Annotated in this window: 57 protein-coding genes and 7 tRNA genes (1 of these 64 cut by a window edge); 21 read left to right on the plus strand and 43 right to left on the minus strand. The window is 42.4% G+C overall.

Annotation, left to right across the window (positions count from 1 at the left end):
- Positions 1–379 precede the first annotated feature (379 nt).
- The 4 genes from FTU19_RS07200 to FTU19_RS07215 all read right to left on the minus strand — a co-directional run bounded on the left by FTU19_RS07200 (position 380) and on the right by FTU19_RS07215 (position 4,104).
- Complete coding sequence (locus FTU19_RS07200) at positions 380–796, minus strand: heme-binding protein (protein WP_180016648.1); 417 nt, start codon at positions 794–796, stop codon at positions 380–382.
- 127 nt (positions 797–923) lie between these two features.
- Complete coding sequence (hemL, locus tag FTU19_RS07205; RefSeq protein ID WP_034706389.1) at positions 924–2,225, minus strand: glutamate-1-semialdehyde 2,1-aminomutase; 1,302 nt, start codon at positions 2,223–2,225, stop codon at positions 924–926.
- A 39-nt stretch (positions 2,226–2,264) separates the two neighbouring features.
- Entirely contained in the window at positions 2,265–2,885 is a 621-nt protein-coding gene (thiE, locus tag FTU19_RS07210; RefSeq protein WP_004786336.1) for a thiamine phosphate synthase, read from the minus strand.
- An 835-nt stretch (positions 2,886–3,720) separates the two neighbouring features.
- Positions 3,721–4,104, minus strand: a complete 384-nt coding sequence (locus tag FTU19_RS07215) for a DUF962 domain-containing protein (RefSeq protein WP_159123774.1) — start codon at positions 4,102–4,104, stop codon at positions 3,721–3,723.
- Positions 4,105–4,437: 333 nt separating this feature from the next.
- On the opposite strand from FTU19_RS07215, the gene FTU19_RS07220 reads away from it, so the two are divergent.
- Together FTU19_RS07220 and FTU19_RS07225 are read left to right on the plus strand one after the other, a co-directional pair.
- Positions 4,438–5,895: an inorganic triphosphatase gene (locus FTU19_RS07220; protein ID WP_180130580.1), complete on the plus strand. Its 1,458-nt coding sequence runs from the start codon at positions 4,438–4,440 to the stop codon at positions 5,893–5,895.
- A 120-nt stretch (positions 5,896–6,015) separates the two neighbouring features.
- A complete protein-coding gene (locus FTU19_RS07225; RefSeq protein ID WP_180130582.1) occupies positions 6,016–7,467 on the plus strand; it encodes a CYTH and CHAD domain-containing protein in 1,452 nt (483 codons plus the stop codon).
- Positions 7,468–7,489: 22 nt separating this feature from the next.
- Here the strand turns inward: FTU19_RS07225 and FTU19_RS07230 are convergent, their stop codons facing one another.
- Positions 7,490–8,122 carry a hypothetical protein gene (locus tag FTU19_RS07230; protein ID WP_004786345.1) on the minus strand — a complete coding sequence of 211 codons (633 nt, stop codon included), beginning with the start codon at positions 8,120–8,122 and terminating at the stop codon, positions 7,490–7,492.
- Between the two features lie 111 nt (positions 8,123–8,233).
- Between FTU19_RS07230 and FTU19_RS07235 the strand changes: the two genes are divergently transcribed.
- Both FTU19_RS07235 and FTU19_RS07240 read left to right on the plus strand, forming a co-directional pair.
- A complete protein-coding gene (locus FTU19_RS07235) occupies positions 8,234–8,629 on the plus strand; it encodes a DUF3144 domain-containing protein (RefSeq protein ID WP_004786347.1) in 396 nt (131 codons plus the stop codon).
- A gap of 107 nt (positions 8,630–8,736) precedes the next feature.
- Entirely contained in the window at positions 8,737–9,801 is a 1,065-nt protein-coding gene (locus FTU19_RS07240) for an amidohydrolase (RefSeq protein WP_125279559.1), read from the plus strand.
- Positions 9,802–10,016: 215 nt separating this feature from the next.
- Here the strand turns inward: FTU19_RS07240 and FTU19_RS07245 are convergent, their stop codons facing one another.
- On the minus strand, positions 10,017–12,782 hold the full coding sequence (locus tag FTU19_RS07245; protein WP_125279551.1) for a pitrilysin family protein: 2,766 nt from the start codon (positions 12,780–12,782) through the stop codon (positions 10,017–10,019).
- A 141-nt stretch (positions 12,783–12,923) separates the two neighbouring features.
- Positions 12,924–13,745, minus strand: a complete 822-nt coding sequence (locus FTU19_RS07250) for a PhzF family phenazine biosynthesis protein (protein ID WP_180130585.1) — start codon at positions 13,743–13,745, stop codon at positions 12,924–12,926.
- A gap of 116 nt (positions 13,746–13,861) precedes the next feature.
- Between FTU19_RS07250 and FTU19_RS07255 the strand changes: the two genes are divergently transcribed.
- Both FTU19_RS07255 and gloB read left to right on the plus strand, forming a co-directional pair.
- Positions 13,862–14,446 carry a flavin reductase family protein gene (locus FTU19_RS07255; protein ID WP_180130587.1) on the plus strand — a complete coding sequence of 195 codons (585 nt, stop codon included), beginning with the start codon at positions 13,862–13,864 and terminating at the stop codon, positions 14,444–14,446.
- Positions 14,447–14,566: 120 nt separating this feature from the next.
- Positions 14,567–15,301, plus strand: coding sequence for a hydroxyacylglutathione hydrolase (gloB, locus tag FTU19_RS07260; RefSeq protein ID WP_180130589.1), 735 nt, complete (start codon positions 14,567–14,569; stop codon positions 15,299–15,301).
- A 12-nt stretch (positions 15,302–15,313) separates the two neighbouring features.
- Here the strand turns inward: gloB and FTU19_RS07265 are convergent, their stop codons facing one another.
- On the minus strand, positions 15,314–15,586 hold the full coding sequence (locus tag FTU19_RS07265) for a hypothetical protein (protein ID WP_004786360.1): 273 nt from the start codon (positions 15,584–15,586) through the stop codon (positions 15,314–15,316).
- Between the two features lie 417 nt (positions 15,587–16,003).
- Here FTU19_RS07265 and FTU19_RS07270 point away from each other — a divergent pair, with 417 nt between their 5' ends.
- Positions 16,004–16,207 (plus strand): hypothetical protein, encoded by a 204-nt coding sequence (locus FTU19_RS07270; RefSeq protein ID WP_004786362.1) that lies wholly within the window; start codon positions 16,004–16,006, stop codon positions 16,205–16,207.
- 145 nt (positions 16,208–16,352) lie between these two features.
- Here the strand turns inward: FTU19_RS07270 and FTU19_RS07275 are convergent.
- The 9 genes from FTU19_RS07275 to FTU19_RS07315 all read right to left on the minus strand — a co-directional run bounded on the left by FTU19_RS07275 (position 16,353) and on the right by FTU19_RS07315 (position 20,235).
- Positions 16,353–16,437, minus strand: a tRNA-Leu gene (locus FTU19_RS07275).
- A gap of 40 nt (positions 16,438–16,477) precedes the next feature.
- Positions 16,478–16,551: transfer RNA gene (locus FTU19_RS07280), tRNA-Trp, on the minus strand.
- 33 nt (positions 16,552–16,584) lie between these two features.
- Positions 16,585–16,669, minus strand: a tRNA-Leu gene (locus FTU19_RS07285).
- A gap of 352 nt (positions 16,670–17,021) precedes the next feature.
- Positions 17,022–17,107 (minus strand) — tRNA-Leu (locus tag FTU19_RS07290).
- Between the two features lie 384 nt (positions 17,108–17,491).
- Positions 17,492–17,576 (minus strand) — tRNA-Leu (locus FTU19_RS07295).
- 40 nt (positions 17,577–17,616) lie between these two features.
- Positions 17,617–17,690, minus strand: a tRNA-Trp gene (locus tag FTU19_RS07300).
- A gap of 33 nt (positions 17,691–17,723) precedes the next feature.
- A tRNA-Leu gene (locus FTU19_RS07305) sits at positions 17,724–17,808 on the minus strand.
- A 107-nt stretch (positions 17,809–17,915) separates the two neighbouring features.
- Positions 17,916–18,737 (minus strand): protein kinase, encoded by an 822-nt coding sequence (locus FTU19_RS07310; RefSeq protein ID WP_257218565.1) that lies wholly within the window; start codon positions 18,735–18,737, stop codon positions 17,916–17,918.
- A complete protein-coding gene (locus tag FTU19_RS07315; RefSeq protein WP_180016656.1) occupies positions 18,727–20,235 on the minus strand; it encodes a DUF3336 domain-containing protein in 1,509 nt (502 codons plus the stop codon). Before FTU19_RS07315 ends, FTU19_RS07310 begins: the two co-directional genes overlap by 11 nt.
- 189 nt (positions 20,236–20,424) lie before the next feature.
- Between FTU19_RS07315 and FTU19_RS07320 the strand changes: the two genes are divergently transcribed.
- Positions 20,425–21,297, plus strand: a complete 873-nt coding sequence (locus tag FTU19_RS07320) for an ATP-binding protein (RefSeq protein WP_180016657.1) — start codon at positions 20,425–20,427, stop codon at positions 21,295–21,297.
- A 55-nt stretch (positions 21,298–21,352) separates the two neighbouring features.
- Here FTU19_RS07320 and FTU19_RS07325 read toward each other — a convergent pair whose 3' ends face one another.
- From FTU19_RS07325 to tsaD, 3 genes are all read right to left on the minus strand, one after another.
- Complete coding sequence (locus FTU19_RS07325) at positions 21,353–22,396, minus strand: hypothetical protein (RefSeq protein ID WP_180016658.1); 1,044 nt, start codon at positions 22,394–22,396, stop codon at positions 21,353–21,355.
- A gap of 517 nt (positions 22,397–22,913) precedes the next feature.
- The gene (locus FTU19_RS07330) at positions 22,914–23,852 is read right to left on the minus strand and encodes a sensor domain-containing diguanylate cyclase (RefSeq protein ID WP_180016659.1); all 939 of its coding nucleotides are present in this window, start codon (positions 23,850–23,852) and stop codon (positions 22,914–22,916) included.
- 209 nt (positions 23,853–24,061) lie between these two features.
- On the minus strand, positions 24,062–25,078 hold the full coding sequence (tsaD, locus tag FTU19_RS07335) for a tRNA (adenosine(37)-N6)-threonylcarbamoyltransferase complex transferase subunit TsaD (RefSeq protein WP_159123897.1): 1,017 nt from the start codon (positions 25,076–25,078) through the stop codon (positions 24,062–24,064).
- Between the two features lie 146 nt (positions 25,079–25,224).
- On the opposite strand from tsaD, the gene rpsU reads away from it, so the two are divergent.
- Both rpsU and FTU19_RS07345 read left to right on the plus strand, forming a co-directional pair.
- Positions 25,225–25,440, plus strand: a complete 216-nt coding sequence (gene rpsU / locus FTU19_RS07340; protein WP_001136722.1) for a 30S ribosomal protein S21 — start codon at positions 25,225–25,227, stop codon at positions 25,438–25,440.
- Positions 25,441–25,473: 33 nt separating this feature from the next.
- Positions 25,474–25,920 (plus strand): GatB/YqeY domain-containing protein, encoded by a 447-nt coding sequence (locus FTU19_RS07345; protein ID WP_004782432.1) that lies wholly within the window; start codon positions 25,474–25,476, stop codon positions 25,918–25,920.
- A gap of 80 nt (positions 25,921–26,000) precedes the next feature.
- Here FTU19_RS07345 and FTU19_RS07350 read toward each other — a convergent pair whose 3' ends face one another.
- The 13 genes from FTU19_RS07350 to FTU19_RS07410 form a co-directional block, all read right to left on the minus strand.
- Complete coding sequence (locus FTU19_RS07350) at positions 26,001–26,360, minus strand: hypothetical protein (protein WP_180016660.1); 360 nt, start codon at positions 26,358–26,360, stop codon at positions 26,001–26,003.
- 101 nt (positions 26,361–26,461) lie between these two features.
- Positions 26,462–27,904 carry a M48 family metalloprotease gene (locus tag FTU19_RS07355; RefSeq protein WP_171521883.1) on the minus strand — a complete coding sequence of 481 codons (1,443 nt, stop codon included), beginning with the start codon at positions 27,902–27,904 and terminating at the stop codon, positions 26,462–26,464.
- Between the two features lie 85 nt (positions 27,905–27,989).
- Positions 27,990–28,970, minus strand: a complete 981-nt coding sequence (locus tag FTU19_RS07360) for a D-glycerate dehydrogenase (RefSeq protein WP_180016661.1) — start codon at positions 28,968–28,970, stop codon at positions 27,990–27,992.
- Positions 28,971–28,992: 22 nt separating this feature from the next.
- Positions 28,993–29,640 carry a hypothetical protein gene (locus FTU19_RS07365; protein ID WP_166138416.1) on the minus strand — a complete coding sequence of 216 codons (648 nt, stop codon included), beginning with the start codon at positions 29,638–29,640 and terminating at the stop codon, positions 28,993–28,995.
- Between the two features lie 209 nt (positions 29,641–29,849).
- Entirely contained in the window at positions 29,850–31,739 is a 1,890-nt protein-coding gene (locus FTU19_RS07370; RefSeq protein WP_180130592.1) for a M48 family metalloprotease, read from the minus strand.
- Between the two features lie 91 nt (positions 31,740–31,830).
- Positions 31,831–33,366, minus strand: coding sequence for an amidophosphoribosyltransferase (gene purF, locus FTU19_RS07375; RefSeq protein ID WP_004782444.1), 1,536 nt, complete (start codon positions 33,364–33,366; stop codon positions 31,831–31,833).
- A gap of 24 nt (positions 33,367–33,390) precedes the next feature.
- Positions 33,391–33,972, minus strand: coding sequence for a CvpA family protein (locus tag FTU19_RS07380; protein ID WP_005235088.1), 582 nt, complete (start codon positions 33,970–33,972; stop codon positions 33,391–33,393).
- A gap of 5 nt (positions 33,973–33,977) precedes the next feature.
- The gene (locus FTU19_RS07385) at positions 33,978–34,979 is read right to left on the minus strand and encodes a quinone-dependent dihydroorotate dehydrogenase (protein ID WP_005235085.1); all 1,002 of its coding nucleotides are present in this window, start codon (positions 34,977–34,979) and stop codon (positions 33,978–33,980) included.
- A gap of 90 nt (positions 34,980–35,069) precedes the next feature.
- Entirely contained in the window at positions 35,070–35,549 is a 480-nt protein-coding gene (gene gspM, locus FTU19_RS07390) for a type II secretion system protein GspM (protein WP_004782448.1), read from the minus strand.
- Positions 35,549–36,691 (minus strand): type II secretion system protein GspL, encoded by a 1,143-nt coding sequence (gspL, locus tag FTU19_RS07395; RefSeq protein WP_166138419.1) that lies wholly within the window; start codon positions 36,689–36,691, stop codon positions 35,549–35,551. Before gspL ends, gspM begins: the two co-directional genes overlap by 1 nt.
- Before the next feature lie 29 nt (positions 36,692–36,720).
- Positions 36,721–37,176 (minus strand): phosphohistidine phosphatase SixA, encoded by a 456-nt coding sequence (gene sixA / locus FTU19_RS07400; RefSeq protein WP_166138422.1) that lies wholly within the window; start codon positions 37,174–37,176, stop codon positions 36,721–36,723.
- A 73-nt stretch (positions 37,177–37,249) separates the two neighbouring features.
- Complete coding sequence (locus tag FTU19_RS07405; protein ID WP_034704062.1) at positions 37,250–38,323, minus strand: NAD(P)H-dependent glycerol-3-phosphate dehydrogenase; 1,074 nt, start codon at positions 38,321–38,323, stop codon at positions 37,250–37,252.
- 33 nt (positions 38,324–38,356) lie between these two features.
- Positions 38,357–38,935 carry a nitroreductase family protein gene (locus FTU19_RS07410; protein WP_034169994.1) on the minus strand — a complete coding sequence of 193 codons (579 nt, stop codon included), beginning with the start codon at positions 38,933–38,935 and terminating at the stop codon, positions 38,357–38,359.
- A gap of 265 nt (positions 38,936–39,200) precedes the next feature.
- Between FTU19_RS07410 and FTU19_RS07415 the strand changes: the two genes are divergently transcribed.
- Positions 39,201–39,578, plus strand: a complete 378-nt coding sequence (locus FTU19_RS07415; protein WP_171505595.1) for a hypothetical protein — start codon at positions 39,201–39,203, stop codon at positions 39,576–39,578.
- 60 nt (positions 39,579–39,638) lie between these two features.
- On the opposite strand, the gene rhlB is transcribed toward FTU19_RS07415, so the two are convergent.
- Both rhlB and FTU19_RS07425 read right to left on the minus strand, forming a co-directional pair.
- Positions 39,639–40,790 carry an ATP-dependent RNA helicase RhlB gene (gene rhlB, locus FTU19_RS07420; RefSeq protein ID WP_004782458.1) on the minus strand — a complete coding sequence of 384 codons (1,152 nt, stop codon included), beginning with the start codon at positions 40,788–40,790 and terminating at the stop codon, positions 39,639–39,641.
- 96 nt (positions 40,791–40,886) lie between these two features.
- Positions 40,887–41,102, minus strand: coding sequence for a cold-shock protein (locus FTU19_RS07425; RefSeq protein WP_004782461.1), 216 nt, complete (start codon positions 41,100–41,102; stop codon positions 40,887–40,889).
- 381 nt (positions 41,103–41,483) lie between these two features.
- Between FTU19_RS07425 and FTU19_RS07430 the strand changes: the two genes are divergently transcribed.
- The 6 genes from FTU19_RS07430 (at position 41,484) to FTU19_RS07455 (ending at position 45,308) form a co-directional block, all read left to right on the plus strand.
- Positions 41,484–41,717 (plus strand): sulfurtransferase TusA family protein, encoded by a 234-nt coding sequence (locus tag FTU19_RS07430; RefSeq protein WP_175968201.1) that lies wholly within the window; start codon positions 41,484–41,486, stop codon positions 41,715–41,717.
- A gap of 141 nt (positions 41,718–41,858) precedes the next feature.
- Positions 41,859–42,728 carry an RNA polymerase sigma factor RpoH gene (rpoH, locus tag FTU19_RS07435; protein WP_180016663.1) on the plus strand — a complete coding sequence of 290 codons (870 nt, stop codon included), beginning with the start codon at positions 41,859–41,861 and terminating at the stop codon, positions 42,726–42,728.
- Positions 42,729–42,865: 137 nt separating this feature from the next.
- The gene (locus FTU19_RS07440) at positions 42,866–43,231 is read left to right on the plus strand and encodes a DUF423 domain-containing protein (RefSeq protein WP_180016664.1); all 366 of its coding nucleotides are present in this window, start codon (positions 42,866–42,868) and stop codon (positions 43,229–43,231) included.
- A 39-nt stretch (positions 43,232–43,270) separates the two neighbouring features.
- Positions 43,271–43,468: a sulfur carrier protein ThiS gene (gene thiS / locus FTU19_RS07445; protein ID WP_005235073.1), complete on the plus strand. Its 198-nt coding sequence runs from the start codon at positions 43,271–43,273 to the stop codon at positions 43,466–43,468.
- A 17-nt stretch (positions 43,469–43,485) separates the two neighbouring features.
- Positions 43,486–44,268, plus strand: coding sequence for a thiazole synthase (locus FTU19_RS07450; RefSeq protein WP_034702140.1), 783 nt, complete (start codon positions 43,486–43,488; stop codon positions 44,266–44,268).
- Positions 44,269–44,582: 314 nt separating this feature from the next.
- The gene (locus tag FTU19_RS07455; protein ID WP_180016665.1) at positions 44,583–45,308 is read left to right on the plus strand and encodes a hypothetical protein; all 726 of its coding nucleotides are present in this window, start codon (positions 44,583–44,585) and stop codon (positions 45,306–45,308) included.
- A gap of 40 nt (positions 45,309–45,348) precedes the next feature.
- On the opposite strand, the gene FTU19_RS07460 is transcribed toward FTU19_RS07455, so the two are convergent.
- The 3 genes from FTU19_RS07460 to FTU19_RS07470 all read right to left on the minus strand — a co-directional run bounded on the left by FTU19_RS07460 (position 45,349) and on the right by FTU19_RS07470 (position 47,026).
- Positions 45,349–45,660, minus strand: a complete 312-nt coding sequence (locus tag FTU19_RS07460; RefSeq protein ID WP_180016666.1) for a putative quinol monooxygenase — start codon at positions 45,658–45,660, stop codon at positions 45,349–45,351.
- Between the two features lie 15 nt (positions 45,661–45,675).
- Positions 45,676–46,257 (minus strand): NAD(P)H-dependent oxidoreductase, encoded by a 582-nt coding sequence (locus FTU19_RS07465; protein WP_179992280.1) that lies wholly within the window; start codon positions 46,255–46,257, stop codon positions 45,676–45,678.
- Positions 46,258–46,414: 157 nt separating this feature from the next.
- On the minus strand, positions 46,415–47,026 hold the full coding sequence (locus tag FTU19_RS07470) for a glutathione binding-like protein (protein ID WP_004782472.1): 612 nt from the start codon (positions 47,024–47,026) through the stop codon (positions 46,415–46,417).
- A 216-nt stretch (positions 47,027–47,242) separates the two neighbouring features.
- Between FTU19_RS07470 and FTU19_RS07475 the strand changes: the two genes are divergently transcribed.
- Together FTU19_RS07475 and trmB are read left to right on the plus strand one after the other, a co-directional pair.
- The gene (locus FTU19_RS07475; protein WP_180016667.1) at positions 47,243–48,688 is read left to right on the plus strand and encodes a SulP family inorganic anion transporter; all 1,446 of its coding nucleotides are present in this window, start codon (positions 47,243–47,245) and stop codon (positions 48,686–48,688) included.
- 150 nt (positions 48,689–48,838) lie between these two features.
- Positions 48,839–49,555: a tRNA (guanosine(46)-N7)-methyltransferase TrmB gene (gene trmB, locus FTU19_RS07480; RefSeq protein ID WP_125279238.1), complete on the plus strand. Its 717-nt coding sequence runs from the start codon at positions 48,839–48,841 to the stop codon at positions 49,553–49,555.
- A 43-nt stretch (positions 49,556–49,598) separates the two neighbouring features.
- Here the strand turns inward: trmB and FTU19_RS07485 are convergent, their stop codons facing one another.
- The 5 genes from FTU19_RS07485 to FTU19_RS07505 form a co-directional block, all read right to left on the minus strand.
- Positions 49,599–50,375 (minus strand): Rossmann-like and DUF2520 domain-containing protein, encoded by a 777-nt coding sequence (locus FTU19_RS07485; protein WP_180016668.1) that lies wholly within the window; start codon positions 50,373–50,375, stop codon positions 49,599–49,601.
- 83 nt (positions 50,376–50,458) lie between these two features.
- Positions 50,459–51,256 (minus strand): thioesterase family protein, encoded by a 798-nt coding sequence (locus tag FTU19_RS07490; protein ID WP_180016669.1) that lies wholly within the window; start codon positions 51,254–51,256, stop codon positions 50,459–50,461.
- Between the two features lie 62 nt (positions 51,257–51,318).
- The gene (locus FTU19_RS07495; RefSeq protein ID WP_180016670.1) at positions 51,319–51,990 is read right to left on the minus strand and encodes a class I SAM-dependent methyltransferase; all 672 of its coding nucleotides are present in this window, start codon (positions 51,988–51,990) and stop codon (positions 51,319–51,321) included.
- A gap of 242 nt (positions 51,991–52,232) precedes the next feature.
- Positions 52,233–53,921: an AMP-binding protein gene (locus FTU19_RS07500; RefSeq protein ID WP_180016671.1), complete on the minus strand. Its 1,689-nt coding sequence runs from the start codon at positions 53,919–53,921 to the stop codon at positions 52,233–52,235.
- 97 nt (positions 53,922–54,018) lie between these two features.
- Positions 54,019–54,654, minus strand: coding sequence for a TetR/AcrR family transcriptional regulator (locus FTU19_RS07505; RefSeq protein ID WP_004782481.1), 636 nt, complete (start codon positions 54,652–54,654; stop codon positions 54,019–54,021).
- 146 nt (positions 54,655–54,800) lie between these two features.
- Here FTU19_RS07505 and FTU19_RS07510 point away from each other — a divergent pair, with 146 nt between their 5' ends.
- Positions 54,801–55,973, plus strand: a complete 1,173-nt coding sequence (locus FTU19_RS07510) for an isovaleryl-CoA dehydrogenase (RefSeq protein WP_004782484.1) — start codon at positions 54,801–54,803, stop codon at positions 55,971–55,973.
- A gap of 35 nt (positions 55,974–56,008) precedes the next feature.
- Positions 56,009–57,481, plus strand: the 5' portion of a protein-coding gene (locus tag FTU19_RS07515; protein WP_004782485.1) for a carboxyl transferase domain-containing protein. It continues 129 nt past the right edge of the window; 1,473 of the gene's 1,602 nt are visible here — the first part of the coding sequence; its start codon is at positions 56,009–56,011; its stop codon lies off the right edge, out of view.

The raw sequence follows: 57,481 nt of genomic DNA on the forward strand, positions 1-57,481 counted from the left end.
TTTTTTATTCTTTTTGGATGGAGTCACACAGGAGAAATTTCGAAAGAGTGGTGGAAGATGTATACAGATACATGGACTATCTTTATGGCTCTATTTCCTGGCTTATGTTATTGGCTATTTCTGATTAACCTAAAAGATAAGAAATCAAAGAATATTGAATAAACCATTGCATAGAGATTCTTAAATTTCCCTAAAATTAACATAATACACCTTATACGAAATCATTTTGATTTCCTTTTTAAATCATAACTTTATTGTATATAGACAAGCCCTCTCATTAGCGATTGGGCTTTTTAGTTGATATTTCACGTTCCACGCTTCATTTTGGAACATCGTTGGATGATTTTATTAAATTGAGCTGATCAATTTCTATTTTGGATTAGCTTTGCTTAGCCAAAAACTTTTCAATCGCCTGCTGTGCAATCTCCGCATCCTGGAAAGACTTCACTCCAGAAACACCCATCGCACCAACTAACTGACCTTGATACATAATCGGTTCACCACCTTCCAGCATACCTGAGAAAGTATCCATGGTCAGAAAGCCCATTTGACCGCCTTTGATAATATCTTCAAACAGTTTGGATGGGCGGCGACTAATGGCAGAACAACGTGCTTTTTCCAGACACAGGTTTGCTGTCATCGGTGAAGCACCATCCATACGCTTCATTGCCAGCAAATTGCCAGTTTCATCAACTACAGCAATACTGACATTAAAGCCATTTTCTAGCGCATATTCATAGGCCTGATTTAATAAAAACTCAGCATCGCTTAAGGTCAGATAATGTTTGGTTTTCATTCAACTATCCAATTTCTAATTTATCAATTTCAAATCTTTGCGGTCTAATTAAAAGAATAAAATAAGCCCGAACGAATTCGGGCTTATGTTCCCTCTCCTTTTAGGAGAGGGTTAGGGAGAGGTTGTATTACCCTTTCATTTCAGCAAAAGTTTCTTTAGCCGCTTGAATCGTAAATTCAATATCTTCATCACTATGCGCAGCTGAAATAAATCCTGCTTCAAATGCAGATGGAGCCAGGTTCACACCACGACTTAACATGCCATGGAAGAATTTCTTGAAAGCTTCTACGTCACATTTCAGCATTGAATCAAAGCTGGTGATGTCTTCTTGATCAGTGAAGTACAGGCCAAACATGCCGCCCACTTGCTGGGTCTTGAATGGAATACCGGCTTCATCCGCAGCTGCTTGTAAACCTGCAAGAAGTTTTTCAAGTTGAGCAGTCAGTTTTTCATAAAAACCTGGCTCACGCAGATGTTTAAACATCTCGATCCCGGCACGCATTGCTAGCGGGTTACCGGACAAAGTACCTGCCTGATACACGTTACCTAGTGGCGCGATGCATTCCATCACTTCACGCTTACCGCCAAAAGCACCGACTGGCAGCCCCGCACCAATAATTTTACCCAAAGTCGTTAAATCAGGAGTTACGCCATAATGTGCCTGAGCACCACCTAGACCGACACGGAAACCTGTCATCACTTCATCAATGATGAAGACTGAACCATGTTCATCACAGACATCACGTATCGCTTGCAGGAAACCATCAATCGGTTTCACCAGATTCATGTTTCCTGCTACTGGCTCTACAATTACACCGGCAATTTCTGAACCGAACTTGGCAAAGCATTCTTTTAAAGTGGCGATGTCGTTATAAGGAAGAGTTAAAGTATGTTTGGCAAAATCAGCAGGTACACCCGCAGAAGTCGCTTCACCTTCGCCTTTAGTTAACAAGCCAGAACCTGCTTTTACCAGCAACGAGTCAGAGTGACCGTGATAACAACCTTCAAATTTTACGATCTTGTCACGACCAGTATAACCACGTGCCAGACGAATCGCAGTCATGGTCGCTTCAGTACCAGAATTCGTCATACGTACCAATTCAATGGATGGCATGATGTCGCAAATGATATCTGCCAAAGTGGTTTCATGCACGGTTGGTGCACCAAAGCTTAAACCATCAACAGCTGCATCTTGCACCGCTTTAATGATTGATGGATGCGCATGACCCAGAATCATTGGGCCCCATGAACCCACATAGTCCACATAGCGCTTGCCATCGACATCGTACAGATAAGCACCTTGTGCTTTCTCGATAAAGATAGGCGTACCACCCACGCCATTGAAAGCACGTACAGGTGAGTTAACACCACCCGGAATATGTTTATTGGCTTGTTTAAATAGTTGTTCTTGCTTTGGAGATAAACTCATGAGAATCACTCAACTCAAAAATACAATAAGAAATAAAAATTAAGCTTGTTCAGCAAATAGTTCCGACCAGTCATATACACGTTGACCGACAGTCGACATTGAGCGACCTAAGACATCACTAATAACTGCACAAAGATCTGCACCGGCTTCAATGACTTCTTTGCCGTTTTCCACCGTCAAACCGCCAATAGCGCAAATCGGTACATTTAATTTACTTTTGGCTTGTTTTAAGGTTTCCAGACCAATATTACCTGCTTCTGGCTTGGTATCAGTCGCATAGATCGCGCCAAAGGCTACATAATTAGCCCCATCAGCAATGGCTTGTTCAGCAAGCTCAAGTGAGTTATTACAACTGCGGCCAATCAATACATTTTTAGGCAAACGCTCAACAGCTTCCTGGATTGAACCATCATCCTGACCCAAATGCACGCCTACGCCATATTTTACTGCAGTTTCCAAATCGTCATTAATCACAAATGGAACTTTATACTGTTCACACATTTGTTTCATATATTCGATTTCGTAAGCCTGATCTTCTTTCGCTACTTTTTTACGACGATACTGAAGTACCGCAACTTCATAAGTCGCCATTGCACCTTCAAGTTTCGCCAGAAGAAGCTCAATAGGATCATCATTGGTAATTAAATATAAACCGCGCATGACTGCCGCCATTCAAAATACATACGCTATTATAGGCATAAATGGGCGAGTTTCCCCATCCTAAACACTGAATAATACCCGATTCAGGTATTAGATTATTATTTGTACTTTTTATACAGGTGATTGATCAATATCCCTATTTTCAGTGATAGGCGGCTGCCAGAATTTACGTTTTAATGGTTTTATAACAATAATAATAAAGTGTTAATGCTTACGCCCTCCGACAAACGCTTTTAGGATTTTGCAGATAACTTAGTGGAGAAGTTGCAAAATTCTGAAAGCGATTTTTTTATGTCCGGATTTTACGATTCCTGTGTATAAAATTGCTTGAATACCATTAATCACAAAACTTAAAGAAAACTTCAAAATACCCAATTTCAGGGATAGGTCTACATGCATTAAAGGATTTAAATAAGTTCGAACACAACACATAAATAGAAAAGCAAAAGCTGTGTTTTATCTACCAGATCCTTTCTAGCTTTGGGTAAACCGTTTATGGGGAGACGTGTCAAAGCTAGAAAGGATCGACCCATCTAAGCAGAACTGACCATCTTATCTCTCAAACTTGGTTCATTCATCTCGTGAATATTTTCTAAATCATTCAGATAAATTAAAAATACGTCAATGCAGATCTTTCTATTTTTTTAAATATAAAAAAAGCCCGGAGAAGGTCGCTCCAGGCTTGGAAAACTGATTTATTCAGTGAATTATACTCTTTGATAAAATACTGAATAAGCAATAAAACAATTAATAGAATAATAACTCTACACTTGCAAGTGTTTTTATCGTTTTTATTGCAATACTTAAGCATAAATCCGATAAAACGTCATAAGCCCTAACTTGGAATTTTGTCGTGCTTACGATCGACCAGGCTCAGGTTACCACGTAATACATCGGCAAACATACGCCAGTCTGAAATAAAACTGTATAGCGGCTGTTTAAAGCTGGCCGGTTTATTCTTTTCAAAAATGAAATGACCAATCCAGGCACAGGCATAACCTGAGAGTAGTCCATAGGCCAGATATTTAGCTTTACGCTGATGAAGGGCTTTGCTAAAAAAATATAAACCGATACTGCTGCCTGCGACATGCAAACGGCGGCTCATAATATGGCGATGCTCGGTTAGATAAAACCGGTAAAACTCATGATAGTCATGAATCGGCATTTGTGGAGAAGTCAGTTCTGCAATCTCATTGCTCGGCTGCACTTGTGCATTCATTATCATCATCCTGATCTTTTTTCTTCACCTTAGCGCATAATTTAGGCAATTAAAAGTACCTTTATTTTCATGTAATTCTGTACCTGAATTTGGCTTAGATATTGAATTGTCATGCTTTCAGTAGAAACCAGCGAATGAGATCAGCATTTTAATTTTTCCATTTCCATTTTTTTCAATCGGTCAAGTCTTACATCAGATTGGTTTTTCGTTACAATCAGCCGCTCAAAAGTCTAAAAAATATTTCCGTTTCATATCGGAATTTCATGCAAGCGAATAAAAATTCAATTTATTTTTTAATATTTTTCAATAAATTGAATAGACAGGATGATTATCATGGTTGAAGTTGAACTCAAGTTCCAGATTCCCGCGGCACGCCGTACTGCCCTGCTTAAGGCACTTGATCCCAAGAAATCTCAACAGATCCTGCTTCAAGCCAAATACTATGATACTGCAGACCGTCAACTGGCCCAGCATGGAATTGCCCTACGCCAACGATTAGAAGGCAGTCGTTGGGTTCAGACGTTAAAAGCGGCAGGCAAAAGCCACATTGAACGTTTCGAGCATAATCATGATCTGGGTGAATTAGAATATTCTCCTGAGCTGGACCTGAGTATTTACCAGCAGTCTGCTGAAGCGCAAACCTTGCTTAATCGTGCTTTAGGTGATCAGTTTGACCAGCTGCAATTGCAGTTTGAAACCGATATTGCCCGTACCTTGCGCGTGATTGAATATGAAAACACATCAATCGAAGTCAGCCTGGATATCGGCTGTATTCGCACGCCTCATGCTGAACAGGAAGTGCATGAAGTTGAATTCGAGTTAAAGCATGGCTCAATTCAGGATTTGCTGGCCTTTAGTTTTGAATGGGTCAAAAAATATCAGCTGTGGCTGGATGTACGCAGTAAGGCTGAAATTGGGAATTTGTTAGCGACTCATCAGAATGTAAGTCCCGCTACTTTTGCCAAAGAATTCCAGATCAGCAAAAAAGATAGTGCGGGTAAAAACCTGTGTCATCTGGTGGCCCAGCAAATGCAGCATCTATTGCCCAATATCGCGGGAATCTCCGCGCAATTGGCAGAGCAGGAACATATTGATCAGGCACAACAGGCCTTGGATCATCTCTATCTGACCCTACTTTTGTTTAAAGATTGGCATACTCAGGTTTCAGACAAATGGGCGCATCAGCTTGCTGCATTTAAACATCAGTTTGAACATCTGCAACATTTACAGCATATGCAGAACACTCTGGCTGGCTTCCTGCAAAATCCTACGACCGCAGAGAACCTGACTAAAGATATCCTTTATGCCAAAGAGAAGCTGGGCAATCTGGTGAAGTCCACCCAGAATGTGCATCACTATCTGGAATTGCTGCTCTTCAGCTTAAGTACAGATGAAGCTAAGCCGCTGGAATTAAAATCTGCAGCGCAAACTACCCTGCAGCAACAATACAAAGTTTTGCAGGAACAGATGAACCAGACTGATATTACCAATTTTGAGAGTCTGGATCTGCTGTCCATTCGCATTCAGGAATTAAAATTCAGCTTCCCGATTTTGACCACAATTTATGATGTCAAAAACCTGCAAAAATACAGCAAGGCGTTAAATGATGCACAGCAGGCAGCAAATGAATATCAGACGCTGGCCTCTTCTGCCCTGTATATCCAGCAGACTGAGCTGGAAGCCAGTGACTGGTTTGTGTTGGGTTGGCTGACTGCCAAGCAGGAAGTCTATGCACAGCGCTTACTGGAAGCGACAGAACAGTTTCTGGTCAGCCGCAAATTTCTTAAATAAGTATTTAACTGACTTTCAAAGCACGCTACGGCGTGCTTTTTGTTGCACAAGCACATCACAATACTTTTGTTGTTTGGTCTATATTGATTGTTATGAGCTTCATCGAGAAGGAATGGCCCGATGGCAGAAATCGAACTCAAATTCCAGATTCCGCAAAGTATACGTCACCAATTCGAACAAGATTTTCAGCAGTACGGGCCAACTCGACATCATTTATGTGCCAAATACTTTGATACTGCCGATCAGCAGTTACAGCAGCACAAAATTGCACTCCGGCAGCGTCTGGAAGATCAGCAATGGTTTCAGACCTTAAAAGCACCGAGCCAGCATCAATTTGAACGCTTTGAGCTGGAAGAAATACTGGTTACCGCACCGGACAACTGTGATTTAAAAGCTTATGCCAAGCATAAACAGGCTCGGAAGATTCTAAAACAGGCCCTCCACACCTTAGATACGGCTCTGACTCTACAATTTGAAACTGATGTAGAACGGGATCTCTGGATTGAAGATTACCGAGGAAGTCAGATTGAAATTGCACTGGATAGAGGTGAGATTCGTTCTAAGGGCCAAACCTTAGACATTTATGAAGTCGAATTTGAGCTTAAAAGTGGCAGACTTGATGACTTAATTGATTTTGTCAAACCCTGGATTCAACGCTATCAGTTATGGATAGATGTACGCAGCAAGTCCGAGCGTGGTTATGCCTTGTTAAATAATGCAATTGATCTCCCTGTTCAGCATCAAACAACTTTACAGCTCGCAGCTAAAGACGATATTCATCATATCTTGCAAAAAATTATCACCAACTGTCTGACGCACCTGTTTCCCAATGCAACGGCGATTGCGCTAGAGAATTACAATAGTGACCATGTGCACCAGGCCCGCGTCGCTATCCGGCGTTTACGCAGTGCCTTAAAAATCTTCCAGCCCTATCATCAGGATTTGACAGAGGAATGGCAGGATCAGTTACGCAATATCTTCCAGCAATTAGGCTCTACTCGGGATCGCGATGCTTTAGCTGAAAGTCTGCTTCCTCAGCTAGAAGCTGCGGGTTCACCAGTATTGCAGTTGCCTCCAGCCCAACAGGATCAGGCAGATATTAGCCAATTATTCAGAAAGCCAGCTACGATGGAGCTGATACTGGAGCTACTACAATTTAGTCAGGATCAGAGTGCAAACCAGCAAAAGTCCTCGCATAAAATCCTGTGTAAAGGACTCAGCAAACTGCATCAGAAAGTCTGTGCAGATGCAGAGAATTATCAGGAACTGGATATTGAATCACGCCACCGAACCCGCAAGCGGGTTAAACGCTTGCGTTATAATGTGGAATTTCTGCAAAGCCTGTTTCCGGAAAAGGAAATCAAAAGATATCTGAAAGCGTTAAAGCCCTTACAGGAGACTTTAGGTCATTATAATGACCTGTTTGTCGCAGAAAGCCTATATAGGCCTTATGCAAAAAAACACTCCAAAGCATGGTTTGTCATCGGATGGCTCACCGCAGAACAGCAGCATCTGTCGGAACAGGCTGCCGAGCAGTTACAGAAATTTTCTCACACCCAGCCATTCTGGTAAGAGATAAATAGACAAAATTGCTCTAGCGATATTTTCCATATACTTTCCAGGTATTGTTATCAGCTAATGGATCGCTATAACTATCGCTGCGCTGCTTACGCGGCTTATCACGGGCATCAACCAGTTCAAAATGTGGTTCGACACTCAGGACGATGCCATTCACATAGAACCGAGTCCGGGTGTATTCACTTTGACCATGCTGGAATACATAAGTACGCAGATCTACAAATTCACGATGTGCCACAAGTGCCGCTGTCTCATCACTGTCTAGCCAGCGTTGCATGGCCTGAATCTGTTCCGGTTCAAATTGCCCACATTTTTCAATCAGGCTGGCAATGCCACGAAAAGTTTTGGATTCTTTGGCACGGGTTTTATTAATCCGGATGCGGTCCACATGAAAATAGAATAAAGGCAGATTCAAATGGCTTGGCAAATGAATCGCATCCAGAACTTCATCTTCCATAAAAGGCTGAAACAGGTCTTGTGCCCTTTCAATCAGACCCAGCCATTGCTTGTAATATTCTTCGACCTGCGACTTGGTGCCATAATAAATTGGCAATCCTTCCACATTGGCCAGATTTGCTGGTGGCCAGATATTCTGGCGTAATAAGGCAATATCACTTTTCAGACTCTGTACAGCAATTGCATCTTGCATGAGATTTACATTTTTATTGCTTAGGCTATTTTTTAGATTAAGGCAAAGGTTTAGTTTCTGCAAGGCTTTGCCTATAATTAGTGATTAAGATTTTATTATCAGGAAAAATTCATGGTTCAAAAGATTGAAGCAACCGATGTAACCGAAGAAGAAGCGTTAAATGCTGCATTCTTTGAACGTGCTGATGAATTTATTAAACAGGCCAACGAATTTAGCCGTGTAGAAAAAGGCTCTCAGGAAAACCCGGCAGAAAAACGTGGTCAAGTCAGCGCTGCAATGCTGTTTGGTACTGCCCGCTTTAATACCTGGGTCGCTGCCAACAATTTCAAAGATGGCAACGAGATGCGCGACGCTAAAGATCAGGTCATGTCTTATATCTTGCAGCAATTTCAGATGATGCTGGAAGATAACTACGATGAATACTGTGAGCAGTTTGAGAACTATTTACGTTTCCGTCGTAATGAAGAGTTTCATGCCAACAAGCATCAACACGACCACGATCATTAATGAAAGCCCTACGGGGCTTTTTTTAAATCTTTGATTTTTAATTTGACTTTAATACTGGATTCATCCTATAAAAAATGAATAAAAATTAAACGATGACCAAAAATATCATGCAACAACTGTCCTTTCCGATTATAGATCCGCATATTCATCAATGGGACCCTTATACCACACCGCATGCCGCAGCCTCAGCCGTAAAATTATTTGGCAAACATCCCAAACTGCTGAACAAAATGGTGCGACTGATCAAGCCCAAAGCGGTGATCGATACCATTGGTCTGACCGAACATCTGACCGCGCCTTACCTACCTGAAAATTATAAACGTGACATCGGTCATTATCAGGTGGAACAGATTGTTCATATAGAAGCAAGCTGGCATGAGCATAAAGGTACTGGCGTGGTTAATGAAACCAGGTTTATTGCCGGGCTGCCTTTTGCTGAACAGAATATTCAGCTAGGCGGCATTGTGGCTACAGCTGATCTTCGTCAAAAAAACTTTAAACAGCTGCTGCAATTGCATCAGGAAGTTTCACCTAAACTACGCGGTATTCGTAAAATGGCATCGTTCCATGCCGATAAAGGCATTCATGCCTGGACCGATGAACCGCATTTATACTGCAATAAGAAATTTCTGAAAGGATTTGAGGAATTAGCCAAAGCCAATTTAAGTTTTGATGCCTGGGTTTATTCTACCCAAATTTCTGATGTGGCCCATCTGGCCAAAACATTTCCTGAAACGCCGATTGTGCTGGATCACTTGGGCACACCTGCCGGCATCTTTGGGAAAGTCGGTAAAGCAACCGGACAAACAGCACAGCAGCGAGACTATATTTTTCAGACCTGGAAAGAAGACCTGGCTGAACTGGCAAAATGCCCAAATGTGTATAGCAAAATCTCCGGTCTGTTTATGCCTGTACTCGGTCACCGTTTTCATTTAGAGCAAAAACTGGCAAAAAAAGATGAACTGATTCAGCTCGCGGCTCCATTGATCCAGCATGCCCTACAATGTTTCGGTAAAGATCGCATCATGTTTGCTTCTAATTTCCCGATGGATCGTGTCAGCACAGATCTGGTCACCATCATTGATGCCTTTAGCGATATTGTGCAGAGCTATGACGAACATGCTGTAAAGCCGGTTTTTTATGAGAATGCCAAACGCTTTTATCGCCTATAGATACGTGGAAACGTCATCCGTAACTGGTTGAGGCAGGACTACATCATAAGAGGATTGTTTCTACAATAAATTTATTTCGTGAAGGTGGTGGACGAGTTTTGCGGATGACAAATGGTTTTGGCTACTTTTGCCGAAGCAAAAGTAGCCATATAGACATCTAAACATTTATTTAAAATGAAAAGAGACCGTCATAGACTTATAAAAAATTACAGAGTTTATTTCACTTCTTTCCCATACTGATCCGCCATGACTTCGACCAGTTGATCCGGTTTAACATATTTTTTGATAACGGCATCGACATCTGCCTTGGTCAGCTTGGCAATCGCCTGATCACGTTTCTCCCGATAGATCAGATTACGATCTTTTTCCAGTTGTGGAATCAGCATGCTGTGAATACGGCGATCATCTTCTAGTGCAGTGACGCGCTGTTTCAAAATCGTGGCTTTCGCTGCTTCAACTTCCTGCTCGGTTACCCCTTTGGCCAGAAGCTCATTCAATACCTTATGCACCGCTTGTGATACCTGTGCTGATCGGCCAGGCGTATAATTCGCCTGAATGCCTAATGCGCCTGAATCAATCCATTCATCATACTGAGCATTGGCACTAAAACCATAAACCAGCGCATTTTTCTCACGTAATTCCTGTGCTAAACGTGAAGACAACTGAGAATCACCCAGAATATGCCGGAAGACCAGCATGGCTGGCAAATCTACATGTTCTGCACCGACCGGGAATGTCATGACAGCCTGATAATGACCGAACTCGCGCTGTTCAGACAACGCATGGATTTTCTGTGCCGGATAAACTGTATATTGACCACTTAAGCGCTCATAAGGCTGCTTCGCTTTCCAGCTCGCAAAGTTATTTTTGAGGACTTTGCTCACGGACTTCGGATTAAATTCCCCTGTCACTGCGATCTGGGCATGATGCGTATTAAAGAACTGCTGATATAACGCTACGACATGTTCACGAGTAGCAGCCTGAATCTGTTTTTTTGCCAGTTCAGGTTCAAAATGATAGCGAAGGTCACCCGGCTGATAAATCTCGGTCGCGCGAGACATGGTCAGGCCGGCCACCATATTGGGCTCAGTATAAGGACGGTCTAACGCAGACAGGCTTTGTCCTTTAATCAGGTCAAACTGGCTCTGCTCAAAGGCCGGTTTATTGAGCACATCCAGCACATACTGGAAAAATTCCTCAAACTTCTCTTTTTTGGCACTGATCTGAATGCTCATGCCATTTTCAGAGGAACTGGCCGTGGCTGAACCACCGGACTCAATAATTTTATCGGCAATCTGTTGCAAGCTTTGGGTTTCAGAAGAACGCAGCAATAAGTAAGCTGTCAGATCCAGAATCTCGCCTTTATTGAACAAACTTTGTGCCGTACCAAAATTAAGTGCAATAGTGGCATAAACTTTGTCATCCTGAGTCTGGGTCGGGAATAAAGCGTATTTAATACCATTCTTCAGTTTGCCCCGTTGAATCTGCTTGTCCTTAGCCTGTAAATATTGCTTGGACTGCGCCACATACTGCTTTACTTCTGCCTGATAGACACTGACATCTTTCAGCGGTTCTGCTGCTTCAGCCTGCTGGTCCAGAGTTTGAGCCGGCACTTCAGTCTGGGGCAACTCCTGTGCTTTTTTCTGATCTTCTGGTGTCGGCAAGATATTGCCAGAAATACGATATTCTGGCTTAAAGAATGCCTTATACACCTGATTGATCTGATTGACATCCAGCTTTTCTATGGCTTGCAGATCTTTGAAATACTGGCTCCAGTCACCTGAATAAGCCACTACATATTCACTTAAACGCGAACCTAAAGCGGTTGCGCTATTTTTAACATTGTCCGCCTGGTTTCGGGTTAGACTTTTAGCCCGGTTTAATTCGGTTTCGTTAAATGGCTGGCTCTGCTCTACACCCTGAATCAAGCCCTGCTCAACCTGCTTGACTTGATGATTTGGCGCATAGATGGCACCCATAAACACCAGATTAAAATCTTTATCCAGCCAGGTCATAGACTGCACTGTAGTGGTCTTACCCGTCTCGACCAGACTCTGATACAGGTGTCCGCTAGGTTGCAAGGTATATAAAATTGGAGACATGGCCAATGTGGTTTTAATACTTTCTTCTGACTGGTTCAGATAAATATTAAATTTGGCCAGATCACTACCCTTTTGCACGGTAAATTCACGCTGTTTGATCTGTTCAGGTTTTAGCGCAGGCACTTTAACCGCTTCAGGCACTTTGCGGGACTGGATCGGACTGAAATGGGTATCAATCTGCTTCAGCACTTCTGCTTTATTAAATTTGCCTGAAATAATCATGAGGGCATTATTCGGTGCATACCAGTGACGATAAAACTGGTTCAGCTCCTGCATCTTGATCGATTGCAGTTCGTTCAAATCGCCAATCGGTAATCGTCCCAGATATTGATTGCCATAAGCTGATTTAAACACCTGATCCATCAGCACGGAAAATGGCTGATCCAGACGGATTTCACGTTCACGTTTCACGATATCAATTTCAGTCGGCACGTACTTTTCTTGCAGGACCAGCTTATCCATGCGTTCCGCTTCAAGAAAAATCACTTCATTGACCGCAGTCTGCTCAGGACGAATCACATTGGTATATTTGGTTGAGTAATAGTCGGTACTGGCATTAGTCATTAGGGTATATTGATCCAGACGGCGCTGAAATTCATCTCCCTTTACATTTTCCGTGCCTTTAAACGCCAGATGTTCAAGCAGATGCGCCAAGCCACCTTTGCCCTGAGGATCATTCAGTGAACCGGTCAGATAAACCGTATTCATAAACACTTTATTTTCTTTCACGTTGGGCGCAAGAATAATTCTTAAGCCATTTTCTAGTCGATATTCTTCGATATTCTGTTCTGTTCTCACCAATACCGGCTGTGCAAAACTGGCCGCTGTCCAGCCAGATAATAAAATCGCCAAGCTTAAACGTTTAAAGCGTATTTGCATTGTTCATCCAAATTTTTAAGTGTGAATTTTTATTTACAGTCACTCTGATCTTAGAGAAAAGTCTTTATTATGAATAGTCTATTTTATAAGAGGCCAAATAAAATACCGCGCAATTTCACGGTATTTTATTGAATATATTAATTAAATATAAAGTTCGGCCAGCATAAACAGTTTGGCATAACCAGAAATTTCAATGCGGTCTTGTTCTTTTAATGCGCAATATAATACACCACCACGCTGAGAGGCCTGATAAGCCACCAGTTCAGTTTTATTTAATTTCTCCGCCCAGATCGGTGCAATCCCGGTATGAATTGAACCGGTGACCGGATCTTCATTAATCCCGTTACTTGGTGCAAAATAACGTGATATACAATCATATTGAGTATCGCCAGCGGTAATCGCGACATCCAGTAATGGACCCACCGCTGTAATCGCGGTTCTTTTTCCATTCAGCTGCTTCAGCAATTCAATATTTGGCTGCTCTTCTAATACATCCTGCACTGATTCATATTCAATAATATAACCTTGAGTATTCAGATAAACATTTTTAAAAGGCTTCGTCAGCGCCTGTCTTAAGGCTTCCGGATATTCTGTAATGAGTTCAGGCTGACGGATTGGGAAATTCATCCGGATTTTGCCATCCTCATCCTGGCGTACTGTAAAAATACCTAGATCTTTGACATGAAAATAAATGGTTTTTGCAGAGCTAAAATCCTTGAACAGTACAAAGCTACTGGCCAATGTGGCATGTCCGCAAAAATCCACTTCCTTGGTCGGTGTAAACCAGCGAATTTCATAATTTTCTGCATCCAGCACTTTGACAAAAGCGGTCTCAGACAGATTATTTTCCAGGGCAATATTTTGCATCAGGTGATCATCCAGCCAAGCATCCTGCACGATGACTGCAGCAGGATTTCCCTTAAATAGAGCCGTCGTAAAAGCATCCACCTGGTACATTTTCATTTTCTTTACTCCTGTATGTAGGTGTTTAGTTTAAAAGCTTTTTTCCAGAAGGGGAATTTTATATGCTGTGGATCAGATGATTTATTTTTCTCCCTTTTCACTCATTAAGGTTCTTTATGAACAATTCACATATTCAAACTGTACCTTTAGAAAAAGCCTATCGCCTGATTACGCACGGCCCAACAGTACTGGTGTCTGCCAATGATAGGCAAGACACTGATGTCATGACCGCTGCCTGGGCATGTGCACTCGAATTTAGTCCAGCAAAAGTCACCGTAGTGCTGGATAAAAGCACCAAGACCCGAAAAATAATTGAAAATTCTGGCAACTTTGCACTGCAGATTCCCACCCTCAAACAGCTGGAAATGGTCTATAGCCTGGGAACATTGAGTCTGTACAATGACCCAGACAAACTGGAGCAGTCCGGTGTGCAGTTATTCAAATTCGCAGATCAAGAAATCCCAGTTGTAGAAGGTTGTGCCGCCTGGATTTTATGTGAGCTGATTTCGGAACCACATAACCAGCAGACCCATGACCTGTTTATTGGTAAGGTCATTGCCGCTTATGCCGATGATCGGGTGTTCCGTGACGGGCACTGGTACTATCATGAAGTCAGCGAAGAATGGAAAAGTATTCATCATGTCGCTGGTGGCCACTTCTATACCATTGGCGAAGCTGTCGCAGTAAAAGATGCAGAATAAATAACTGATCTTTTTAAACAAATCATATAAAAAATTCTTGCAAACAGGCAGCTTTGACCACAGTCAGACTGCCTGAATTTATGCTACTTTATCCATAATATCTGTTTGGTCTGATGTCTTATGATGCCGTTTAAAATCCACTGTATTGATGTCAAAAACTCATTACAAAATTATATCTGGTTACTTGAACATACACCGACGCATCAGGTCGCGGTCATTGATCCCACTGAAGCGGTGCTAGTTCAAGATTATTGTACCGAACACGGGCTTGAGCTGAGTCAGATCTGGCTCACCCACTGGCATAAAGACCATATCGCTGGTGTTCCAGATTTAATTCAAAAGCAATCATTACCGGTATATGGCCCAAAAGCTGAGCTGGAAAAAATTCCGTTTATTAACCATCCACTTGAACATGACAACCAGTTCAGTTTTCATGGTGTTGAGGTACAGATTATCGCCGTACCGGGGCATACCCTAGGCCATATCGTGTATTTCCTGGATGCCATTGATGTACTGTTCTGTGGCGATACCCTGTTTGCTATGGGCTGTGGGCGGGTATTTGAAGGCACTTATCAGCAGATGTACCACTCTCTGACTCGTCTGGCTGCCTTACCGCCACGTACCCAGGTTTATTGCACGCATGAATATACACTGTCGAATGCACAGTTTGCCAAACATGTTGAACCGGATAATCCAGCAATTCTGGAGCGTTTCGAACAGGTTGAGCGTATGCGCATGCTAGGACAATGCACCTTACCCAGTACTATTGCAGCAGAACTGGAAACCAATCCTTTTTTACGCGCAGACAGTGTCGAAGAGTTTCAACGTTTACGCGTGATAAAAGACTCGTTTTAAACTTATAGCTGCTTAGAGTAGCTGATGCTTCTGAGCATAGTCATCCAGTTCTTGCTGGGTGACCACTCGTACCGCATTCATTTCATCAATCCTGACCAGCAATAATCCACCCAAAGCAGGTTGATAACGGCGCGCACTGCCAAATGGCGTATAAGCCACCTTGGACTGTACCGAAAAATCCAGCCAGTCTTCATGACCCAGCATCACAGCAACAGGCTCCTGCCCTTGCTGCTGCATAAGTTCAATTTGCTGTTTGACGTACTGTTCAATATTTAATTCAGTCATCATTAATCTTATTTAAATTACATCAATTTCAGTATAAAGGATTGAGCCTAACACCATGACCTGAATACTCTGAGACTTTACTGGATTGTATATTTTTAAGCCTTACTCAAACTCTAAAACCTTAAACCACGCTAATTCCTAATTTAAAATGAATAACAAATAAACAATTATTGATTTAAATATTTGAATATTAATAACTATTCGAAAAATTATTTAGGCTTAAATTAAAATATTTAGTTACAACATCTTGAAAATAATAAAAAACATAGACTTAGATTAAAAACCTTATGTTTGGTCTATATTATCTTGTTCATTAAATCTGCAAATTCAATTAAATTAATTTAGATAAGGGTATTTGCCCTTTAAAACGAAAATTCTCACCCTTATCTATGATTTAACTGATGAAGGAGTTATCTCGTGAAAAAAGTGGTCAAAGCAAAAAACGTTCTCGCATTTAGACTTTGGTTAGAAAAATTGGGGTATTCGGTTCGCACCCTGGCAGACAATCGTGGTTTTAGTTTCAGTTTTAAAAAAGAATATGGTCTGGTGACTTGTGATCTTTCAGGTAATGCATTGGCCATGCAACTGGGTGAGGAGTTTGAAGATCATCTGAAAGCTTAAATTTAATTAATCAATGCACTCATGATTTACCCTTTTATTTGAGTAAAATTCTCTTATTCCTATAATCAGCCCATTTCGATGGGCTTTTTTTCGTTTATAAAATTTCAGGCAAAAAAAAACAAGGCATCAACCTTGTCTCTTTTGATGGTGGGGACGGAGAGACTCGAACTCTCACACCTCGCGGCGCTGGAACCTAAATCCAGTGCGTCTACCAATTTCGCCACGTCCCCATCAGGGTACCAACTTAGTGTTGGACTTTTTTTCAAACTTTGGCAGAGGATCAAGGATTCGAACCTTGACGAACGGTTTTGGAGACCGTCATGCTACCATTACACCAATCCTCTACTCGGCCATTTTACTCAATCTCTTGAGTAAATTGGTGGGGACGGAGAGACTCGAACTCTCACACCTCGCGGCGCTGGAACCTAAATCCAGTGCGTCTACCAATTTCGCCACGTCCCCGATGGCTGTGTATATTATAGAGATAGCAGGTCATTGACAAGTGATTTTACAAGCAATCACTGCCTATTCCGCTATAAATTAAACAGTTAATGCAATTTTTTTATTTTTTATAAGATTTAACAAGAAAACTCGGCCTTATGAGGTTTCTTTGCTACTGCTTTGAACTTAATCTCTAAGCTTGTCTAGCTCAGTCTCAGCAGATCAGACCTCTAGAACCTCACTTATCTTGATCAAGCATGTTGTTAAAACAATAAATGAATCCAATACAAAGAATAAAAAGCCGAGCCAATAAAAATGTCGCACTAAATTTCAGGCAAAAAAAAACAAGGCATTAACCTTGTTTCTTCATATATGGTGGGGATAGAGAGACTCGAACTCTCACGCCCAGAAGGCGCTGCGACCTGAACACAGTGCGTCTACCAATTCCGCCATATCCCCGTGGCTGTGTATATTATAGCGATCGCATCTGCTTGACAAGCGATTCTATGATCAACTCGGTGTTTTTATATCAAAAATTAATCAGTTAATTCTTTGATGATTAAATACTGGCTTATTTTTAATAAAACCGCTTAATTTCATTTCTCCAATTTAAAAAATCAAGTTATTTGAAAGAGTGCTGAATATTAATTTTAATAGTGTTTAGATCAGCCAATTGATTGGATATTTTAAAGGACTTCCCTCTTCTCACCTTCACTGATACTTAGTTTGAGTATTTAAAATCTACTCATCGAAAGTAAGCGAATAATGAAAATGAGATTAAAAGATGGCTCAGCCTTAAATTCCAGGCAAAAAAAAACAAGGCATCAACCTTGTCTCTTTTGATGGTGGGGACGGAGAGACTCGAACTCTCACACCTCGCGGCGCTGGAACCTAAATCCAGTGCGTCTACCAATTTCGCCACGTCCCCATCAGGGTACCAACTTAGTGTTGGACTTTTTTTCAAACTTTGGCAGAGGATCAAGGATTCGAACCTTGACGAACGGTTTTGGAGACCGTCATGCTACCATTACACCAATCCTCTACTCGGCCATTTTACTCAATCTCTTGAGTAAATTGGTGGGGACGGAGAGACTCGAACTCTCACACCTCGCGGCGCTGGAACCTAAATCCAGTGCGTCTACCAATTTCGCCACGTCCCCGATGGCTGTGTATACTATAGGGATCAATTTCACCTGACAAGCTCTTTTTAAGAAAAAACCACTCGTTTGATTAAATAAAAAACAATATACAATTTATTGTATTTTTCTCATGCAATTTCAGTAAGTAAGGCCTGTTTTACGGCTTTGAAATCAGACAATCTATCCTGTGAGTGCTTTCGAAGCATATTTTGTAACAGGCTTTGCAAAGCTTGGAATTGTGTAGGTAGCTCAGGTTTAAAATGCTGACAATGCAATAATGCCCAATCTTGATAATCTGTCGCTTCTAGGCGCTGCCCTGTAAGCCATTCATAAAAAATGATACCCAGCGCATAAACTTCGCTCTGTAGCGACTTGGCTTGCCCTTGGAACAATTCGGGCGCCATATAACGAGGCGTTGCGTTCATTGCTTGGCTGGTAGTGTTGAGGAGCTGCACCTGCTCAAAATCGATCAAACAGACCCATTTCTGATAAATAACAAAATGCTCTCGTTTGAGATCAGCATACAGATACCCGAGTTCTTGTAAGCTTATCAACGGTTCTAATGCTCGTAGCATATGCTGACGAATTTCTTGAATCGAGAACAGCTTAGGACATATATCAAAATGTGCTGGCGCATTAGGTAAGATCAAAGCCTGATTGAAAAATTCATTCCTAATCTGAAATGGCTTTCGAATAATTTGATGCGGAAGCATGAAAGTCCGCCCTTCTTGCTCACCATAAGCTTCATAAAAGTCCAGCTCATGACTTAAGCCAGTTTGGGCATACCGAGAAATAGCCGTTGAATCAAGATTCTGGGTTTTTAACCAAAGTGCTGACGCGGTCTCCGGATTAACTTCTAGATAATAAAGACGGCGACCAAAACCCAGACTTCGGGCTTTGGTCTTAAGCTGGAAATCAAGCTGATGCAGTTTGGCGGGGTTAAGTAACAATATATTCTTGCTTGGTATCTGGTGCATGCTGGTAATTTAGCAGTTCCAGACAATGCTGAATAGTTTTACCTACCCGCTCCTGAGTTTCGATCAGGGAGATTTTTGGCCAGGTCGCCCGCTCACCTTCACGCTGCAACACCTTGAACAAATGCGGACGAGGATTTTGCAGCATATAGCTGTAATGACGCAGGCTATATTTACCGACGATATTTACATCACCATAATAACGTTGATCCACCACGCCATAACCATGATCCAGCAAACGGCGGATTGGCGGCAAACTGCCCGCATGCTCACGGGCAAAATCCATGATTCCTTTGGTAAATACCACACTCTGACGGCGTACAATGCGTTTCGGCCAGCTTAAAGTTCCTTTACGGAAGCGTGAAATATCATCCTGCATAAAAGGCACAATGTGCGGATTGGCCTGACTGGCAATGGTGTAATTGATATTGTACAGCCGCGCCATTTTCTCCTGCGGGAAATCACTACGGACACTGCCATCTACCCAGCGCGTTGCGCCCATATAAGGCGTATATTGCCCATCATGACGTTTACTGGTGAGACGTACCGGCGGGAACAGAATCGGCACGGCACAAGATGCCAGCACCGCACTCCAGACCAGTACATCTGGAGAGGTATAGGCATTCATGATCCGGGCATCCTGCGCAGCATCATAAGGTGCGACTGCAATATTGATATGTAGACCGGAAGTTTTTAGTGCTTCTTCAAAGGTCATATCTCCCAGGTTTTCAATCAGGAATTTTTTCAGGTATTTGACATCCGCCAGACCACCATTACCCTTCATTAATTCACTCATGGTACGGAAATGAAAAGCTTCATGGAAAAAGTTATGGCCTTTTAAAATATCTACATACTGCGCAGGTTTGGAAACGCCCAACATTGCGGTCATAATTGCACCAGCACTGGAACCCGACATCACTCGAGGTAACAAATCCTGTTCCATTAGCGCCTTACATACACCGGTATGAAATAAACCGAGTGTGGCACCGCCCGAGAACATTAAGGCTGGCTGACCATAAGCACGTTGGCAGTGCTCAAAATATTCAATTTTCTCTTCAAGAGTCAGACAGGTACATTGTGCAGAAGCAATATAAGCCAGGCCCAGACTGACTTCTTCTACATAATCCTCAATAATTTTTTTAGTACCGACATAAGTGACGGTAAACAATAAAGGATGGGCGATATTGGCAATATCATAACTCAGCCCTTCACGCAGGATATACATCAGGTCACGAGTGCGTTTCTGCTGACGGTAACGTTTTAATTTCCCCAGTCGATGCGCAATCACTTCAGCATCAAAATACGGTGAACTATTATCCAGTTTCCATTCTTGTGCCCCAGATTCTTCATCGATCTTTAAGGCAATATATTTCCATTCTTCGTAAGTTTCAGCCTGCTGCAATTGCTGCTTCAGCTTTTTGATACGATAGGCCTGATGTGGATTGATATCCTGAGTAAAATCTTTAAACAGCATCTGCCCTCTTCCCTATATTGTAATTTTCAGACATCCTGCAGCCATGAACAAAAAACAGGCATCTATTTTCTTTGTACTACAATAACGAAAATTCACCACTTTAAGCAAATTATCACACTTTCCAGACTTTGACTGTGAATTTTACAGTGATAGTATTCTAGCCATAATTGTAAAAGTACTGCTCAAATCATGGCGAAAATTGATTTACCTGACAATATCTTAAATGCTCTTTCCACTGTTCTTCTCCAGCTCCAGCAAAGTCTGCCTGAATTAAAACAAAGTCCTGATTTTTCTGCTTATGCCTATAAATGGCAGGCTGGAGAACTCAAACCCATTCACCAGCTCAAACAGATTGAACTGGCAGATTTAAAAGGTATTGAGCGACAAAAAGAAAAAGTCATTCAGAATACTTTGCAGTTTCTAAAAGGATTACCTGCCAATGATGTCTTACTGACTGGCTCTCGCGGTACAGGCAAATCTTCGATTGTGCGTGCCTTGTTGACTGAATATGCAGATCAGGGTCTACGCCTGATCGAAATTGAACGCGATGATTTGTCAGATCTTCCACAAATTCAGCAACTGATCGCCGGTCGTCCGGAAAAGTTTATCGTCTATTGTGATGACCTGGCCTTCAATGCGGAAGATGAAAACTATCGCAGTCTGAAAAGTGTGCTAGATGGTTCATTACAGTCCGGTTCAAGTAATTTTGTGATTTATGCGACCAGTAACCGTCGTCATTTATTACCGGAATTCATGCATGAAAATACGCCAGTAACCAAAGTGGATGTGCCTCAATATACTGAGCTCCATCCACAAGAAGCGATTGAAGAAAAAATATCTCTTTCTGACCGCTTTGGGATGTGGCTGTCTTTTTACCCAATGGATCAAAATTTATATTTAGAAATTGTTGAACATTATTTGGCTAAAGCCGAGATGCCTTGGACAGATGAAGCGCGTGCTGAGGCACTACGCTGGTGTCAGGCGCGTGGTCAACGCTCAGGTCGCGCAGCCTATCAGTTCTCTAAACACTGGATTGGTTCGCAGCAGTTGAATTCTCTGTAAATTCTTCCCCAAATAAAAAAGCTCCTTGATGGAGCTTTTTTTATAAGGTTAGTTCTTATTTTTTATTGCCAATAATCGTAGACCACAACAGATCATCCAGCTCACTGCCATTGAAATAGACAGTTGCTTTTAAGGATTCAGGCTGATTCTGTTTGACCTCAATCACCTGATCATAACTGTCAGTAATTTCAAGCACACCCTCTTTCGGCAGATGCTTATAATTATTCAACACCGTTTCGTCCATCTTGAACGGTGTAGTCGTATTAAAATCAAAACCATAACGGTAATCCGCCAGATTGGGTTGACCAATAATGCTGCCGCTGCTGGTTAAGGTACGAATACCATTACTGCCACTACCATAGTCATCTACAAGGCTATAGTTGTAATTACGCACCAGCAGATATTCCTTGCTCAGCTCATCATACTCAGCGCCAGATTTGCCTGCATTCTTGTCTTCTGCTACTCGCTGAAATTCCAGACGGTCAATTTTATAGCTTTCCAATGCACCTAGATTGTTTTTGCTTTTGGTATGAACAATCGTACCTGAAATCAGATAGTCATCTTTTAGATTAAAATCAACATTGGAACCATAACGTACATTGCTAAAGGTCAAGGTCGTAGTATCACCATTGACTGTCTGGGTAATGGTTGAATCTTTGCGATAGGTTTTATCCAGAACAATACAGTTATTTTTATCTGTTTTTAATTTAAAGGTTTTCACCGCACCATTGGTATTCACCTCCGAACAGATCAGATTTGGATACTTGATGCTATTCACACCCAGATTATAAATCTTGATAATACGGCCCGTGCGTCCATAAGGATAATCCGCAAACACCTCACCAATCATATGACCTAACGCAACGTTATAGTCCGTATCATTACTGGTGCTATTGTTAATTTTATCGCGGATTTTATCGATGATATCGCGATCCTCAAAAGGAATAAATTCTTCTGAAAGTTCAGGAGAAATACTCTCCTCTGGAACATTTGGCGGTGTGGTCACTGTAGGATTATCTGAACTACCTCCACTGCCACCACATGCTGTAAGCAAGCCTGAAACCAAAACCAGCCCAAAGAATGATATCTGCTTTTTCATAAAATTTTATTCCCTAGAATTTCTTTGCATTTTTATTCAATGAGAATGAAAGATGGGCGTATTAAAATCACACAATACAAACCCAATAACTGTCGATCATATTTTTTCTGGACAGTATTTCTTACACTCTGATCGAGCACTATCTTTCTTTTAATAAATCAGGGATTAACTCTGTAATTTTAATGTATATTTCATACAACAATGATCATAAGAAAATAAGATATTACTTCTAGAGCTAGGTCTTGTTAGCTCTCATAACTAACTCTTAGAAATCAACCTAGATAACGCATATTTTCTTTGCAACAATACTTATGAAATTTGTAACTAATGGGTTAAAAAGTCGAAAAATTATCTTTTGAATGGTTGTTATGTCTAAACAATTAAATTTTGAATAAAACCTAAAAAAATAAGAATAAAAGGAAATTAATTACTTCTATTTATTGTGGGCTTAAAATTTGGCAGCTCATAGCTGAATATTCTCAGACACCTCCTTAAAAATATTAAAAATCAAAAATATTTAAACAGACTTTTTCCAGCGCTTGTACTCAAACATATTTTTGTCTGCTTGCCACTGAGCCTCAACTAAGCCAGTCGTTGGATGACGCATCGCCATACCAAATGCGGCTTCAATTTTTGCTTCGGCAAAGGCTTCAATTAAACGATCGAGCAAACGCTCAGTTCCCGTTTTGTCATTTTCTATGCTCAGGATTACGAATTCATCACCACCGATACGCGCCACAATATCATTGCTACGTACATTTTCTTGAAGGACTTGTGCTGTATGCTGAATTAATTGATCCCCTTCCTTGTGCCCCAGACTATCATTCACTTTTTTCAGGTCATTCAAGTCTATAAATAAGATCGCAGCAGGATGACCGTACTGTTTACAACGTTCTTCTTCTGCCTGTAGCAGTTTCTCCCAGGCACGACGGTTGTATAACCCAGTCAATTCATCTTTACTGGCTTGTTGCTGTAGCAGTTCTTGCTGACGAATTTGCTCATTCTGACGCAATTCAGCTTGTAAGATGGAGCTCAAAAGCTTGCTAAATAACTCGACCATGGCCAGATCCTGAATGATGGCATCTGACTTGGCTTCAGGATCAACCGCACATAATGTTCCAAATAGACTGCCATCTTCTTTAAATAGTGGTTGACCAATATAGGATTTGATGCAGAAATGCTGGTTAATTGGCGCAGTTGCATATAAAGGAATTTCTTCAGAGCGAGGCGCGATTCTTGGTCCTTTGCCTGTGACCATATGACAGCAGAAAGAATTGGCCCATTCAAATACCTGACCTGGCTGGACAGCATAGCCATGATCTTCGCTTTGCAGCACAATCCAGTCATTGTCTTCTACCCGGGTGATCATCCATAAATTAAAGCCAAAATGCTGATGCAGATATTTTAAAACTGCCTGTCCCGCATCCTGAAAACCTTTAAAACTGATATTATCCATCCGAAATAGTCTCTGCATCATTCCGCATATAATAGAGTGGGATTTCTATATTATTAAACTATTTTACGGTATCAATAAGAAAATACTTACTGTGGTAGAGTTAAAATAATTAATTTATTAATATTATTTGTTGAATATTTCTACTCCACAAAAGCAATCTAATAAAAAAAGAGGCTTAAGGCCCCTTTTCTTCATCCTGAATCTTTAAATCAAGCTTCTGCCGGATTCGTCAATTCTGTCATTGGCCAACGTGGAGTTGTGGTCACAGCCAAACCATCTTGCTGTCCGGCTTTTAGACGTTGATAACCCGCAAAGGCAATCATCGCACCATTATCGGTACACAGCGCAGGTTCTGCATAGTACACGGTGGCTTTGATTTTCGCCAAGTCTGCTTCCAGGCGTTCACGTAAACGCTTGTTGGCACTTACACCACCAGCAATCACCAGACGTTTTAAGCCAGTCTGTTTCAATGCCTTCACTGATTTTTTAACAAGTGTATCGACAATGGCTTCCTGGAAGCTCGCAGCGATATCTGCATCACGTCTTTCTTCACCGAGTTTCTTCATTTGAACAGAAACTGCAGTTTTTAAACCACTGAATGAAAACTCCAAACCTTGATGCAGCATTGGACGTGGGAAAGCAAAGGCGTTCGGGTCGCCCTGCTCAGCTAGTCTGGAAATATTCGGGCCGCCCGGATATGGCAGACCCATCATTTTCGCAACTTTATCAAATGCTTCACCCGCCGCATCATCAATCGATTCACCGAGTAATTCATATTGTCCAATACCATAAGCGGCCATGAGCTGTGAGTGACCACCAGACACCAGTAATGCCACAAATGGAAATTCCGGTGGCGTTTTAGAAAGTAATGGTGCCAGCATATGACCTTCCATATGGTGCACACCAATTGCCGGTTTATTTAAGGCAAAGGCCAAAGTCCGACCAAACAGTGCGCCAGTCATTAACGCGCCCATCAGGCCCGGACCACGGGTATAGGCCACCGCATCAATTTCAGTTTTTTTTATGCCACTTTGTTCAAGCAGTTCATTCAATAAGGGAATGAGTTTACGCACATGGTCGCGCGAAGCCAGTTCTGGTACGACGCCGCCATATTCAGCATGCAGTTTAATCTGGCTGTACAGCACCTGTCCGCGCAAACCCAACTCGCTGTCATACAGCGCAAGTCCTGTTTCATCACACGACGTTTCCAAGCCTAAAACGATCATTAAACTGCCTATAACCTGTATCAAATCTATTGCAGCAACTATTATAGACTTGTGATATGAGATGTAAATGAGTAAAATACTGACCTTCACTTGTGATCGAGGGCAATTCGGCCCTGATCTTATCCATAACTTAATGAGGATTCTTCATGCCACAAGTTAAATTGAAAGAAGGCGAACCAGTAGACGTAGCTATCCGTCGTTTCAAACGTTCATGCGAAAAAGCGGGTGTTCTTGCTGACGTTCGTAAACGTGAATTCTACGAAAAACCAACTCAAGAACGTAAACGTAAAAAAGCTGCTGCTGTTAAACGCTACCAAAAGAAATTGGCGCGTGAATCAGTACGTACTACTCGCCTTTACTAAGATTAATTTGTGATTGACTGCTTGGAATAAATAATGACTACTTTAAAAAACCAGATTACTGACGTATTGAAAGCCACCATGCGTGCCAAAGATATGTCAAAGTTGACGGTCATTCGTAGTCTGCAAGCAGCAATTAAGCAAATCGAAGTCGATGAGCGTAAAGAACTTGACGATGCTCAAGTTCTTGCGGTCATTGAAAAGCAAATTAAACAACGTAAAGAATCGATCAAAGCCTTTGAAGGCGCTGGTCGAGATGATTTAGCTAGTAAGGAACAAGCCGAAGTTGAGGTTCTCTCTCAATTTCTACCAGAAGCTATGACTGAGGAAGAACTTGATTCCCTGATTGCGCAAATAATTGAAGCGCAACAAGCTACTAGCATGAAAGATATGGGTAAGGTGATGAATTCTCTGCGTCCGCTCATAGCCGGGCGCGCCGATCCTGCACAAGTTTCAGCAAAAATTAAAGCAAAACTTGCTTAATTCCCCCATTATATTTCAAATCTAAATCTGCGTTGAACTGCCTCCATTCCGGACAGTTCTCAGCATTTCCTTATTTATTCTTACTGTAAATTACAGTCCACATTATAACGTTTCAGCAACTGCATCTCTTTTGAAGATTTTACCTGCAGTATGACATCCTGCTTGCCTAAATTTTGATACTGACGATCTAGATAAGCCCGGTTCTGGTCTGCCGCCTTATACAAACGATCCACATAACGATGCACAATCGCACAAAACTGCTGATTCTGTGATGCGCTAAAACCTTGCTGCTGCGGATTTAAACCTTTTAAAAACTGACGTGATTCTTTTTGATAATCAGCATTAATCTGCTCAACGGACTGCACGTATTCTGCCGCACTAGCCGCCAATAAATTTCCGCCACACCCCAATATCCATAAACCCAAGAATATTTTTTTCATAAAATAATTAAAATAGACAACTTAGCTTTGTCCGGATTGTAGCGTGATTTAGTGAACTTCGGCTATATCTACTGAAGCTAAAAATCATTAGAAAAATAGACTTAAATTTTAAACTGTCGCGTTTGCTGCATCTGTTTTAAACGCTGGCCAATCGTTGCCGATAAAGACTGATTGCCTTTGCTGATGCGTTGAGCATGTATTAAGGACTTAATCGCAGTTTCTTCATAGCCTGACCAGTACTCTACTTCAGCCCGATAACGCAAGACGTTGGCGGCTTTTATTGATGAATCAGGTGCTGCATTCGCTGCCAGTTGCATTAATCTCCAGCCACTAACATCACGGGTATTGCTATTTAAAAAGCGCTGCACAATCGTTCTGGCCTGATCAGGCTGTTTAGCACGAATCAGGGTTTCAGCATATTTATAATTTAAAGCACGGTTTTCCGGCATGATCCGTGCGGCTGAACTAATGCTTTTTAGCGCATTATCCAGCTGATTTTGTCCCAGATAAATATCAGTTTGAAATAACACCTGCAAAGGATGCATGTTATTGTGCTTTTTGGCTTGATCCAGTGCGACTTGTGCCGCCTGAAAGTCTCCCTGCTGAAGCTGATAAGCCGTTAAAGCCAGCTGGCCAGGAAAATCATTACGTTGCACCATTAAGTTGAGCTGTTGTTCAGTGGTCTGACGTGATAGCACCCGCGTATACCATTTAATGATTTCAAAATCCTGATCATTTAAATTACGCTTAACCGCAGGCAACTGATTGGCGCGCAAACGCGCTTCACTCATACGCTCAGTAGTTAAAGGATGCGTCAGCCAGAAATCTGGCATAAAGCTTAAACGGCTAGTGGAACGATGCATCACTTCAAAGAAATCCGCCATACTGTGCGGACTATAGCCGGCAGCATACATATATTGCATCCCGATCCGGTCCGCCTCACGTTCCTGATTACGGCTATAAGTCAATTGCTGATCCAGTAGTGCTGCCTGAGAACCCATCATCACTGCTGCACCGGCATCACCATCTGCCTGTGAAGCGACTAATGCACCCACCAGAATCCCTGCTAGGGCCAACAGTCCTTGTCCTTTAAAGGTTTCTTGCGAACGACTGTAATGACGTTGTGTGACATGTGCAATTTCATGTGCCATCACCCCTGCCACTTCATCCGTATTTCGGGCAGAATTAATCAGGCCAGCATTTAAAGCAAATAATCCGCCGGGTACTGCAAAAGCATTAATTTGCGGATCATTGATTAGCATTAAACCAATCGGTTGCTGTAATTTAGTCTGACTGAGAATGTGGGAAAATACAGAAAGCAACTGATCTTCAAGCCATGGATTCTGAATCACAGGCATTTGTTTCTGGACTTGACGATAGACCTTTTCGCCGATCATTTGTTCTTTTTGCTGATCGATCAATCCGACGCCCGCACCAATATCCGGTACAGAAAATTGTGCAGCAGGCTGATTAAAATAATTATTATCACTATGTCCTGCCGTTGCACACAGACCTAACCCGCACGCCAATACCAAACGTTTCAATGAAAAATCTCTAAAATTCAGTTTCAACCTGTCTCGAATATAGCATCGAAAAATGAGCATAGATGCAGGAAAATGTTATTTAATATTACTTAGATGAACCAATTACTTGAGGATTCACCACATAGCGTGGCACCCGCCCTTCAAGTGCATCGACCAGATTCTGATAAGCCAGCTCAGCCATTTTTCGACGCGTCGCCACTGTGGCCGAACCGACATGGGGCAAGGTAATGACATTATCCAGCTCAAATAATTCTGATTCTTTTAAAGGCTCTTTCTCATAGACATCCAGACCCGCAGCAAAGATTTGGTTGGCTTTTAAGGCTTCGATCAAAGCCTGCTCATCAATCACAGGCCCACGGGAGATATTTACCAGCACCGCATGTGGCTGCATCTGTGCCAGTTGTTCTGCTCCAATCAGTGCTTTTGACTCAGCATTTAAATCCACGGTAACCACCACGAAATCTGAGCGCTGCAAAAGCTCATTCAGAGAACAATACTGTGCACTGAGCCCTTGAGCCAATTCCGGTTTTTCATGGCGATTATGGTACAAGATATTCATATTGAAACCGTAAAATCCACGGCGTGCAACTGCTGCCCCAATATGCCCTAGCCCGATTATCCCCAGCGTTTTTCCGAAAATATCCATACCAAACTGTGCTTCACGTGTCGTGCGGTGCCATTGTCCCTGTTTGGTCCAGTGATCCAGATAAGCCACTTTGCGTGCAGCTGCCATTAACAGTGTGAATCCCAGATCTGCCGTGGTTTCAGTCAAGACATGTGGAGTATTGGTCAGATAGATATTTTTTTCATTCAGATAATCAACTTCATAGTTGTCATACCCTACACTGACACTAGAAATGATTTTAAGTCGGGTTGCTGGTGCCAGATTATCGCGATTGAGCAGTCGGCCTGCCCCAATCATGCCATCGGCATCGCGCACATGTTCCAGCAACTGTTCATGTACATTGCCCAGTTTCGGCTGTAAAGTTACTACATTAAAATTTTGTTCGAGTTTTTTCTGGACATCCTGATCGATCTGGCTAAATACAATCACTTTTTGTTTCATATGTCCCTATTCCACATCAATATTATTCTGAGTTCTCTGGCCTGTTTTGCATAAACTGCCATAAGCGTTTTTTAAGTATGGGCTGATCCAGCATTTCCTGTAAAGATGCCAGTTGAATCATTTTATTATGTGTCACATGCGGAATAGAGCCAAGGGAAATGATATTTTTTTCCAGGCTCATCATGTCCAGAAAACCCTGAATATAAGATTCAACACCCCGGCCATCTTGCAGATTCACCCAAGGAAAGGGCCAGTTCAGTTCATAAAATTCACTTTGCAGAGCACGCTGGATATTGCTCCATAAATGCTGGGTTTGCTCGGTCATTTCTGTGGCATCGATGACAATCGTGCAATGTTCCAAGCTTAAAGCCTGCAAGTTGAATGGCGGAATATGCAGAATTTCCCGCTGTTCCTGAATTGATGCAACAATTACTGGTACTTCACTTTTAACTTCAGCTTTTGCTTCAACTGTAACAGGCTCAGGCGCAATTAAAGGAGCTTTTTCTACCGGAGCAATCTGAGTCGGTTGTGGCAGGATGATTTCGCTATGTAATTCTGCTGGGGCCTGATCACGCCAGATCGAAACCTGATGCTGCTGACATACGTCGCCCTTGGGAATCCAGATATCGATTCCTAATGTTGCCAGTATGTCACGCTGATGCCCAATCATCTTTTCTTCATCACCTATTTCAGATTGAACATTTTAACGGGATTCGCTTTTCTTTGCCGAACTATTTCCAGCTTTTCACTCTCTATCTTGAGTCATTTTAACTCAAAATAGAAATCAGTTTATAAGATTACTTTTTTTCTACTGCAAGTTTGTTTATAGATCAGTTCTGGAAAGACTGGACTTAAATACATCTTATTAATTTAAAAATACTAGATAATCATCAAGCTGTTTTTCTTAAGCATTTGCTGGGTAATTTCATTGGATTCAAAGCCCAAGCGCCAGTATAAAAGCTCCATCACATCCAGCTCATCCTGAGTCATGATCCGGTCGCTCCAGAGGCAAACTTCTGCAATTCCTAACATGCTCAGACGATCACGTAATAACAATCCGGCAATATCATTTAAAATCTCGGCCAAATCAATCGGCTCATCTGAGATTTCACTATACAGCTCAAGTTCTCGCGGGCTAAGAATACGATTTAAAATCTTTTCCCGAACCTCCAGCTGATTATCGCTATTAATCTGCTGCACATGCAGCAAGGCATCAATCAGACGTACAATCTGTGGTTTGACCTCATCTAAAGACGTTGGCGTATGCATCGGCAGCAAATTCAGTTCATACTTCACCCGCTCTAGCAATAAGGCATCCAGCAAACCGATTTCACCATCTTCCTGAATAATCCTTGCCAGCTTCATTAAAAACTGCCGTGCCACCGTGGTTGGCATTCCACCAATATTTTTACAGGCTTGCTGGAAAATCGAGATATGTACCCGTCCATCCAGATTTAATAATGAATCAATAATCGCACGACTGACTTCTGCCTCGGTCGGAATAAATTCACGATATTGCCGGATCATCAAAATTGCGACCATCACCTCACGTGAACCCGTCGAAGTTTGCAAAGCACGTTCAATCAGCTCTGGACGCGGCATATTGGCACGTAGTTCAGGATTCAATGGCTTGATGGCATCTTTGATCGCAAAACTGATCGGAGACAAACGCAACAAAGGCAAAGGCTGTGGGGATTCCCAGACTGCTGTGCTTTCAGGCACGACATCTTCGAGTGAACGAAACAAACTAAACAAAGGCTGGTTTTTTAATTTCTTCAGATTTTCGAGCTGCAAATCCTGAATCAAAGCAGGATTTAATTCATAAATACGCTGATTAATATTCGGATGAATATTCAACCAGTTCTGTGGACTTAAAGAATTGGCAAAACACATATGCGAAATGGATTCGGCATATTCACTATAAATCTGTGAACCTGAATGATGCACATGAATGCGCAATAAAGTCTGAATATTGGCATCATTCTGAATCAGGCGTCGGGTTTTCTGATCATTTTTATAGGTACGTCCGCCCAATGAAATATATTTAATAAAACGCGTGATCAAAATACCCAAGCTGCCAATCAACCAGATGACTGCTCCGATTGAGACATAGAAGGTTTCAAACTTGTTTTCGCGAGGTACATCATTTCGATAAAACCCCAACTTCGCAATCTTGCTGCCCCATTGGCTAAAAGTGGTCAGACTGCTATATAGAATTTTCAGGCGGGTATTTTCAGCTGTTTCACCAGATAGAATCTTGTTAAATTCATGGCTAAGCAAGCCATAAAGTTCAATTTCATCTAGAGTCTGTAATGCACCCCAAGTCAGAATAATAGCAGTATCACGTGGACTAAAACCCGCTGTTAATGCATTGACCCCCACTTCATTCGGCAGGACATACATAGCTGGCGGTTCAATCAGGAACGTATCTGCCAGTTGAGTATTGATCCGTAGTGCAGCACTTTCTTCCGGAATACTTTCCATCTGGTTCAGTCGACGCGCGCCCATTTGCTGGGCTAAAGAATAGCCGCCGGCACGGAATGTATAAAACTCATAGATGACCGAAATAATCATCAAAAATAAAACTAGCGCAACCAGATAAGGACTAAGAACATGCCACCATATGGACTGGCCAGGATCAGCATAGAAAACAAACAGGCCAACCACTGTATTGATAATCAGAACTGTTAATAGTATCGCAATCAGACAAAAGCTGGCTAGCAATAGCATATTCTTGTTTTTGACCAAAGCATATCCTACGCTTTTCAATCTACCACCCTAACTGATCTGGTCTTTCCTTGGGCTCATCATAAAACAAAAAAGCGGGAAATTCCCGCTTTTTCATCATGATTTTAATTGCTTAGACTTCCCGTACACCGGTCAGATCAACTGATGCTGCATCAATATTCACATCAATAAAATTGTCGCCTTTTTTGGCGCCATCACTGCGTTTTTGCTCTAATTGATCGAGGTATTCAGCATTGATTCCACCTGCGACATACACACCATCAAATACAGAACAGTCAAATTCACGCAAATGAGGAACTTTTTTGGTACGTACTGCATCTTTCAGGTCTTCCAGATCCTGGAAAATCAGACGGTCAGCACCAATAATTTCACGGATTTCTTCTACACTACGTTCAGAAGCGATTAGTTCAGATTTCGCCGGCATATCAATACCGTATACGTTTGGATATTTCACCATAGGTGCCGCAGAAGCGAAGAATACTTTTTTCGCACCCGCATCACGTGCCATCTGAATAATTTCATTACAAGTCGTGCCACGCACAATCGAGTCATCGACCAGTAGAACGTTTTTGCCCTGGAACTCGAGCTCAACCGGGTTCAGTTTTTGACGTACTGATTTTTTACGCAGTTGCTGACCTGGCATGATGAAGGTACGGCCGATATAACGGTTTTTCATGAAACCTTCACGGAATTTCACGCCTAGCATATTAGCCAGTTCAAGTGCAGAAGTACGTGAAGTATCCGGAATTGGAATCACCACGTCGATGTCGTGCTCATCGCCCCACTCGCGCAGAATTTTTTGTGCCAGCTTCTCACCCATTTTCAGACGGGCTTTATACACAGAGATCCCATCAATGGTTGCATCTGGACGGGCAAAGTACACATATTCAAAAATACATGGACGGTATTCTGGATTTGCTGCACATTGCTGGGTAAAGAAATTACCGTCAGAATCAATGAAAACCGCTTCACCCGGTTCGATATCGCGTTCAACTTTGAAGCCTAGTGCCGTAATCGCTACAGATTCAGAAGCAATGATATATTCCATACCATTTTCTGTTTCGCGCGAACCATAAATTAATGGACGGATACCGTTTGGATCACGGAAGCCTACCAGACCTTGACCAGTAATCATCGCAACAACAGCATAACCACCTTTGCAACGTTCATGTACACGCGTCACAGCCTGGAAAATATCTTCAGATGTTGGTACCAGCTTGCCACGTTTTTGTAATTCGTGCGCCAGTACGTTTAGTAGCACTTCTGAATCTGAATCAGTATTCATGTGACGCAGGTCAGTTTTGAACAGGTCATCATGAATTTCTTCAGCATTGGTCAGGTTACCATTATGCGCCAGTGTAATCCCATAAGGTGAGTTTACGTAGAATGGTTGCGCTTCGGCACTGCTTGAAGTACCCGCCGTTGGGTAACGCACATGACCAATACCATAATTACCCTGTAAAGCACGCATATGACGGGTATGGAATACATCACGGACCATACCGACATCTTTACGCAGGAACAGGCGGCCTTCCTGACAAGTCACAATCCCAGCTGCATCTTGTCCACGATGTTGTAACATCGTTAATGCATCAAACAACATTTGGTTAACAGGTGATTTACCAGCTATACCAACTACTCCACACATAGCAACCTCGCAGACAAGCTAGGATTAATAAAAAGGATTATTCGTTGACGCATCTGAACTCTTGGCCTTGGATGCCGGTTCAGATGAGGAATCTGAAGGTTTCTGTGCCCCTTCAGACTTGATATGTTGCAGGGCGCCATTTGCAGCTTCTTTGGAGAGCTCTGTTGCCCAAGGCGCATATGGCAATAAGACCTGTATAAATTTGGACTGCTTCCAGTGCGGCGAACTTTCCACCCAAGGGCCAATCCCCTGCATGGTAATCAGGACAATCAGCAAACCTTTCAGGCTGCCGAAAACACCCCCCGCAAGACGATTCAGCGGACCAAGTTTCAGGGTTTTTAAAATGCGGTTGAGCAGAAAGGTGACAATCCAGGTGAGTACCACAATCATCAGAACGATAAAGGCAAAGGCTGCAATCTTCTGTACCACTGGATCTGTACTGAGAGCAACCATTGAGGGCGCAAGTAGTGTTGAATATTTCGCCGCAATAATCAAGGCAAAAATCCATCCCACTAAGTTCGCAAAGGCTTTAATAAATCCTTGGCGCAAACCGTTGAGCCCTCCAATGAGCAAGATAATCAGTAGAAAGATATCAATGGCATTCATAGGATTTAAAGCGCGGCTACACAGTCTTTAACCAGTTCCGGCCCAGTATATATGAGGCCACTATAGACTTGTACAAGGCTTGCACCAGCTTTTTTCTTGGCCAGCGCATCCGCACCTGAAAGAATACCACCCACACCAATCAATGGAATTTGTCCCTTTAATTCCTCTGCAAATGCAGCCAGACATGCCGTGCTTTTCTCAAAGACTGGCGCGCCTGATAAACCGCCCGCTTCTTCTGCATGCTCCAGACCTTCCACACCTTCACGTGACAATGTGGTATTGGTCACGATCAGACCATCAATCTTGTATTGCAATAACTGCTTGGCAATAAAGGCAATATCTTCAGCTTCAAGATCCGGTGCAACTTTTAATACCAGAGGAACGTAATGCTGATGTTCCTGAGCCAGTTCCAGCTGACGATTCTTCAGCGTTTCCAGCAATTCAGTCAGTGCATCGCCACTTTGTAAACTGCGCAGGTTCTTGGTATTTGGAGAAGAAATATTAACGGTGATATAGGAAGCATAATTATAGACTTTTTCTAAACAAATAAGGTAATCATCTACTGCTTTTTCTACCGGAGTATCAGCATTTTTACCGATATTGATTCCCAGTACACCTTTAAATTTTGCAGCTTTAACGTTTTCAATCAGTTTGTCCACACCATCATTATTAAAACCCATACGGTTAATAATCGCTTTGGCTTTCGGAAGACGGAATAAACGTGGATGAGGATTACCAGGTTGCGGGCGTGGAGTAATGGTACCAATTTCAATAAAACCAAAGCCTTGACTGGCCAAGGCATCAATATAGGCACCATTTTTATCTAACCCTGCTGCAAGACCGACCGGATTAGGAAATTCGATTCCCATACAGGTCACAGGTTTCACAGCAACATTTTGACGCATCATGCCCATTTTATGGGATGATTTTAATAGTGATAGTGTCAGCTCATGTGCACGCTCTGGTGCTAAAGAAAACAACAAAGGGCGGGCTAGAGAATACAACATATCTAGAAAAGTCTACTGCTTTTTAAGTCGGCATATTATAGGCATAGGCTGACAAAAAAACCATGCTTTGCAAATCTTTATTTTTACCAGTTATTGCACAGTCGCTGTTAATTTAATCTGCCCTGCTTCATTATTTAGTTCCATTTTCTCGATACTTAGCCCCATTTGTGCCAACTGTGTCAGGAAGTTGGCCAGCACAGAATAATTTTCATGAGACAGCATCAACTGAATTTTTCCATCCATTTGCTGTGATGCGACCGACAGCCCTTGTTGCTGAGCAATACGCTGCACTTTTTCTGCTGCATCTAATTGCAAGTCTCCTGCCGGCTTCATAGTAACAGCATTGCTTTGCATCCAGACCAGCGTATCTTTTAGATCATTTAAACGTTTCTGCTGGGTATCTGCTGCCTGATGCATTGCCCAGAGTGCACTCGCAACAGCGGTCACCAGCACAAAGATTGTGGTAAAGATTACCAGAATGCGTTCACGTGCTGACAAACGATCCAGATAATCGGTCAGTTTTTCAATTTGCAGATCCATGCGGTTCTGTAAGGTTTCAATAGCTTTCATTATTGTATTTTCACCAGTCCTACGGCGCCTGTTCCATTCGCCTGTATATTCCCCAATTCTACTTTAAAGCCCTGCTGCCCCAGTTGCTTGGTCAAAGTATTTAAACTTTCAGATGAATTGGACTGTAACTGCAGACTCAATCCAGACGGATCATAATTGACACGCTGTGCCACAATCTGGTTTTGCATCAACACCGGCCCGACTCGGCTAATGAGCTGCAAAGCCTGAGTATCCGCAGTCTGACTTTGACGAAGCTGGGCTTCAAACTGACTTTTAATATTCTGCTCAGTGACCGGATAATTTTGTCCGAACCAATATTTAAACTGGTCAATCGCCTGCATCGCAGTGGTATTGGCGACTTTTTTATATTGATACCAGCGCACCGCATCATAAGTAAACTGTAGTACTAAAATCCCAAGAAAAACCGCCGCACAGGCTTTCCAGTAACCGGAAACAGTATGATCCGATTTACCCTTTGGCAGGATATTAAATGGATGCTGTTTCGGTTTTTTTAGCATTGGCAACGTATATTGGAACGAGTTTAATTGTTCACGTGTTGCTACCGCTTCTAAACTGCTCATTTGTTCAGGGCTGAGATTGCTGACCTGATATTCCAGATCTTTAGACTGAAAATCCAGATAAAGGCTCAGATCATCCACTGACTGGCCGATATATTCAGCTTCACGTACCAGCAAATGCCCACCAATTTGTGCAATAACGCGCTGCTGCGCATGTTCAGGCACTGGCAAAACCAGAAAGTCTGGCAATAATGCAGCGAGTTTAACAGGAATCAAATTCAGGGCATGCTGCAAAGTTTCAACTGTAGAATTTGCAATCCCCAGAATACTGATCTGGTCAGGCTGCTGAAAATGATGCAGCACTTTCATGGTATCGACAGGCAGTACTACATATTCTTCTAACAGATATTTAATGCCATCATTGCCCATTTTTTTATATTGGCTCTTTGGCAAAGTCTGCTGCAAAATTTGCACATGACGACTGGGAAAAAAGACCGTCGCCTCTTCACCATGATAGGCCTGAATATCCTGAATCAGCTGCTCAAGTGTTGCAGCAGTGTTCCAGAACTCCCCCTTTGACCATTGCCAAACCCCATTGGCTTCCGGCATCCATAAATACAACATCGATTGTGTTCTACCGTTTTAATTGGTTTTTATACTGTTGGAATAAAGCTTTTAACTTGTGTTGATAAGCCTGGTGCAATCACGGCCTGATCATAAATACGTGCTTCTGATAAATGAAATGGATGAAAAGACTCAGTCACGAGAATGGAGGCAATATGCGCCACAACATTCATATGACAAACCACCGCAATGGACTCATACGGCAGTTGCGATAACCATTCAACTGCAACTTTAGCATCATCATCAGGCTTGATGGTATTACAGATCACAACGGGTACATCTTTAAAATAGTGCTGTAAATGCGCCAGAGTTTCCTGTGCACGCAATAAAGGACTGACCACAAATACTTCCGGTTTGATGATATCCTTTAAATACTGCGCTGTCTGTTCCGCCTGTTGATGCCCGCGCTCCGTTAGGGGACGTTTGCTATCATTCCCATTCACTGGTGGCGCGGCTTCGCCATGTCGCACTAAAGTCAGTTGCATCTTATTTCCCTATTTATTTGGTCGCTACGGTCATCAGTCAGCATTATAATCATCGCGCTTCCTGTGTTATAGATCAGACTTGATGATGTGGCAAGACAAATTCGACATCACTGCGATGACCATTTTTCATCAAGGATAAAGCGATCGTCAGCGGCGGCGCTCCTTCAAAGATCACTTCATACAAGGCAGTTGTAATCGGCATATACACATCCAGCTCTTCTGAACGCGCTTTTACCTGCACAATGGTGTTGATCCCTTCCGCAGTTTGACCCAGTTCAGTCGTCGCCTGCTCTAGGGTTTTACCCTTACCTAATGCATAACCAACCTGATAGTTACGACTCAGCGGACTGTTACAAGTGGCAAATAGATCACCTACACCTGAAAGCCCAAGGAAAGTCAGCGGGTTTGCACCCAGCTTGACTGCAAACCGACTCATTTCCGCTAGAGCACGGGTCAGAATCATACTCTTGGTATTCTCACCAACATTATAGGCAGCCGCCATCCCCATCGCGACCGCATAAATATTTTTCAGCGCACCGCCCAGTTCTACGCCATGTACATCATCACTGGCAAAAACACGGAATAATGCACTATGGAGTGCCTGTTGCACTGCATAACGTACCAGTTCAGATTCACTGGCAATCACCGTACCTGCCGGCTGACCTGCGACAATTTCTTTGGCCAGGTTTGGACCAGACAGCACACCATAAGGCACTTCCGGTAGTTCTTCACGAATGATGTCACTCATAAAGCTGAAGGTATTGGCCTCAATCCCTTTTGTCAGGGAAATCACGGCTTGAGATGTGATAAAAGGCTTGATCTGCTGCAACACATCACGAAAAGAATGGCTTGGAATTGCGACTAGAATAATATCGCGATCACGAACAGCCTTCTCCAGATCGGACACAGCAAGCAGATTTTCTTCCAGCTTAAAATCCGGTAGATAGCGTTTATTGATATGTGTTGCATTAATATCTTCAGCTACTTCCGGATCACGAATCCAGATCATGGTATCGCAGCCATTTCGAACCGCGGTATTGGCCATTGCAGTACCAAAACTACCACCGCCTAAAACTGTAATTCTTAAAGCCGTATTCTGGTTGACCACTACCGGTTCAATCAAATCGGTAAAATTTAATTCTGACATCTTGTTTTCTAATATCCTGTGTCTTGAAATGCCTTAGTTTTGATTCCAATAACTTACATAATTCTGGGTCTGGATTTCAGCACGTGGTGCAATCGCTTTTGCCGCCGTACCGATATAGATAATGCCAGAAACCAGATCATCCTTACCAATGCCGAGCGACTGCTTGAAAAATTTTGATTCTACTACTGCGCCACTACGCCACATAGTTGAAAAACCTTGAGCCTGCAAAGACAGCAAGAAGTTTTGAATAGCGGCACCTGAACTCAAAATCTGCTCAAAATGTGGCACTTTCGGATGATCCTGCAAACGGGTTAATGCCAGTACCAGCAAAGGTGCACGAAAAGGATGATTCTTAACCCGTTCAATCTGAGCTGATTCAGTTTGACCCAGATCTATCAGTGCTTGCGATAACAGTTCACCAAATGCTTCACGTTGCGCATCCGGGATGATCACAAAAGTGGTAGGTTTTAACCGGTGATGATCCGGTGCTGTCAAAGCAGCTTTAAATGCCATTTCTAACTGTTCTGCATTCGGCGCAGGTGCCAGCAAATGTCCTATTGATTGACGTTGGTGAATATTTTGATGAACGATGTCGACCACAGATTCCGTCATTGCTTTATAGATCTATAACTTAAAAACTACGGTCAAGATTAGCATATTCCACTAGTAATACTCTAGAAACTTGCAAATACCTCTACCTTGAAAATATTTAAGGAAGATTACAATATTTTCTATGGAATCAATAAAAGGTCTCTTTCATTCACTTTTCTCTCATAGAGCAACATCAAAAATTGCCAAACTTATACAACAGCTCCTAATTCTGTGCTTTTTACTGTGTTTCAATATTCCCAGTTCTGTTTTCAAGCGAGATTTTATGATGAAAAAAACAATTGCGATCAGCGGATTAGCAGCTTCAGCTCTACTTTTAACTGCCTGTGCATCTAACCCGACTTCAGTGGCGGTTCAAAAGGAAAATAATCAGTTTGAAGTAACAGGATTAGGTAAAAACCAGTTAACCTCTAAAAATAATGCAGTGAATGCCGCCAGCAAAACCTGTGGCTCCAAAGCAACTGCGATTATTCTGGATGAAAAAACTTCTTATAATGGTGCACTAAAAGGTGTAGTCGATGAACAGACCGGACAAATGATTCAGGCTGCTGCGACTGTATTAGGCAATATTGCCGGCACCAACACCGGATTGAACCAGAATGATGATTATCAGACTGTTTTAACGTTCCGCTGTGAAGCAAAATAAGCTTCAACATGTGCAGTAATAAAAAACCGCTCTTTAAGAGCGGTTTTTTTGCAGTTTAGATTAGCAATAGCCTTCCAAACGGGTCAGCGGTAATTTTTGTCCAATCGCTTTTTCAATCTCTGGCAAATAGAACGCATCATCTTCCGCCAGGAAACTGATACTTACACCACGCGTTCCCGCACGACCAGTACGACCAATACGGTGTACGTAATCATCGGACTGTTCAGGTAAAGTGAAGTTAATCACATGAGATACGCCATCCACATGAATACCACGACCGGCAACGTCTGTCGCAATCATGATGTTATGTTTACCATTTTTGAACTGGTCTAACATTTTTAAGCGTTTGTCTTGGGCAATTTCACCTGACAGCATTACCACCTTATAACCATCACGTTTTAAATGATCATATAGCTTACGTACCTGATCACGACGGTTAGCGAAAATCATGACCTTTTCAATCGGCTCATCACGCAGAATGTCTTGCAGCAGTTTGTATTTATCTGCCTTCGCGACCATATAAACACGTTGTTCAACGTCGGCATTGGTTTTCTTTTCCGGCTCAATTTCAACAGTCACCGGTTCAAATAACCATTGCTGTGCCAGATTCAAGACATCATAGCTAAAGGTTGCAGAGAACATCAGTGTCTGACGCTGCTCTTTGCGTGGCGAGAAACGCACGATACGTTTTACTGATGGAATAAAGCCCATATCCAGTAGACGGTCAGCTTCATCAATCACCAGGAATTCAATCTGATCCAGCCAGACTTCTTTTTGTTCAACGAAGTCAATTAAGCGACCTGGCGTTGCCACCATGATATCGACTGGCGCTTTATCCAATTGAGCTTTCTGCTTGTCAAAATCTACACCACCTAGAAGTGTTACGACACTCAGGTCAGTAAACTTGGTCAGCTCATGCGCGTCGCTTTCGATTTGCAGGGCAAGTTCACGTGTTGGTGCCAGAATCAGTGCACGCGGTTCACCACGATAACGCTGTTCTTTTACCGGATTATTCAGCAAGTCATTAATCACGCTAATCAGGAATGCGGCTGTTTTACCCGTACCCGTTTGTGCACGACCAATAGCATCATGTCCTGCCAAGGTGAATTTTAAAACCTTCTGCTGAATCGGCGTCATGGAAGTAAAACCTAAAGCATCAATTGCCTTTTTCAGTTGGGGATGTAAATTTAAGGTTTCAAAACCAGATGACATAAAGCGCTGCTCTAATTTGATAATCACTAAGATGGAATAGTATAAACAAAAAACGCCCCAATTTATATTGGGGCGTTTATTAGCTTAATCCGAAGATTAGTCTAATGGTTGAACTTCTTCAGCTTGGAAGCCTTTTTGGCCTTTAACTACACTGAATTCAACACGTTGGCCGTCACGAAGTGAACGGTGGCCTTCGCCTTGGATTGCACGGAAATGAACGAATACGTCATCACCGCCGTTGCGTTGAATAAAGCCGAAGCCTTTAGTGTCGTTGAACCATTTAACTACGCCTTGTTCACGAGCAGCTGTCATAAGTTAATCCTCATTGATACTAAAAAAAGGACCACCCGGTGTTGCAAACAGCAGAGCAAACAAGTTTGAAAATATTATTTTTAAGCTTGTAATCATTCTGTAAAACTATTAACAAAATCCCGGTTACATCCATTGTGTATAGGGCGAAAAACAATCAATTTGTTTATCTGAAATCCTAAATACGCAACGAGCTTAACATGGGTTTATGACAATTAATAGATATTTTTTAGCTTTGTTCCTTTTGATTTAGTTATTTTTTTCACAATATATATCAGAAAAATTATATATATTATTTCATGTAACTTTTTAGCTAAATAGTTGGGTTTTGGCATCCTATTTGCTAATATTTATAGCCTTTTTTGCGATATGAATAAAACGGAAATGAGTGATAACCACGGTCAAGCGCATATTATTGATGCCATGGGTAAACCCTGTCCGATGCCGCTCCTGATGTTAAAGCGTGCATTAAAAGCAGATCAGGGCAAAACATTCTTGTTAAAGTCATCAGATCCACATAGTCAAACTGATGTTACACGGTATTGCCAAATGCATCAGTTAAAATGCGAATCTCAACAGATTTCTGCAACCGAGTATCACTACCTGATTGAATCTTAAAAATTTTCAATTAAACTGGATGCTCTCCATACTCGTATAAAAGTTTACATTTCTCTACCCAAATATCCATTATTTGAGGAGAGTTTGGATTAAGATAAAACCTAGTTAAGGGTTAAATCCCCCGCACTTCAAGGAGAACACATGAGTGACAGCCGCAATCAATTGATGCCCCTGTCATTATCGGCGCCAGGTGTCAATCTTGGTGCTTATATTAGCACTGTCAATCAAATTCCTATTTTAACGGCCGAACAAGAAAAAGAGTTGGCTGAACGCTATTACTACGACCAGGACCTGGACGCAGCAAAAATGCTGGTCATGTCTCATTTGCGTTTCGTGGTACATATTGCACGTAGTTATGCAGGTTATGGCCTGCCTCAAGGTGACCTGATTCAGGAAGGCAACCTTGGCCTGATGAAAGCCATTAAGCGTTTTGACCCGAGTATGGGCGTACGTCTGGTGTCATTTGCGGTGCACTGGATCAAAGCTGAAATTCATGAATATGTAATTCGTAACTGGCGTATTGTCAAAATTGCGACCACTAAAGCGCAGCGTAAACTGTTCTTCAATTTACGTAGTCTGAAAAAGTCTTCTAAAAAGTTAACGCTTGAAGAAGCTCAGTCGATTGCCAATGACCTGAATGTAACACCAGAACAGGTGTTGGAAATGGAAGGCCGATTGACGGCTTATGATGCAGCATTTGAAGCATCAGGTGACGATGATGACGAAAATTCAACTCACGTTGCTCCAGCACTATATCTGGAAGACAACCGTTATGACCCGGCACGTCTGATTGAAAATGAAGACTATGAGGAACAAAGCACCTCTGCCCTGCATGAAGCGATGGAACAGTTAGATGACCGTTCCCGCAATATCTTGCAGCGTCGCTGGCTGGATGATGAAAAGTCAACCTTGCATGAACTGGCAGCTGAATATAATGTTTCCGCCGAACGTATCCGTCAGCTTGAAAAGAATGCAATGGAAAAAATCAAAGTGGCAATGTCTTCAAACTAATGTATTGAATTAATAAACTAATAATCTTAAGAAAAAGCCTTCATATATGAAGGCTTTTTTTGTCTTTTAATGCCGTGTTTCAGCCTTAGCTTTTATGCTAAGGTTAAGCGCAAACTTTATTGGGAAGGTCAATTCAAATGTGGATTGCGATTTCAGCACTGAATCTTGCGCTTGCAGTCATGCTCGGCGCATTTGGTGCCCATGGTTTAAAGACTCGAGCGACTGAAGCACAGTTGAGCTGGTGGCAAACGGCCACAGATTATTTCTTCTACCATGCTCTTGGCTTACTTATTCTAGCAGTGATCAGCCGAGTAATTCCTGAATTGCCAATCAAATGGAGTTTTCTCCTGATTCAGGCGGGAATTTTCCTGTTCTGTGGCTCACTCTATGTCATGGCACTGGGTCTACCGCGCGGTTTAGGTGCAATTACACCAATTGGTGGTGCCTTAATGATTGCTGGCTGGTTAATTCTGGCCTGCAATGCCGTAAAATACCTCAAATAGGTCTGATGCTTTAATCAATAATCATGGAGGGTTGCCAAGATGCTGGTATATATCAATGGCGAACAACAAGAAACTCAATGCAAGAATCTGCTGGAACTGGTTCAAAGTCTGGCGCTTGAGGGTAAGCGCTTTGCAGTTGAGGTCAATGAAATGATTATTTCTAAAAGCAGATTGGGTGAAACGCCCATTTGCGAAGCGGACAAAATAGAAATTATTCACGCAGTCGGTGGCGGCTAATAACACTTGGAACAATTATGCAAGATTTATTACAGATCGGTTCACGCCAATTCCAGTCTCGTCTTTTAGTAGGCACAGGCAAATATAAAGATTTAAATGAAACAGATCAGGCCATTCAGGCCAGTGGTGCAGAAATTGTAACGGTTGCTATTCGCCGGGTGAATATTGGTCAGCATCCAGACCAACCGAACCTGCTTTCAGTGGTTCCACCAGAAAAATACACCATTTTACCAAATACTGCGGGCTGTTTTGACGCTAATAGCGCAGTACGCACCTGTATGCTAGCACGTGAACTGCTGGATGGTCATAACCTGGTAAAACTGGAAGTTCTGGGTGATGAAAAGACTCTTTATCCAAATATTACCGAAACTTTGAAAGCAGCGCGTACCCTGATTGATGACGGTTTTGAAATCATGGTCTATACCTCAGATGATCCGATCGTGGCACAAGAACTGGAAAGTATGGGCTGTGTAGCAATCATGCCTTTAGGTAGTCTGATCGGTTCAGGTCTGGGGATTCTGAATCCACACACGATTTCGATTATTAAAGAAAATGCCAAAGTGCCTGTGCTGGTTGATGCGGGTGTCGGTACTGCCAGTGATGCAGCGATTGCCATGGAACTCGGCTGTGACGGCGTACTGATGAATACTGCGATTGCTGCTGCACAAAATCCGGTCTTGATGGCCTCTGCGATGCGTAAGGCGGTTGAAGCGGGTCGTGAAGCATTCCTGGCCGGTCGTATGCCACGCAAACGCATGGCCAATGCCAGCTCACCTGAAACCGGTTATTTCTTTAAATAATAATCGAGGCTAGAGGCCCAAAAAATTATTTAAATCATGTCGATCTGTTCAGGAGTTTCCAGCAAACTCCTGGACTTTTAAATTTAGATACCCAATACCCCGGTCAACTTTGAAAATTAAATATTAAAAGTTCACGTCTTGGTTCGGATTAATTCGAATAGGAACTTCAAATCCATAGTTGAATTTATAAAAAAGCTTTAAAGTTCACCATAAATATCTATCCAATATTCAAAGAGATGACTTAACCTATTTTGCTAAACTTATCACTCAGCTTTGATCATCAATAAAATTATAAATAAAAGGAATTTAAACCGATGCTTTATCAGATCAAACTGCCTTTCCTATTTAGCACCCTGCTGTGTCTAGCATTTACACAAAGTGCTTGTGCGAAACCTCAGACAGGTAGTTCTCCTAAATCAAGCTATCAATCTTTTATTCCGAAAAACTGGAAAGTTCTAGAAAAAGCGCAAGGCGATTTAAATCAGGACGGTCAAGCAGATCTCGCGCTGATTATTGAAGATACTAATCCCGAAAACTTTGTTGCAAATGCAGGTGTAGGCAATCATGTTCTGAATACCAACAAACGAAAACTTTTGATTTTATTCAAGCAGGCAAATGGTTATCAGCTTGTAGCTAGTAATACTACTTTACCAACCGAAGGTGATGTAGAGTCGCCTTGCCTCACTGATCCACTTGGTGAATCCGAAGCCTTAAGCATTCAAAAAGGTGTACTTCGGGTTCATTTACATTACTGGCTAAGCTGTGGTTCATGGTATGTCACCAATTATACTTATACCTTTCGATACCAAGATAATGCTTTTAAATTGATTGGCTATGATGTAGATGATTTTCACCGTGCCTCGGGTGAGAGTACAGCACGAAGCATTAACTTTTTAACAGGCAAGCTAAAAACTACAACAGATGAAAATGAATTTTCAGAACAGACGCAACTTGCCAAAGTTCAATGGTCCACCTTAAAACACCGCTACGCACTGAAACTTGAACAGGTTCAATTTAATCAGCCACAAGAGTTCGAATAAAATTAAATATTACAAACTCTTTCAAACTGAGAATTACAGCTTAAAGTGCTTCTAAAATCCGAATCTTTACACTCGCAACCGCACCTTGAGCGGCTTTAGCATGTTGCTGCATATTTACACTATGCATGTGGGTTTCCAGATGCTGAATACTTTCCCATTTTTCAAACATCATGATTGAAAAAGGCACTTTGGTCTGTAATCGGCTCTCAATCTCTGGATGATCAATATAAACATCATAAAGATGACAGCCTGGCTCTTGTAATACCTGTGCGCGGATGTTGTTAAATGAATCCAGCACTGTTTTCATATCTTGTTCCGAATGACAGATGATTTCAGCAATAACGGTTAGCATGGTCATATCTCCTGATTAAGCAAAAATTTGAGTTAAATGTTCACGGTACTGTGCGATATACGCTTCAACTTCAGGGGCTTTAATTACATCATTCACAATAAATGTCGGTAAAGCCTGCATCCCCAAGAATTGGTTGGCTTTATGAAAAGGTAGGTAAACGCCGTCTACGCCCACGCCATGAAAAAACTGCTCGGTATCCGTAAACGCATCCATCGGTGCATTCCAGGTAAGAGATAACATATAGTTTTTATCGTGAATCAGGCCACCTGAGCCATATTTTTTTGAAGCATCTGAACGTGAGCGACCATCATTTGCATACAGGCTGCCATGCCCTTCGGTAAAAACATCATCAATATACTTTTTCACTGGCCACGGCGCACCCATCCACCAGCCTGGCATTTGGTAAATGACCGTATCTGCCCAAAGGTATTTTTCTACTTCTGCTTTTGCATCATATTCATTGTCAGCACGAGTTACCTGAACCTGATGCCCCAGCTTTGTTAATACTTCTTGAGCCAGTTCGGCCAAAGTATCATTTAACTGACCATTTGAGTGGGCAAAAGCTTTTGCGCCATTAATTAATAAAATATTTTTCATGGAAAGAACCTGAAACCAAAAATTTATGCAGGCACTATATAGACTCTGCTTATTGCTAAAAAGCAGTGATTTTGCAAATCATTATTGACTAAATATCAACAATTACTTTGGAAGCAATAAAAAAAGCGCCTTATGACGCTTTTTCAAAATTTTAGTATTAAGGAATCAAACCTTCATCACGCATTGCAATCTGTACAGACTGACGTTCTGCAACCTTATTACGGATATGAATAATATTTTTATATGGACTCAGATCATGTTCAATCTGGTTCGACCAGTTGGTGAGAACAAACAGGTAAGCATCTGCCGGACCGAAATTATCATCGACCAGATAATCATTGTCCGATTCACCAATCGCCTTATCGATATAACTCAATAAACGGTCAATTTCTGCATATGCTTTTTCTTTGGCTTCATCTGATAATTTTCCAGTGAAGAATACAGCATAAGCATCATGCAACTCTGAGTTGAGATAACCTAACCACTCCAGCACTTTGGCACGTCCCATGCCAGAAGGTGGAATCAGATCTTGTTTTGGATCGTGTTGAGCAAGAAACGGTAAAATTGCAACATTTTCTGTAAGAATTAAACCCGGATTAATTTCTAATGCTGGTACATAACCCTTCGGGTTAATTTCGTAATAATCTGCACCTTTTTCTGTTTTATGGGTTTTTAAGTCAACACGTTCCAAATCAAAATCGACATTAATTTCATTTAAAATAATATGAGCTGCCAAAGAGCACGCGCCTGGCGAATAGTAAAGCTTCATTTCTGATCCTTGTTATACACTTCTCAATGTTTTAAATCGCTTCTGACAAACTTTCAAGTGATCAAACCTGTAAATTGCAAAAAAGCGTAACTGTGATTCAGCACAGTTACATATTCAATATTGAGGAATTTACAGGTTTTTGCAAGTCAATCTTGTGTAGATTTTTATCTGTATCTGTTTAAGATACGCAGGTTCTCAAAATTTAGATGATATTTCGTGATTAACCTGAAAAAAGAAGAATGGTTTTCCAATATCCGGACTGATGTACTGGCAGGTTTGGTGGTTGGACTCGCCCTGATTCCTGAATCTATTGCCTTTTCTGCGATTGCCGGTGTCGATCCGCAAGTCGGCTTATATGCCTCTTTCTGTATTGCCGTGTCCATTGCCTTTTTCGGTGGTCGTCCTGCCATGATTTCTGCGGCTACAGGTGCAATGGCACTATTGATGATTACGCTGGTCAAGGATCATGGCCTGCAATACCTGCTTGCAGCCACGATTCTGACCGGAATCATTCAGGTGATTGCGGGCTTTTTTAAAGTTGCCAAGCTGATGCGTTTTGTGTCGCAGGCTGTGGTATATGGTTTCTTGAATGCCCTCGCGATCCTGATTTTTGTGGCACAAATCCCGGAAATTCACCGGATGGACAGTACGGCTTATCTGTTCATTTTAGTAGGTTTGGCAATTATCTATCTGTTTCCTTATATCCCGAAAATCGGTAAAGCGATTCCATCGCCTCTGATCTGTATCGTCGTACTGAGCGCACTTGCGTTAGTGCTTGGTGCAGATATGCGTACTGTGAGCGATCTGGGACAGTTTCCAGATACCTTGCCAGTCTTTCTTCTTCCAGAAATTCCACTGAATCTGGAAACTTTGCAGATTATCCTGCCTTATTCCTTTACTCTAGCCACTGTAGGTCTGCTTGAAAGTATGATGACGACTACAGTGATTGATGAAGTGACTGGAACTGAAGGTGACCGACATCAGGAATGTCGTGGTCAGGGTATGGCCAATATTGTCAGCGGTTTTATGGGCGGAATGGCCGGTTGTGCCATGATTGGCCAGTCGATTATCAATGTCTCATCAGGTGCTCGTACACGTTTATCGACATTAGTTGCTGGCGTATTTTTACTGTGTCTGGTGGTCTTCCTGAAAGACTGGCTGGCTTATATTCCTATGGCAGCACTGGTAGCTATTATGATTATGGTATCATTTACCACCTTCCAGTGGGGTGCAATCAAACAATTCGGCAAGCATCCGCTAGAATTTAATACCGTGATGATTGCTGTGATAATTGTCGTGCTTGCTACTCATAATCTGGCGCTCGGTGTATTTGTCGGTGTATTGCTCTCTGCTCTGTTCTTTATTAATAAGCTGGAAAGAACTGTACATGTCTCGACTTATTTGCATAAGCCTAATTCACGTAGCTATATAATTTCTGGACAGATCTTTTTCAGTAGTACAGAAAAGTTCTATCAATTCTTTGATTTTAAGGAAAGGCTGGATCATGTTGAGCTGGATCTGACGCATGCGCATGTCTGGGATGTGACTTCAGTAAATATGCTCAATAACGTCATCCAGAAGTTTAAAGCCCAAGGCATAGACGTGACTGTAATTGGTTTAAATGAAGCCAGTAGCACTTTGATCGATCGTTTTAGTACCTGATCAAGCTTGATCTATAAAAGAGCCAACTGGCTCTTTTATTTTGTCTGAGATCTCTGGCTCGATTTTTATGGAGAAATACCGAGAAAAGTTTGACTTGCACCGCTCAGGACTTAAAATACCGCATTCTGAATTTTTAGATTTGCCAAAATTATGTCGAACGATCAATTAGACCAGCAAGTCGTGGAGCTGGACAATTTAAGCGAGCACCGTGAAATTGTGACGTTTATGCGCCGCTCAGCGCCATTAAATACCTCTCAACGTACTGCGCTTGAACAATATGGTCACTTAATTTTGGAATATCCGGTAGGTGATTTGCGTCAGTATTTTGAACATCCTGAACGTCCGCTGACTGTAGAAATCGGTTTTGGCATGGGCCGCTCTCTGGTACTCATGGCTAAAGCGAATCCAGAGCGTAACTTTGTCGGAATTGAAGTACATGTACCGGGTATTGCGCAGTGCGTGTATGAAGCAGGTATGGCGGGCGTGACTAACTTACGTGTACTGGATGCTGATGCGATTCAGGTGCTTCGTGAAATGCCAGACAATAGCATTAACACCGTTCAGTTGTACTTCCCTGACCCATGGCAGAAAAAACGTCACTTTAAACGCCGTTTTGTATCTCATGACCGCATGCCATTGGTTGAGCAAAAGTTGGAACTTGGCGGTACTTTCCATGCTGCAACAGACTGGGAACCGTATGCTGAGTGGATGCTGGAAGTTCTGGAAGAACGTCCACGTTTAGAAAATCTGGCGGGTAAAGGCAACAGCTACCCTCGCCCTGAATGGCGTCCACAAACCAAGTTTGAGCGTCGCGGAATCGAAGCTGGCCACAAGATTAATGACTTTATCTTTAAGAAAATTTCTTAATATCTATAAGTCTAAAAAGCGCTGATTATTCAGCGCTTTTTTATTAGCTATGATGGTGTTCTAAAATCTGCTGACTGAGTAATTTATACACATCTGCCAAGTCTTGTCGTTCAGATTGCTCTAGCATCTGCTGATGCATATTCAGAATATTCTGATCACCACGCATCGCAGGTCCAGTCTGCCCCTGACGAGGATCATTTTTCGTCGCTTTATTGGCTGTTTCCAGAATCAATGGATAAAGCAGGCTAAAGTCTACCTGCTGTGCATCCACAATCTGCTTGGCCATGTCATAACAGTAGTTGCTAAAATTGCAGGCAAACACTGCAGCCAGATGTAAGCTCAAACGTTGGTCTGAACTATATTGATAAACTCGTTTGCTTAGGCTATTTGCTAAATGAGTTAAGATTTCTTGATCTTCTGGCTCAGACGCTTCAATAAATAAAGGCGTATTTTCCCAGTCAATTTCACGTTCCAGACTAAAGGTTTGCAATGGATAAAAGACGCCAGACTTTGCATGTACATCTGCTAGAACATTCAGGTGAGAACTGCCTGAAGTATGGACAATCAGCACATCTTGCAAGTAAAAATAGACTTGTCTGATGACCTCAGCAATTGATTGATCACTCACGGCAATGATCATCAAGTCTATATCCTGATTCAGATTTTCAGGTTGAGCGATGGCTTGCGCTTTAAATTGATCAGCCAGTTGCTGTGCTTTATCCAGAGTCCGGCTGTAGATCTGTACAATTTCATGTTGTGCTGACAATGCATGGGCAAGATGATAAGCCACACGCCCTGCCCCAATAATACTAATCCGCATTCATCAATATTCCTGAACCATTGCGCACAGCATGCCAATAAAAAAAGGATGAATCAATTCATCCTTTTGCTTTTAAATCAGTTTTAGAATTTTCGTAAGGTCAGAATCTGTTCACTGCGACCGAAAGGCCCGTGAATATCATGCAGCACACCGCTGGTGAGACCAATCCCATCTTCACCATACTGTTGCACCACTTCCAGCCCCAGCCATTCACCTTGCGGCAGACGGTACATATGAATCTGTAAATCTAGATTCGGGAATCCCCAGCCCGCATTCGGGTCCTGACGTGGCACAATGCCATTCGCGGTATCGACCATACCGAGTAAACGACTAAAATCTGTAGTCGGTCGTCCTTCTACCATATCCAATGAATTTCTGAGCCAGACAATGCCTTTGCCTGCACGATGATCAGGATGTGCACGGGTTTCAATACTTTGAATATAACCGCCCGGCCAGCAACTCATACCCTCCCAAACCGGTAAAAACTCAGGGCTTTCAATCGGAAAATCTTCGATACCTGCAATGGCCCGGCTATCCGAAGTCAGCATCCTCCAGGCACGAGCAACGATACAGGTTTTTCCATTGGCACACATTTCCGCCTCAATCAGTTCAATAGTTTTGCCAGGACGGATCATGCGTGTAGTAATAGAAAATTCACCAAATGCAATCAGCCCAAAAATATCCAGTCCAACCCGGCCAATGCGCATTTCTGATCTAGGCTGAAACTGTTCTAGTTCAACACATAGAATACCGGTTGCTGGCGCCATGTGCTGTTCATGAGGATTCCACGCACCTTGAGCATGAATATTGGAACGATAATAGGCAGTAGTACTGCCATCTGCATGCTGCTCGCGCTGGATCAAACTATAATATGCTGACATTCTTCTTAAACTTCCTTGATTATTCTCTTAAACTTTAAAATTCATATAAAGTATCATGATCTTTATTTTCTGAGTAAAAAACCATAATAATTCATGATTTGACTATAAATTTTGTGTTGTTTAAATCCGACTTTTGTTAAAAGTTCATTTGAATCTTCCGCTGAAATCAGAAAAAAGTCCTGCTGCAATCTGGCCAGCATATTTTCGCTTTGCTGCACACTAAGTCCGGTTTGCTGTGCCATTTTTTGCATTACCTTTAATTCATTCTCATCTTCTGGTTGCATCAGATCATAGGTCAATCCGATCCCGCCAGCTTTAAGGCTCTGATAGATAGCCTGAAAAAAATCAGATTTCTGAGGTTCAGGAATAAAATGGACGACTAAAATAGCGAGTGCAGCATCGAATGAATTTTGTTGATCCAGTTCCTGAGTGGTGCACTGTATAAACTGAACTCGTTGTTCAGCGCCAATAGAAGCCAGCTGCTTCCTTGCCTGCTCAAGCATTGCAGCGGAAGGATCAATCGCAGTAAATGTCCAGTTTGGATGCTGTTGCAATAAATAAGATAGTTCATAACCAGTTCCGCAACCCACAATCAGGATATGTGCATTTTCTGGAAGCTCAGTACTGAGTATGGCTTCAATCTGCTGATGCACCAGTTCATAGCCAGGAATCAGTTTACGGATATGATCATCATAACTTGCGACCACCACTTCACTGTGAAAGTTTTTTGCCATCTGTTTACTCTGATTTATATAGAAATAGATTTTTATCTATTTAAAGAAATTGCTAAATACATGACCTCAATTTGCAAGATGGATTCTTCTTCCATTGTGCAGGTGCTTCGTTACTTTGACTGGGCAAAGTAACCAAACCCCTCTGTTTCATTGATATGGCATCCTTGCCATACAATGAAACGGCGGCATCCATGCCGCCAGGTCATCTGATCAAATACTATTTAAACTTAGCTTTAATTAATTTAAGCAATCTCTTTTAAATTTAATTCTTCACGCATAAATTCACGCAACTTGAACTTCTGTGCCTTGCCTGAAGCTGTCATCGGGAAGTCATGGAAGAAACGCACATAACGCGGCACTTTGTTATGCGAGATATGCTCGGCACAATATTGGCGGATGGCTTCTTCGGTACATGGATCATTCTCATGCAGGATAATGCAGGCACAAAGCTCTTCACCATATTTATGGTCTGGCACGCCAATCACCTGCACATCCGACACCGCTGGATGGGTGTAAAGGAAATCTTCAATTTCTTTCGGGAACAGGTTTTCACCGCCGCGAATCACCACATCCTTGATACGACCCTTGATTTTGACAAAGCCTTCATCATCCATTTCCGCAATATCACCGGTATGCATCCAGCGTGCAGCATCAATCACTTCCTGAGTCTTGTCCTGATCTTCCCAATAACCGAGCATCACGGAATAACCACGCACACAGAGTTCACCTAATTGACCGCGCGGCACCACCTTGCCATTTTCATCGACAATTTTAACTTCCAAATGCGGATGGACACGGCCAACTGTACTCACACGACGTTCAACACTGTCTTCTGTTGAACTTTGGGCACTTACCGGTGCTGTTTCAGTCATGCCATAACAGATGGTAATTTCAGACATATGCATTCGCTCTATTACACGCTGCATAATTTCCTGTGGACACGGGCTACCCGCCATAATACCGGTACGCAGACTGGATAGATCAAATTCGTCAAACTGCTCATGTTCCAGCACGGCAATAAACATGGTCGGTACGCCATAAGCCGCAGTACATTTTTCCTGCTGAATGGCTTTCAAGGTTTCCAGCGGATTAAATACGGCAGATGGATAAATCATGGCTGAACCATGGGTAATACAGGCCAGATTGCCCATTACCATGCCAAAGCAGTGGAATAGTGGAACAGAAATACAGACACGGTCTTCCGGACTTAAGTGAATCGCCTCACCGACAAAGTAACCATTATTTAAAATATTGTTATGGGTCAGCATCGTACCCTTAGGATTCCCTGTGGTGCCTGACGTAAACTGGATATTGATAGTTTCATCGAACTGCAAATCAGTGGAGATCTGTTGCAGCTGTTCCAGCTCTTGAGCACTTGGTGTAGGCATTAAATCCTGAAAACGATGAATGCCAGTATGCTGCTGCTCATCAATTTTAATGACATGCTTTAAATGTGGGAGACGCTCTGCATTCAGTAATTTATTTTCAGCCTGTTTTAATTCAGGCGCAATTTTGGTCAGGATTTCCTGATAGTCCGTGGTTTTAAACTGCGATGCAATGACCAGTCCCTTACAGGACACTTTATTCAGGACATATTCCAGCTCATTGCTTTTATAGGCCGGATTCAGGTTAACCAGAATAATGCCTGCCTTGAAAGCTGCGAACTGGGTAATAGTCCATTCCACACAGTTCGGCGACCAGATCGCCAGACGGTCACCTTTTTGCATACCCAATTTCAGCAGCTGACAGGCAAAGGCATTGACCTGATCCTGTAGCTGCCGATAACTCAGGCGTATGTTCTGATGCATACTGACAACTGCATCGCGATCTGCATATTGTTCGCAAGCCTGATCAAATTTTTCACCAATCGTCATACCCAATAAAGGCTGGCTGCTGGTTCCATAGGCATAGCTTAACCGTACTTGTGTCATTGAATCGATCTCCTTGATTCTTTGTAATTCTGATTTTCAACTTTACTAATTGTTTTATGACCACGACGACCTTGTCTATGTGCCTGTTTTTGTGCGTCTATGCTGCTGAATTTCCCTCCTGTCGATGTACTGCGTTAACACAAAAATCGGCAATCTGTTTGACAAAGTGATCCTTGTAGTTCTGATCAAACATTACATTACGGGACGGATTTAAAGGTTCAATCACGACAAAGGTCATGGCACCCACCACGCCCAAAGCTGCCGTATTTAAATCTTCAAACTCGAACTCTCCATTCACCTTTCCTTCGGCCAGGATTTCCTTAATGCTTTGTTTAAGCAGCTGTTTACTGCGAAAACGCTCATGTTCCATTTCCGGATCAACCGGTTCAAACATAAGTGAATACGCCAACTGGGGGCTATTCATGGCACGTTTCACAAAAGTTGTAACAGATTTTTGCAATTTCAGTTTTGGCGACAAATCCGACCCGGCAATGGAAACAAGAATTCCAACTTCATGCTGAATCGCTGCCGACAAAACCTCAATCAAAATCTGGCTTTTGTTTTCAAAATATCGATATACCAGCCCTGTAGAAACGCCTGCGCGTTCTGCAATCGCCTGAATCGACGCCTCTTTAAAGCCCCCTTGAGTAATCAGTTCACGAGCAGACTGTAAAATCGACAAACGATTTTGTTCCATTCGTTCCTGCATCAGTGATGATCTTTTATAACTCATAATCTTATTCTCAACCAGATAAAATGAATTGTAAATCATTTTGTGAATATAGGTTCACTTTTTTAATTTTTCGTTGTATGTTAAAAAAACAAGCACAACAAAAATGCTTTTGGACACAACAAATATAATCTCAGGATGGATGAAGAATGAATTTACAAAGCTTAGATTTCGGTTTGGATGAAACTCTTATTGCGCTTCGTGATTCAGTGGCCGCATTTTGCGCCAAGGAAATTGCCCCAATTGCCCAGCAAGTTGACCGTGACAATGAATTCCCGGCTCACCTTTGGAAAAAATTTGGTGATATGGGCCTACTTGGTTTAACGGTCAGTGAAGAATATGGCGGTACCAATCTGGGGTATCTGGCCCATATTATTGCCATGCAAGAAATTTCCCGTGCTTCAGCATCCATTGGTTTGTCCTATGGCGCCCATTCTAACCTATGTGTAAACCAAATTAAGCGAAATGGTAATGAAGAACAAAAGCAGCGTTATCTGCCAAAACTGATTTCTGGTGAATATGTCGGTGCATTAGCAATGTCTGAGCCGAATGCCGGATCAGATGTGGTCAGCATGAAACTGAAAGCTGAAGATAAAGGTGATCATTATCTACTCAACGGTTCCAAGATGTGGATCACCAACGGCGGCGATGCTGATGTACTTGTGGTCTATGCCAAAACCGATTTACAAGCTGGCGCCAAAGGCATGACCGCCTTCCTGGTTGAGAAAAATATGCCAGGTTTTAGTCACGGCACTCATTTAGACAAACTGGGTATGCGTGGTTCCAATACTTATCCCCTGTTTTTTGACAATGTCGAAGTTCCTAAAGAAAACGTCCTTGGCGGTGTCGGCAATGGGACTAAAGTGCTGATGAGCGGTCTGGACTATGAACGTGCGGTTCTCAGTGCTGGTCCATTGGGCATTATGGATGCCTGCATGGATACCGTGATTCCTTATATTCATGACCGCAAACAGTTTGGTCAGGCACTCGGTGAATTCCAGTTGATGCAAGGCAAAATTGCTGACATGTACTCTACCTGGCTGGCATGTAAGGCGCTGGTGTATGCCGTTGGTGCTGAATGTGACAAGGCTGATCATAGCCGTAGCCTGCGTAAAGATGCTGCCAGTGCCATTTTATATGCCGCTGAAAAAGCTACATGGATGGCGGGTGAAACCATTCAGACCCTAGGTGGGAACGGTTATATCAACGAATTTGCTGCAGGCCGTTTGTGGCGCGATGCCAAACTCTATGAAATTGGCGCCGGAACTTCCGAAATCCGCCGTATGCTAATTGGCCGTGAGCTCTTCAACGAAACAGCCTAAACATTAACACTTAGAATAAGACAAGGATGTTCGTCATGAATCAGTTACAGAGCAAAATCAATATACGTAGTGAAGAGTTTAAGACCAACCAGGCTGCCATGCTGCAACTGGTGGATGACCTTAAACAGAAAGTAGAAAAAATTGCCTTGGGTGGCGGAGAAACTGCCCGTCAGAAACATCTGGATCGCGGCAAATTACTGCCGCGTGAACGGATTAATCATTTAATTGATCCAGGCACAGCTTTTTTGGAAATCGGTCAACTGGCTGCCTATCAGGTTTATCAGGATGATGTTCCTGCAGCAGGTGTGGTCGCAGGTGTAGGTCAGGTCAATGGTGTGACCTGCATGATCGTGGCCAATGATGCCACAGTCAAAGGCGGGACTTATTATCCCCTTACGGTGAAAAAGCATTTACGTGCCCAGGAAATTGCCGAACAGAATCATTTGCCATGTATTTATCTGGTGGATTCTGGCGGTGCTTATTTACCTTTACAGGATGAAGTATTTCCGGATCGTGATCACTTCGGCCGTATCTTTTACAATCAGGCACGTATGTCGAGTCTGGGTATTGCCCAGATTGCAGTGGTAATGGGTAGCTGTACGGCAGGTGGTGCTTATGTGCCAGCGATGTCAGATGAAACCATTATTGTGCGTAATCAAGGCACGATTTTCCTCGGCGGCCCTCCTCTGGTGAAAGCGGCAACCGGTGAAGTGGTTTCTAGTGAAGACTTAGGTGGTGGTGATGTACATACCCGTTTATCTGGGGTTGCCGATCATCTGGCAGAAAATGATGAACACGCAATTGCCATTGCCCGCAACATTGTGGCGAACCTGAATAAAAAGCCAAATAAAACTGCAGATGAAATTGAAGCACCGCGTTTTGACAGTTCAGAGCTGTATGGCATTGTGCCAAGCGATGCACGTAAACCGTTTGATATCCGTGAAGTGATTGCGCGTATTGTCGACGGTTCACGCTTTGACGAATTCAAGGCACGCTTTGGGACTACCCTGGTCACTGGCTTTGCCAAGCTCTATGGAATGCCAGTTGGAATTATTGCCAACAATGGAATTTTATTCTCTGAGTCTGCACAAAAAGGCGCGCATTTTATTGAACTATGTACCCAGCGCAATATTCCGCTGATCTTCCTGCAAAACATCACCGGCTTTATGGTGGGTCGTCAGTATGAAAATGAAGGTATTGCTAAAAATGGTGCCAAGCTGGTGATGGCCGTCGCGACAGCCAATGTGCCTAAACTGACTCTGGTGATTGGCGGTTCTTTTGGTGCCGGTAACTATGGCATGTGTGGCCGTGCTTACTCGCCACGCTTTATGTGGACCTGGCCAAACTCGCGTATTTCAGTGATGGGCGGTGAACAGGCCTCTAGCGTATTGTCGACTTTGAAACGCGATCAGATTGAGCAAAAAGGTGGAACCTGGTCAGCTGAAGAAGAAGACCAGTTTAAACAGCCAATTCGTGACCAATATGAACGCCAAGGCCATCCTTATTAT

The sequence above is a fragment of the Acinetobacter sp. YH12072 genome (genome assembly GCF_013419565.1).
Lineage (GTDB): Bacteria > Pseudomonadota > Gammaproteobacteria > Pseudomonadales > Moraxellaceae > Acinetobacter.

What these genes read in the sequence shown, in the direction of transcription:
- FTU19_RS07200 (WP_180016648.1), bottom strand. Translation starts at nt 796, where the DNA reads ATGAAAACCAAACATTATCTGACCTTAAGCGATGCTGAGTTTTTATTA.
- hemL (WP_034706389.1), bottom strand. Translation starts at nt 2,225, where the DNA reads ATGAGTTTATCTCCAAAGCAAGAACAACTATTTAAACAAGCCAATAAA.
- thiE (WP_004786336.1), bottom strand. Translation starts at nt 2,885, where the DNA reads ATGCGCGGTTTATATTTAATTACCAATGATGATCCTATTGAGCTTCTT.
- FTU19_RS07215 (WP_159123774.1), bottom strand. Translation starts at nt 4,104, where the DNA reads ATGAATGCACAAGTGCAGCCGAGCAATGAGATTGCAGAACTGACTTCT.
- FTU19_RS07220 (WP_180130580.1), top strand. Translation starts at nt 4,438, where the DNA reads ATGGTTGAAGTTGAACTCAAGTTCCAGATTCCCGCGGCACGCCGTACT.
- FTU19_RS07225 (WP_180130582.1), top strand. Translation starts at nt 6,016, where the DNA reads ATGGCAGAAATCGAACTCAAATTCCAGATTCCGCAAAGTATACGTCAC.
- FTU19_RS07230 (WP_004786345.1), bottom strand. Translation starts at nt 8,122, where the DNA reads ATGCAAGATGCAATTGCTGTACAGAGTCTGAAAAGTGATATTGCCTTA.
- FTU19_RS07235 (WP_004786347.1), top strand. Translation starts at nt 8,234, where the DNA reads ATGGTTCAAAAGATTGAAGCAACCGATGTAACCGAAGAAGAAGCGTTA.
- FTU19_RS07240 (WP_125279559.1), top strand. Translation starts at nt 8,737, where the DNA reads ATGCAACAACTGTCCTTTCCGATTATAGATCCGCATATTCATCAATGG.
- FTU19_RS07245 (WP_125279551.1), bottom strand. Translation starts at nt 12,782, where the DNA reads ATGCAAATACGCTTTAAACGTTTAAGCTTGGCGATTTTATTATCTGGC.
- FTU19_RS07250 (WP_180130585.1), bottom strand. Translation starts at nt 13,745, where the DNA reads ATGAAAATGTACCAGGTGGATGCTTTTACGACGGCTCTATTTAAGGGA.
- FTU19_RS07255 (WP_180130587.1), top strand. Translation starts at nt 13,862, where the DNA reads ATGAACAATTCACATATTCAAACTGTACCTTTAGAAAAAGCCTATCGC.
- gloB (WP_180130589.1), top strand. Translation starts at nt 14,567, where the DNA reads ATGATGCCGTTTAAAATCCACTGTATTGATGTCAAAAACTCATTACAA.
- FTU19_RS07265 (WP_004786360.1), bottom strand. Translation starts at nt 15,586, where the DNA reads ATGACTGAATTAAATATTGAACAGTACGTCAAACAGCAAATTGAACTT.
- FTU19_RS07315 (WP_180016656.1), bottom strand. Translation starts at nt 20,235, where the DNA reads ATGCTGTTTAAAGATTTTACTCAGGATATCAATCCACATCAGGCCTAT.
- FTU19_RS07320 (WP_180016657.1), top strand. Translation starts at nt 20,425, where the DNA reads ATGGCGAAAATTGATTTACCTGACAATATCTTAAATGCTCTTTCCACT.
- FTU19_RS07325 (WP_180016658.1), bottom strand. Translation starts at nt 22,396, where the DNA reads ATGAAAAAGCAGATATCATTCTTTGGGCTGGTTTTGGTTTCAGGCTTG.
- FTU19_RS07330 (WP_180016659.1), bottom strand. Translation starts at nt 23,852, where the DNA reads ATGGATAATATCAGTTTTAAAGGTTTTCAGGATGCGGGACAGGCAGTT.
- tsaD (WP_159123897.1), bottom strand. Translation starts at nt 25,078, where the DNA reads ATGATCGTTTTAGGCTTGGAAACGTCGTGTGATGAAACAGGACTTGCG.
- rpsU (WP_001136722.1), top strand. Translation starts at nt 25,225, where the DNA reads ATGCCACAAGTTAAATTGAAAGAAGGCGAACCAGTAGACGTAGCTATC.
- FTU19_RS07345 (WP_004782432.1), top strand. Translation starts at nt 25,474, where the DNA reads ATGACTACTTTAAAAAACCAGATTACTGACGTATTGAAAGCCACCATG.
- FTU19_RS07350 (WP_180016660.1), bottom strand. Translation starts at nt 26,360, where the DNA reads ATGAAAAAAATATTCTTGGGTTTATGGATATTGGGGTGTGGCGGAAAT.
- FTU19_RS07360 (WP_180016661.1), bottom strand. Translation starts at nt 28,970, where the DNA reads ATGAAACAAAAAGTGATTGTATTTAGCCAGATCGATCAGGATGTCCAG.
- FTU19_RS07365 (WP_166138416.1), bottom strand. Translation starts at nt 29,640, where the DNA reads ATGATTGGGCATCAGCGTGACATACTGGCAACATTAGGAATCGATATC.
- purF (WP_004782444.1), bottom strand. Translation starts at nt 33,366, where the DNA reads ATGTGTGGAGTAGTTGGTATAGCTGGTAAATCACCTGTTAACCAAATG.
- FTU19_RS07380 (WP_005235088.1), bottom strand. Translation starts at nt 33,972, where the DNA reads ATGAATGCCATTGATATCTTTCTACTGATTATCTTGCTCATTGGAGGG.
- FTU19_RS07385 (WP_005235085.1), bottom strand. Translation starts at nt 34,979, where the DNA reads ATGTTGTATTCTCTAGCCCGCCCTTTGTTGTTTTCTTTAGCACCAGAG.
- gspM (WP_004782448.1), bottom strand. Translation starts at nt 35,549, where the DNA reads ATGAAAGCTATTGAAACCTTACAGAACCGCATGGATCTGCAAATTGAA.
- gspL (WP_166138419.1), bottom strand. Translation starts at nt 36,691, where the DNA reads ATGTTGTATTTATGGATGCCGGAAGCCAATGGGGTTTGGCAATGGTCA.
- sixA (WP_166138422.1), bottom strand. Translation starts at nt 37,176, where the DNA reads ATGCAACTGACTTTAGTGCGACATGGCGAAGCCGCGCCACCAGTGAAT.
- FTU19_RS07405 (WP_034704062.1), bottom strand. Translation starts at nt 38,323, where the DNA reads ATGTCAGAATTAAATTTTACCGATTTGATTGAACCGGTAGTGGTCAAC.
- FTU19_RS07410 (WP_034169994.1), bottom strand. Translation starts at nt 38,935, where the DNA reads ATGACGGAATCTGTGGTCGACATCGTTCATCAAAATATTCACCAACGT.
- FTU19_RS07415 (WP_171505595.1), top strand. Translation starts at nt 39,201, where the DNA reads ATGAAAAAAACAATTGCGATCAGCGGATTAGCAGCTTCAGCTCTACTT.
- rhlB (WP_004782458.1), bottom strand. Translation starts at nt 40,790, where the DNA reads ATGTCATCTGGTTTTGAAACCTTAAATTTACATCCCCAACTGAAAAAG.
- FTU19_RS07425 (WP_004782461.1), bottom strand. Translation starts at nt 41,102, where the DNA reads ATGACAGCTGCTCGTGAACAAGGCGTAGTTAAATGGTTCAACGACACT.
- FTU19_RS07430 (WP_175968201.1), top strand. Translation starts at nt 41,484, where the DNA reads ATGAGTGATAACCACGGTCAAGCGCATATTATTGATGCCATGGGTAAA.
- rpoH (WP_180016663.1), top strand. Translation starts at nt 41,859, where the DNA reads ATGAGTGACAGCCGCAATCAATTGATGCCCCTGTCATTATCGGCGCCA.
- FTU19_RS07440 (WP_180016664.1), top strand. Translation starts at nt 42,866, where the DNA reads ATGTGGATTGCGATTTCAGCACTGAATCTTGCGCTTGCAGTCATGCTC.
- thiS (WP_005235073.1), top strand. Translation starts at nt 43,271, where the DNA reads ATGCTGGTATATATCAATGGCGAACAACAAGAAACTCAATGCAAGAAT.
- FTU19_RS07450 (WP_034702140.1), top strand. Translation starts at nt 43,486, where the DNA reads ATGCAAGATTTATTACAGATCGGTTCACGCCAATTCCAGTCTCGTCTT.
- FTU19_RS07455 (WP_180016665.1), top strand. Translation starts at nt 44,583, where the DNA reads ATGCTTTATCAGATCAAACTGCCTTTCCTATTTAGCACCCTGCTGTGT.
- FTU19_RS07460 (WP_180016666.1), bottom strand. Translation starts at nt 45,660, where the DNA reads ATGCTAACCGTTATTGCTGAAATCATCTGTCATTCGGAACAAGATATG.
- FTU19_RS07465 (WP_179992280.1), bottom strand. Translation starts at nt 46,257, where the DNA reads ATGAAAAATATTTTATTAATTAATGGCGCAAAAGCTTTTGCCCACTCA.
- FTU19_RS07470 (WP_004782472.1), bottom strand. Translation starts at nt 47,026, where the DNA reads ATGAAGCTTTACTATTCGCCAGGCGCGTGCTCTTTGGCAGCTCATATT.
- trmB (WP_125279238.1), top strand. Translation starts at nt 48,839, where the DNA reads ATGTCGAACGATCAATTAGACCAGCAAGTCGTGGAGCTGGACAATTTA.
- FTU19_RS07485 (WP_180016668.1), bottom strand. Translation starts at nt 50,375, where the DNA reads ATGCGGATTAGTATTATTGGGGCAGGGCGTGTGGCTTATCATCTTGCC.
- FTU19_RS07490 (WP_180016669.1), bottom strand. Translation starts at nt 51,256, where the DNA reads ATGTCAGCATATTATAGTTTGATCCAGCGCGAGCAGCATGCAGATGGC.
- FTU19_RS07495 (WP_180016670.1), bottom strand. Translation starts at nt 51,990, where the DNA reads ATGGCAAAAAACTTTCACAGTGAAGTGGTGGTCGCAAGTTATGATGAT.
- FTU19_RS07500 (WP_180016671.1), bottom strand. Translation starts at nt 53,921, where the DNA reads ATGACACAAGTACGGTTAAGCTATGCCTATGGAACCAGCAGCCAGCCT.
- FTU19_RS07505 (WP_004782481.1), bottom strand. Translation starts at nt 54,654, where the DNA reads ATGAGTTATAAAAGATCATCACTGATGCAGGAACGAATGGAACAAAAT.
- FTU19_RS07510 (WP_004782484.1), top strand. Translation starts at nt 54,801, where the DNA reads ATGAATTTACAAAGCTTAGATTTCGGTTTGGATGAAACTCTTATTGCG.